This window comes from Eubacterium sp. AB3007 (assembly GCF_000688015.1).
In the GTDB taxonomy this organism is placed as follows: domain Bacteria; phylum Bacillota; class Clostridia; order Peptostreptococcales; family Anaerovoracaceae; genus Aminicella.
Genome location: NZ_JIAD01000001.1, coordinates 979,238 through 1,036,908, shown reverse-complemented (window position 1 = coordinate 1,036,908; position 57,671 = coordinate 979,238). Strand labels below are relative to the sequence as shown.

Below are 57,671 nucleotides of genomic sequence, written 5' to 3'. Positions count from 1 at the left end.
CAGAAAAGGGTTCTCACCCTGCGCCTTCAAGTGTGGTCCGGATTACATCGATCCCATGTTCCATCGTTCAGTATTGGATATGGAGAGCCACAACCTGGACCTCTTTCTGGCTAGCCCGGATCGGGTCAGGGAGATGTTTCACAGATATTCTAAAGGCTACGGTATCTCCGTATGCGAAGGCGTGATGGGATTCTATGATGGAGTGGGTGGTACCACCACCGAAGCCGGCGCCTGGCATCTGGCGGATACCCTGGATCTGCCCGTGATCCTTGTGGTGCGTCCCAAGGGTGCCAGTCTTACCATTGCGGCCCAGATCAGAGGACTGCAGGATTTTCGGCAGAACAGCCACATCTGCGGGGTGCTGCTGAATGATTGTTCTACTATGCTTTTCCAGACACTGGGGCCCATGATCGAGAAAGAGTGCGGCATCCCAGTGGTCGGTTATCTGCCCCACATGGAAGAGGCGATGTTTGAGAGTCGTCATTTGGGGCTCTATACCGCGGGAGAGATCAAAGATCTGCGGTCTCGGCTGGATGCCATCGCAGACCAGATAGACCAAACCGTAGATCTGGATCGGCTTCTGACGATCGCAGAATGCGATGACGAGGCGTTCAGAGGCGATGTGATGGAATCGGCCCGGCAGAAGGAAGACTTTGTGCCGGTGCGGATCGCCGTGGCCCGTGATGATGCGTTTTGCTTTCTATACGAGGAAACGCTGGACACGTTACGTGATGCCGGTGCGGAGCTGGTGTTCTTCAGTCCGCTTACGGAAGGCGCACTGCCGGAGGACATTGGAGGGCTTTATATTCCGGGAGGTTACCCAGAGTTATACGCCGAGCAGTTGTCCGCGAATCGTTCCATGCTCAAGTCCGTTCGGACGGCCGTTCTGAATGGTCTGCCCACCATCGCGGAGTGTGGCGGATTCCTGTACCTCCACGATGAACTGGGGGATGCGGATGGAAGGCTTTGGCCAATGGGCGGCGTGATTCATGGAACCGCTACCCGCCAAAATCGCCTTGTGCGGTTTGGGTACAGCGAGATCAATGGCGGGAACAGTATGCTATTCCGACAGGGGGAATCCTACAGGGTGCATGAGTTTCACTACTGGGATTCCGATGCCAATGGCCAGGCTATCCACGCTGTTAAACCTGTAAGCGGCCGCAGCTGGGATGAGGCCTATGCCACGGACACGCTGTATGCCGGATTCCCGCATCTATATCTGGCAGGGAAGCCGGAGCTTGCTGCAAGGTTCGTAGAGGCAGCCAGGAAAGGCGGCGTGCTGTAGTGGCCAAAATAAGAAAACATGGTGTCTCGGCCACTATAGAATCAAAGATCAGCTACTACATTCTCTGAGTCGACAGGAGTATGACAGACACCATAGAAGGAGCAAATGACAAAGTGACGATACATTATCTTACAGAACATCCGGAACTGCTGGTCAGTGGGATCTGCCTGGCGGCGCTTTTGCTGGATTTTTTGCTGGGAGACCCCTCCTGGCTGACCCATCCGGTGGTGATCATCGGGAAGGGTATATCTATGATGGAGCGGGATCTGCGGCGCCTCTTCCCAAAGGACGAGAGAGGAGAACGGACAGCGGGCACCGCGATGGCTGTGGCGATCCCACTGATGACCCTGGTGGTAACAGGGGTCGTGCTCTTGATGGGGTACTTCATACACACGTGGATCTGGGTGGCGCTGGAACTTCTCTGGTGCTGGCAGTGCCTGGCAGCAAAGGGGCTCCGAAAGGAGAGCATGAACGTCTATCGCAAGCTGGTGCCGGAGGTGGATCTGCCTGCCGCACGGGAGGCGGTTGGTCGGATCGTGGGACGCGATACCGGAGATCTTTCCGCGGAAGGGGTCACCAAGGCGGCGGTTGAGACGGTGGCAGAGAACTACAGCGATGGCGTGGCAGCGCCGCTTTTCTACATGGCGATTGGCGGTGCCCCTCTGGCACTCATGTACAAAGCCATCAACACCATGGACAGCATGGTGGGCTATAAGAACGAGAAGTATATCAATTTCGGACGTGCGGCAGCCAGGCTGGATGATGTGGCCAATTATCTGCCGGCGCGTTTGGCAGCTTTGCTGTGGATCTGTGCGGCGGCGTTGACAGGACACGATGCCAAAGGTTCCTGGCGCATCTGGAAGAGGGACCGGAGGAATCATGCCAGTCCCAATTCGGCACAGACGGAATCTGCCTGTGCCGGATCTCTGGGGATCCAGCTGGCAGGGAATGCCTATTATTTCGGGGAGCTCTACGAGAAACCCACCATCGGGGACCCGGATCGGCCGATTGAGCCAGAAGATATTCGGAGGACCAACCGGATGATGTACGTGGCCTCCGTGCTGGCGTGTCTGCTGTTTGCCAGTATCCGACTACTGATCATGATGGCGCTGGACGGGCTGCTTTAGCGATAGGAGACATGAGTATGGAAAAACGACTGACCCATGGAGGAGACTGGCAGAGCTACCTGGATAAGTATGGAGAGATGCCGCTGGATTTTTCGGCCAACGTCAGTCCACTGGGGGTTCCGGCAGGGGTGACAGAGGCGATCCGGAAGGCGGCAGATAAGCTAGAGCTTTACCCGGATCCGCTTGCCCGGGAACTGAGTGTGGCTATCGCCCGGCACTGCGGCGTGAAACCGGCGCAGGTGCTGTGTGGTGGTGGCGGCGCAGACCTGATCTATCGCGCCGCCCTGGGCCTGGCGCCGCGCAGGGCACTGGTGACGGCGCCCGCATTCGCAGAATATGAGGATGCGCTGCAGAATGCCGGTTGTGAAGTGCTTCGTTTTCCGCTGAAGGAAGGAGAGAACTTCCGGGTAGGACCGGAAATTTTGGATGCTTTGCGGGAGGACATCGACATGGTCTTCCTGTGCGAGCCCAACAACCCCACCGGTGTGACCACGGATCCGGAACTCCTTGCAAAGATCGCGAAGGTTTGCAGGGAACGAGAGATCATCCTGTTCCTGGACGAATCCTTCAATGAGTTTTTGGAGGATCCGGAAGGGCATAGTATGATGTGTCGGCTGGAAGAGTTTCCAAACATGCTGATCCTGCGCGCCTTTACCAAGTTATATGCCATGGCGGGGGCGCGGCTTGGGTATCTGCTGACGGCAAGCCCCGCGGCCATGGAGAAGATGCGGGCCGCGGGGCAACCCTGGGCCGTGTCTGAGTTAGCGCAGGAGGCAGGGCTGGCGGCACTTAAGGAAACGGAATACGTGGAAAGAGTGAGGGCCTTGGTCCTGGAGGAACGAGGCTTTGTGCAGAGGGGTTTGGAAAACCTGGGACTTGCCGTGATTCCGGGAGAGGCCAATTATTTTCTGTTTCGGGGGCCTGCGGATCTGGCGGACCGGATGGAAGCGCATGGGATCCTGCTCCGGCGGTGCGACAACTACTGCGGGCTGGGCCCGGGATGGTTTCGGACGGCAGTACGGACGCATGCAGAGAACGAGCGGCTGCTACGAACCATGGAAATTGTGTTGATGAGATGAGATCTGGGGCAGAGTGCGGTGGTCAGACGTGTCGAATTCCGTTGAAGCGTAGTTAGATTCAACTTGACGGAATTCAGTGGGCGATTTGTTGAATAATCATACCTATAAATGTAAATATTTGGGTTTACTATCGCCTGAGGAAAGATATAATAGACGCTGTTTGTGCAGTGGGAGTGACTTTTTGTGGAAAAATAGCAGGTACTACGTGATTTCGGCCGGTGTTTTTCCGTCAGATGATTCGTAATTACTGTTTGACGGAAAAGAGTCATTTCACAAGGGGATAGCTGTGTTGAAGAAAGGCAAACAGCGAAGGAGGATGAAGATGAAAAAAGCGATGTGTGTGATGATTCAGGGAACCATGTCCGATGCCGGAAAGAGCGTGGTGGCAGCCGGGCTTTGCCGGGTATTCCGGCAGGATGGGTACAAGGTGGCGCCCTTTAAGAGTCAGAACATGGCGCTGAACAGTTATGTCACTCGGGACGGCAAGGAGATGGGACGAGCGCAGGTGATGCAGGCGGAAGCGGCCATGATCGAGCCAGACGTGCGGATGAACCCTATCCTGCTGAAACCCTCCAGCGATACCGGTAGTCAGATCATCGTGTTGGGGGAGATCCGGGATGAGATGTCCGCTGTGGACTATTTCAGATTCAAGCACAAACTGTTCCCGGAGGTGAAGAAGGCATTTGATGAACTGGCGGAGGAGAATGACATCATCGTCATCGAAGGCGCCGGCAGTCCGGCGGAGATAAACCTGAGAGAGGACGACATCGCCAACATGGGAATGGCGCAGATGGTGGATGCTCCCGTGCTTCTGGTGGGGGATATCGACCGGGGCGGTGTGTTCGCCCAGCTCTATGGAACAGCGGAACTGATGCTCCCGGAGGAAAAGGCCAGGATCGAAGGGCTGGTGATCAACAAGTTCCGTGGAGATCCTGAGATCCTGCGGCCGGGGCTGTCCATGCTGGAGGAAAAGACCGGCATTCCGGTACTGGGTGTGATCCCCATGCTGAAGGTGGATCTGGACGATGAGGATTCCCTGGCGCCACGGCTCACGAAAGAAGCCGTCGACCGCCCACTGGATGTCTGCGTGGTTCGGGTCCCACGGCTGTCGAATTTCACGGACTTCTCCGTGCTGGAGGAGCATCCGGCCATCGGCGTACGGTACGCCCGCCGTCCGGAGGAACTGAAGGAACCGGATCTTGTCGTGCTCCCTGGCACAAAGAATACCATGGATGATCTGGTGTGGCTGCGAGAGAGCGGCATGGAGGCGAAGATCCTGCAGGCGGCAGACCGGGGAACGCCGGTGCTGGGTGTATGTGGTGGCTATCAGATGCTGGGAGAGGAACTCTACAATCCGGAGCATACGGAAGGGGATCGGGAGTACCTCCACGGACTGGGACTGCTGCCGGTAACGACCACGTTCACGCCCGAAAAGACCCGTACACGGGTGCAGGGAGAGGTGGTGTCAGGCCCCTTGGCCGGGGCGGCGTTGGATGCCTACGAGATCCATATGGGCGAGACCATCGTCCGGGGCGAGGACTTCTGCAGGCTGACAGACGGAAGCCTGGACGGCTGCTTCAGCGGCAATTGCTACGGGACCTATCTCCACGGGCTTTTCGATACGGGCGCACTGACGGAGAAACTGGCCATTTGGCTGGCCGAGTGCAAGGGTATCGATATCGATGATCTGAAGCCCATGGATCACCGGGCTTATGCCCAGAGAGAGTATGACAAGCTGGCCGATGGAGTTCGGGCAGCCCTGGATATCGAGAAGATCTACGAGATCATGAGGGAATACCAGAGACACGGGGAGGAATAATATGGAATTCAAACACGTTTTGCCCGCGGACATCGAGCGGACCAGCATGGGTATCATACAGAAGGAACTGGACGAGAAAGGCATCGTGATCCCGGAAGAGAATCTGGCGGTGGTGCGCCGGGTGATCCACACCACCGCGGATTTTGACTATGCGGAGAACCTTGCCTTCACGGAGCACGCTGTGGAACGAGGCGTGGAGGTCATGAAGGAGGCACCGGTGATCATCACGGACACCAATATGGCCCTCTCCGGCATCACCAAACCGACGTTGGGTAAGCTGGGAGGAGAGGCCTTCTGCTACATGGCAGAGAAAGCCATCGCGGAGAAGGCCAAGGCAGATGGGACCACCCGGGCGGTGGCATCTATGACATACGGAGCATCGGAGCATCCCCATGCGGTCTTTGCGGTGGGGAACGCGCCCACGGCGTTGATCAAACTGGCGGAACTGATGGAGGAGGGCCTGCGGCCGGCCATGATCATCGGCGTGCCGGTGGGCTTTGTGAATGTGGTGGAGAGTAAGGAACTGATCCTGGAGACCTGCAGGAGGTATGACGTGCCGGCCATCGTGGCGCTGGGCCGCAAAGGAGGAAGCAACGTTGCCGCCTCTATCTGCAATGCCATGCTATACACGGCGGCGGGTCTCATTGATCCGGGAGCGAGGGGATGGAAGGGCTGAGATTGATCTAAAGGTACATGATGCAGAAGAATATCCAAGCCATGGCTGTACCGAAGATAATCACCATGTCAAGCAGGAGGAAGCCTGCAGTGACCAACATGTTCTTCTGTCGGGAAATTCCCTTCCTTCGCATCCTGACAGAGTTGCGTCTGACCAGCCAGTTGAGCAGCAAAACGGCAATAGCAACCAGGAGTCCTACCAAGGACAGTCCACCGGGTTTGCAGATAGAAGCCAGGACGCAGAGCACGGTTACCGTGACAACAAACCAGGTGAACAGGCTGAATAGCCGTCCGTATAACCCAGTGGAGGCGCAGGCACCACCCTCGGCCACCGACTTTCGGGAACGGGCGAGCCACAGGAAATAGAAGAGCAGACTGGTTACCATCAAAAGCAAACCGGAAACGATCACGATCTTCGACAGCAGCCCGGGAATACCGAAATAGTAGGATCCTTCTGAGAACACGTTTCTTACGTTCAGACCCAAGCAAATGATCAGGAGGATCCATAGGGGCAGCAGGGATGTCCGCATGCTCCGTCGGATGGATTCCAGCCGGATGTGCTCATCGGTGTCAATGGGGACGGGATCGGCTTCCTGGGAGGCGTAGATCATCATCTTGCCACCTGCGCCTCCGTCCACACGGATCAAGCCGGCTTCCCGGCAGTAGTCATCAAAACGCTGACGCTCCGGGGTATCTTCCGGGTCATAGGCGGATACTTCCGGCAGATGGACCACATGATAGTGCACCTGTGTGGGTTTCTCTCTTCGAAAGTACCAGAAATACCCGCCGATGTGATCCAACTGCCACCCTTCCTGTGCCTGCTTCTCCAAATAGTTCTCAATTCCATCATGATCAAAGGGGAGGAAATTCAACAGCCTTCTCCGGTATTCTTTCTGATTTCTCATTGTCAATACCTATTCCTTTCCAAATTCTCTCTCATAATCGGAGAGTTGTATTCGCAGGCGCTGGTTTTCCCGGCGGAGGGCATCCTTTCCGATCTCTGTGAGAAGGTAACTGCGTTTTCTCCCCTCTACTTTGGTTTCTCGGATCATCTCCGCCGCCTGAAACTGCTCCAAAAGATGGTAGAGTGTTCCCGGACCGATGTGCACTCGGTCTTCTGTTAGTTCTGACACTGCGGCCATGATATCTGTGCCGTGCCGTTCTTTTCTCAGACAAAGCAGTATGTAGTACATCTGCTCTGTCAGGGTCTTGAATTTCTCTCTTGCCATGTCTGCGACCTCTTTATTAACGAATATCGACATTATTAGTTTCAGTTATCTCGTGGATGGTCAGGGAAGGATTGCACAAAAGGTTTCGGGTCCGGCGCATCTTCACATGGAGGATGAATTCATGGGAGAGCGTTCAGAGAAAGGGACAGGACGAAGCATCCTGTCTTTTGCATTTTATTGCAAACATCCGATTGATTCCAGAATTTTGGGGGTATACAGCAGACGAAAGATGAGATAAACTATATAGGTACGACATATTCATTATAATTGGAGGAAACAATGCTTAGAGTTAACGACCTCAGATGGACCGCCGAGGACGGCGCGGAGATACTGAAGGGAATCGATATGCAGGTCAGCACAGGCAAGCTGACCATCGTGACAGGCCCCAACGGGGGCGGCAAGACCAGCCTGGCCAAGGCGATCTCAGGTGTGGTGAAGATGACCGGAGGACAGCTTCTCATGGATGGACTGAATCTGACCGGTATGGATATCACAGATAGAGCCAAGTGCGGCGTAGCCTATGCTTTTCAGCAGCCGGTGCGGTTCAAGGGAATCACCGTGCGGGATATGTTGCAGCTGGCGGCGGGAGGCCAGATCAGCGAGCAGGAGATCTACCGGGTCATGGACGCGGTGGGCGTATGTACCGCGGACTATATTGACAGAGAGGTGGATTCGTCTTTGTCTGGCGGAGAGATCAAGCGGATCGAGATCGCCACTGTCCTGGCACGGAAGGATGCCAAGCTGATGATCTTTGATGAACCGGAGGCAGGCATTGACCTGTGGAGCTTCCACGGACTGGTGAACACCTTTGAGAAACTGAAGCAGCAGAAAGACAAGATGCTGATGGTGATCTCCCATCAGGAAAGATTGCTGGAGATCGCTGACGATATCATCGTCATCGCTGATGGCCGTGTCCGTGTGGCAGGGCCCAGAGAGGAGATCCTGCCCCAGTTAATGGCGGATGAGAAGACCGTGTGTCCTGCAGGCAAGGACGACTGTGCGAACCTCGGAAAGGAGATGCTGAAATGACAGATAAGGTAATGGAAGAACTGCTGAATCTGGTGGCGGATTATTCTCCAGAGGATGGTTTTGACGGTGCATATAATATCAGAGGAAATGGCACCTGTATGGGGCGCGAATCCACAGAGCACGTTCGGATCGAGCCCAAGGAGGGCGGCAGCGGATTGGATATATATGTAGATCCAGGCACCAAGGGAGAGAAGGTATTCATTCCGGCCTGCATCTCTCACGGTAACGTGGATGATCTGGTCTACAACGATTTCCATATCGGTGCAGATGCAGATGTGTTGATCGTAGCCGGCTGCGGTGTACATACCGATGGAGAGGGAGAGGCCAGACATAACGGAATCCACCGCTTCCTGCTGGACAAGGGTTCCCGGGTCGTCTATGAGGAAAAGCATGTGGGCACCGGCAGCGGGGAAGGTCTGCGTTTCATCGATCCGCAGACGGAGGTCCAGCTGGGTGAGGATTCCTATCTGGAGATGAACACCTCTCAGATCGGCGGGGTAGATCACACCGTCCGTAAGACCAGAGGTTCCATCGGCCCTCGAGCCAAGCTTGTGATCCACGAGAGTCTTCTGACGGAAGGGGAGCAGTACGCCTCTACGGACTTTGCGGTAGACCTGGATGGGGAGGACAGCGGGGTCAATCTGATCTCCCGTTCTGTCGCCAAGGGGAATTCCTATCAGGAGTACCACTCCAAGATCGCTGGTAACAACCGTTGCATGGGGCATTCCGAGTGTGACGCCATCCTGGTGGACAAGGGCAGAGTCAACGCTGAGCCAGAGCTTCTGGCGGCAGATCTGGACGCTAACCTGATCCACGAGGCGGCCATCGGCAAGGTGGCTGGTGATCAGCTCCTGAAACTGCGTACTCTTGGTCTCACCGAGGAAGAAGCCGAGGAAAAGATCATTCAGGGATTCTTGAACGCATAGGATGTTTGAGGCTGACGTTTAGGTGCGTCAGCCCTTTTACGTGGGAGGTTATGGCAAGTTTGCACATGCTTATGGCAGTGCCATAAGCATGAGCGGTTTTGCCATAACAAAAACGGGTTTTTGGGATAATTCTTATGGCAAAGCAATCTATGCTTATGGCACTGCCATAAGCATAATCGAATCTGCCATAACCCACCGCTCGATAAGAGTTACAACTTTGGACAGCGCCACAGGCGCATAGGAGAAGACGATGAACGAAACGATCAAAGCCGTTGCCACTGTTGTGGGGAAAGATGACATCGGTGTGCTGACCCAGGTATCCGGGGCGGTGGCTGCCGCAGGTGCCAGCGTCATGGAGGTGACCCAGTCTGTGCTGGAAGGCTATTTCTGCATGATTATGATTTTGAACATTACGGACGCCACCAAGGGAATCGACGAGATCCGACACGGGATCGAGGAAGCGGTTCCTGGTATGCAGGTCCACGTCATGCACGAGAATATCTTCAATTCTATGCACAGGATCTAGGATGGAGGGATGGCTATGTTGAATATGAGCGACATCATGGAAACCATCACCATGATACAGGAAGAGAATCTTGATATCCGAACCATCACCATGGGCATTTCCCTCATAGACTGCGCAGACGCGGACATCCACCGGTCCTGCCAGAAGGTCTACGACAAGATCTACACCCACGCGAAGGATCTGGTGGCTACCGGGGAATACCTGGAGAAGAAATACGGCATTCCCATTGTCAACAAGCGGATCTCTGTGACACCGATCTCCCTGCTGGCTGGCGTCAGCGGCGGGGATCCGGTTGAATACGCCTGCACCTTGGACAAGGTTGCCCATGACGTGGGCGTGAACTTCATCGGCGGCTATTCGGCGCTGGTACAGAAGGGATTCGGCCCTGGAGATCGGGAGTTGATCGACTCCATTCCCCGGGCACTGGCGGAGACAGAGCTGGTGTGCTCCTCTGTCAATGTGGGTTCCACCAAGGCAGGCATCAACATGGATGCGGTGGCGCTCATGGGAGAGAAGGTCCGGGAGGCTGCGGAGCGCACAAAGCATAACAAGTGCATCGGCTGCGCCAAGCTTGTGGTGTTCTGCAACGCTGTGGAGGACAATCCCTTCATGGCAGGCGCCTTCCACGGGATCACCGAAGCGGACTGCGTGCTCAGTGTAGGCGTCTCTGGTCCGGGGGTTGTGCGGGCAGTGCTGTCGAAGATGCCAGCGGAGGCAACCATGGATGAGGTAGCGGAAACGATCAAGAAGACTGCCTTCAAGATCACCCGTGTGGGCCAGCTGGTGGGGACAGAAGCGGCAGAGATGCTGGGGGTCCGTTTTGGGATCATCGATCTTTCCCTGGCGCCCACCCCGGCCATCGGCGATTCTGTGGCATACATTCTGGAAGAGATCGGGCTGGAACAGGTGGGGGCCCACGGGACCACCGCGGCGCTGGCGATGCTCAACGATGCGGTGAAGAAGGGCGGCCTGATGGCAAGTTCCAGTGTGGGAGGTCTGTCCGGAGCTTTTATTCCGGTGACAGAGGATGCTGGTATGATCGACGCGGCCCGGAAGGAGGCTTTGTCCATCGAGAAACTGGAGGCCATGACTGCGGTCTGCTCAGTGGGTCTGGATATGATCGTCATCCCCGGGGATACCAGTCAGGAGGTGATCGCAGGGATCATCGCAGACGAAGCGGCCATTGGCATGGTGAACAGCAAGACCACGGCCGTTCGGGTCATCCCCGCCATCGATGTTCCTGCAGGAGAAGAACTGGACTTCGGGGGACTGCTGGGAAGCGGCCCGGTGATGAAGGTCCGCACCCAGTCCCCGGCGAAGATGATCCGCAGGGGAGGACGCATCCCCGCACCCATGCAGAGCCTGAAGAACTAGAGAACTGATTCCGCACAACTTGAATATGACAGCTTGCTTTCATGGCAGGCTGTTTTTTTGTGGCATGGTTTTTGCGGTTTATTGTGAGAAAGAGCGAGGAGGTGAAGAGGTTGTATACCTTCAGTATGAGCATCCCAACAGTGATCCGGTTCGGTCCTGGTGAAGTCAGAAACGTTGGGATTGCAATGAAAGAATGCGCAGATAACGTGCTGCTGCTCTACGGCAGCGAGCGGATCTTTCGATGTGGCACAGGGGCAGGGATCGTTGCGGATCTGGAAGAGGCTGGCTGCCGTGTGGTGCGTCTGGGCGGAGTGCCGGCCAATACGGACAGTCAGTTTATCGATCAGGCCATCCAGCTTGTTCGTTCGGAAGGGCTCAACGGGATCCTGGCCGTGGGAGGTGGCAGTGTGATCGACTCTGCCAAAGCCATCGCGGTGGGAGCCTGTTCCAACACGGGGATCCTGGAGGTCTTCCGGAGTGGAGAGACGGGAGATTTTGTGCTTCCGCTTGGAGCTGTGGTGACCATTCCGGCTACCGGCAGCGAGGCCAACGCGGTGGCGGTGATCACGGATCACGAAACGCACCGCAAGTATACCGGCAGGTTTCCCCAGGCGAAACCGAGATTCGCCATACTGGATCCGGAGCTGACTCTGTCCGTGCCGCCGCAGCAGACGGCCATCGGCGGGTTCGATATTTTTTCCCATGCCTTTGAGAGGTACTTTGACCTGAGGCGTGGGAGCGTTCTGCTGGATGAGTTGACCCTGGCGCTGATGCGGACGGTGGTAGAGTGTTTGCCGGCGTTGGTGAAGGATCCGGAAAATCTGGAGTTGCGTTCTGAGATCATGTTTGCCGCTACAGTGGCACACAGCGATATGCTGGGCCCTGGCGGAGATTTCGGCTGCCACGGATTGTCTCATTTCCTTACGGAGGTGCACGGCATCACCCATGGAGGGGGCCTGGCCATGCTGATCCCGGCCTGGTGTCAGGTCATGCGACACCATGATGAAGAGCGCTTTCGTACATTCTATCGTGGCGTGTTCGGCGTAGAAGATCTGGAGGAAGGGCAGCGCAGGCTGGAAGGTTTTGTGCAGGCGATCGGGTTGCCGCGAAAGGTGGGAGAGACGATGGATGCGGCGTCTATGACAAAGCTTACGCTGGAGGCAGGACGTTCCATCGGCAGCGGATTTCGGGTTATGGAGCCGGCAGAGATCGAGGCTGTGTACGAGGCGTTGCGGTAGGCTGTTGCAGGATTGCAATGCTGCAACGGTATTATGCAACGGCAGTCTCCCGAATTGTTAAAAAAATGGCGAAGGGAGTGAGTTCGGGAGTTGGCACGATTATTGCTTTGTAATAAGACAGTGGAATAAATAAGTTATTTTTCTTAGGTTATCACCATCACGAGCGACTCATGAAAGGAGAGACAACATGAGTAACAAATCAAAGGTCGCCCTGGTAAAGGGCAAAGACATTCAGGAGAATGTCACCAAGGTGTTCGATCTGCTCGGTGGCGTGCAGAACCTGATCCACAAGGGTTCTGTGGTCATGCTCAAGCCGAACGCAGGTCATGCGGAGCCGCCTGAGACTTCCGTATGTACCAATCCGGAAGTGATCCGTGCGGTCATTCGTGAGATCAAGAAAGCTGAGCCGAAGGAGATCGTCATCGCCGAGGCAGCTGCCATCGGATGCGACACCGTAGAGTGTTTTGAGGTCAGCGGCATCAAGGCCATGGCTGATGAGGAAGGCGTGGAGTGCTACGATATCAAGAGAGACAAGGATCTGGTCAACGTAGCTGTCCGTGACTACAAGTCCAATCTGGATCACATCAAGCTGCCGAGAAGACTGATGGAGGCTGATCATCTGGTCAACCTGCCGATCCTGAAGGCACACGCTTCCATGGTATTCTCTGGCGCACTGAAGAACATCAAGGGTGTTGTACAGGATAAGGTCCACATGCAGATGCATCAGCAGAACCTGACCATGTCCATGATGGACGTATGGTCTGTCTGCAGAGCGGACATCAACATCATGGACGCTTACAGAGCAGCTTCCGGATATTCCCCGCATATGCCGGTTCCAATCGAGTCCGACATGATCCTGGGATCCAAGGACCCTGTCGCTATCGACAGAGTTGCCTGCGAGGTCACCGGTATCGACACCTCCGGCGTCAGCTACTTCACCGTTGCTGAGGAAGCCGGACTGGGCTCCTACAGCATGGATCAGATCGAGGTCGTAGGCGACACCATCGAGGATTGCTTCTATCCTATGTGGATTCCGTACATCGGCGACATGAGCAAGAGATGGCCGGAGTACGACGTGAGATGCGAGGGTGCATGCTCCAGCTGCCAGGCGCTGCTGGCTATCAACATGGAAGAGCTGAAGGCCGTCAATGAGTACGACAAGAACGCGGGAATGACCATCGTGGCCGGCCCCAAGAACGAAGTACCTGACGATATTCCAGACGAGAAGATCGTTCTCCACGGCAACTGCACCAAGAAGTATCTCAAGAACCATCCGAACGCTTATTGGATCCTGGGATGCCCGCCGAATGAGCCTGCTCTGTACCTGACCATCCAGAGAAAAGAAACCATCAACGGCATGGGAGATCAGGAAGACGAGATCATCCGTCCGTGCATGAAGAGAGACGAGCCGGTCTGGAGAGAGTACGTGTTCAAGGCTGCGGAAGAGTATTACAAAGAGCATCCGGAAAGCAGGTAATCTATGCTGAACGACTATGTATCCTACAACAACGACGAGAAAATGAAGAAAATCCTCGCGGATATCTTTACGGACGAGTTCATGCAAAAGCACACCAAGCTGGAGAACTTTGAAGCATTTCGCTATTCCAGCGCGGTGATGGTCACCTGGGATTCCCCACGTCTGGTGTTCTCCAAGACCCTGCTAGACGGGTTCGTCCGGGAGAGCTCGGAGTTCGACTCGTGGGATGAAATGGTCAAGACCGCAAGCGATGAAAGATTTGGAAAGAAAGAATAACAGAAGTTGTGTATAGGGTGCCCCGGCGGGCCCGGGGCAACCTGCCTTATGGAGGAATTATAGAAATGTCTGACAACAAGAACGTCAAGCTCCAGTCAGAAAATACCAAATCCAACTTTGGTAAGGGCTGGATCATCATCTTTTTCTGCATGTTCATGTTCTGGTTCCTGATCGGATACTCCATCGACGGACAGAACATCGTTATCACTGCGTTTGCAAAGGGTCATTGGCAAGAATTAGGATTTGCAGATGTGACAGCACTGCATGCTGAACTGCTTAATCTGGCCTTTTATGCCGGACTGATCGGCGTGGTTGCGTACTTCATCCTGGGAAGACTCTGCGTCAAGATGGGAGGCAGACTGTTCTCCGCCGTCTTCCTGGCACTGGCTGGCCTGGCCTACATCTACTACGGACACGCTACCACCACCACCTCTTACTTCATCGGACTGACCCTGGTCACTATCTTCATCAACGGCGCTGCTTACCTGGGCGGCGGCAACCTGGTCACCCAGTGGTTCCCGAAGAAGAAGGGCCTGGCCAACGGATACACCACCATGGGCCATAACCTGGGTTCTGCCCTGTACGTGCCTCTGATCGCTGCGCTGATCGGCGGACTGGGCATGGCCAACGGCATGACCGTCACCGGTGTCCTGGGCATCGTCGTCGCTATCGTCGGTTACATCCTGGTCAGAAACTATCCGCAGGAGAGAGGCATGTATCCGGATAACGTCACCAAGGAAGTCTATGAGGCTGAGTACGCGGAGATGGGCGAGGAGACCAAGTCCAGATGGACCGTGGGCACCCTGCTGAAGACCCCTGAGATGTGGATCGTCTCCATCATCATCGGTATCAACCAGATGGTCACCACCGGTGTCATGTCCCAGATGGTTCCCAGAAACGTAGAACTGGGATTCTCTGAGCCGAAGGCCATCGGTCTCATGACTTTCTGCGCTCTGATCGGTGTCTGTGGATCCTATGGTTTCGGATGGATCGACCAGAAGTTCGGCGTCAAGTTTGCTATCCGCGCGTTCCTGTGCTGGTACATCGTAGCGCTGCTGATCAATTACACTCTGAACAACATGACCGGTGGATACATCTGCGTGGCCATGGTCGGTATCGCCATCGGCGCGGCTGCCAACTTCATGACCTCCCTGCCGGCATCCGTGTTCGGACGTCATAACTTTGACCTGGTGTACTCCATCTACTTCCCCATCATGGAAGTGGTCCTGATGCTGAACTACAAGGTCAACTCCCTGGCACTGCAGCTGACCGGCGGCCTGAGAGGGGCCTACCTGGTATTCATCGTCCTGCTGGCGATCAACATCGTACTGATCTCCGTGATCAACGTCAGAAAGTACAACCTAGACTACGCCAAGGAAGATGCTATCACTGGAAACAACTAATCGAAATCACTACCATCGCTAACAGAGGCTAATAACGAGCGCCAGATAGCCCCCGTCTCTATAGGCGGCGGGTTCCACCTCCGGTTTCAGCGGGGGATCGTAATCCCCCGCTGAAACCGGAGAAGCTGAAGCTCCTGGCGTTCGTTGCAGGCGGTCGCTTCGTCCTAGACGTGTGAGCTCGTCAGGAACTTCGCTCCGCCTTAAAGGCCGGAAAGGATATACTGATATGGGAAATGTAGTCATCGTTGCAGCGTGCAGAACTGCAGTTGGTTCACTGGGAGGCATGTACAAAACGATCACATCGCTGGATCTGTCGATTCCCGTCATGCAGGAACTCATCAAGAGATCCGGGATCGATCCCACGATCATCGAAGACGTGATCTGGGGCTGCAACTATCAGAGAACATATAAGGAAAACAATCTGGCCCGTGTTGCCGCAGTGAAGGCTGGACTCCCGGAAAGTGTTCCCGGGATCACCATCCACAGAAACTGCACATCTTCTCTGTCCTCGATCCAGTTTGGATTCTACCAGATCAAGGCAGGCGAGGCGGACTGCATCATGGCAGGCGGCGCGGACAGCATGAGCACCGCTCCGCACATGGTCTTCGACGCCAGATATGGAAAGAAATATGGACATATGGAGATGCGTGATTCCATGTGGGATTCCTTCACCAACCTGGGCGTAGGCCCGGCGATGGGAATCACCGCAGAGAACGTGGCCGAGAAATACGGCATCACCAGAGAGGAAATGGATGCGTATGCGCTGCAGAGCCATCAGCGTGCAGTGGCGGCCATCGACGCCGGCAAATTCAAGGACGAGATCGTTCCTGTCACAGTCCACGGAAGGAAGGGTGACACCGTCTGCGATACCGACGAATTTCCGAGAAGGGATACATCTCTGGAGAAGCTTGCCAAGCTGAAGGCCACCTTCAAGGAAGATGGTAAGGTCACTGCAGGTAACTCCTCTGGCATGAACGATGCAGCCTCTGGCGTGATCCTGATGGACGAGGACAAAGCAAAAGAACTGGGAGTACCCATCATCGCACGTGTCCTCTCCGTTGGTGCTGTGGGACTGGATCCTGATTACATGGGTCTTGGACCGATCGGGGCCTCTCAGAAGGTTCTGAAGAAGGCCAATCTCACCGTCGAGGATATCGATCTGTGGGAAATGAACGAGGCCTTTGCTGCACAGTGCCTGGCTTGCCAAAGAGAACTTGGGATCGACGGGGATAAGCTGAATGTCAACGGCGGAGGCATCTCCATCGGTCATCCGGTAGGGGCTACCGGTGCAAGGCTGGTGGTCACTCTGGTTCACGAACTGAAGAAACGCGACCAGAAGTACGGTGTTGCAACACTCTGTGCCGGTGGCGGTATGGGTGTCGCAGTTCTCGTCGAGATGGTATAATCTTTAAAAATAACAGTGATATGAAAAGACTGCCTGCGAGCAGTCTTTTCTATTTGTGTTGATTATTTTCGTGCTTTTGGGTATAATCGAGAATACAGTAAATATTAACGGAAGGTACGATATGACAAAGCAAAAGAACCTGATTCCTCTTCTACTGCTGCTCTATGCGGTGTGGGGATTCAACTGGGTGGTCATGAAGATCGCCAACGACTATTATCCGGCAGCATTCTTCGTGGCTTGCAGGTTCACCATAGGGGCCGCGGCGCTTCTGGTTGTCTGCATTGCACGGGGCAAGCTGTTGCCACCAAAGAATTATTGGCCCTGGATCATTCTGACGGGGGTCCTGGGGATGGCACTGAATATGCTGCTTGTGCAGCTCGCCACCAAGTATCTCGGCGCAGGGCTGCCAGCAGTGCTGGACTACACACAGTCCGTGTTCGTGTGCATCCTGGCAGCCGTGTTTCTGGGAGAGAAGCTTACGATCCGGAAGGTGGTGGGGATCATCCTCAGCATCGCGGGTCTTCTGATCCTAACCAATGTGGAGCAGACCGGAAACACCTGGGCTATCGGCCTAGGGATCGGAGCAGCGGTAGCCTGGGCAGTCTCCAACATTTTCGTGAAGACAAAACTGCAGGGCTGCGACATGGTACAGTACACCGGCTGGCAGATGGGCTGCGGGGCTCTGGTGATGTGGGTATACGCTTTTGCTTCTCCGGGCGGACAGGTGGTGTGGGCACCCATGGGGATCGTCTGCATGATCTACACCGGTCTGATCGCCTCCGCACTGGCCTGGTTCCTGTGGAACTATCTGCTGGTGAAGATGGAAGCAGGACAGGCCTCCATCGCCGTGATGGCGGTACCGGCGGTTGGTGTTCTCTGCGGTATCATCTTCCTGGGAGAACCCATGACGATGTCCATTGCGCTGGGCATGGTGATCCTGTTCGCGGGGATCCTGATCGTTCTGGGACTGGGAGAGAAGAAGTCATAGAAATGAAAACAGCCAGGGATGAGGTCCCTGGCTGTATTTTATTTCTTTCCTGGATAATCGATCCCATATTGCTTGATCTTTCGGGAGATGGTGGAGGCGTTGACCCCCAGTTTGGACCCAGCGTCCCGGAGACTGGTGGAGTTGCGTAGCACGGACTCCAGCAGGCTCTTCTCGTAGTTCTCCACCTGCTGGCTGAGACTGCCGATCTCGATGGGAGATACAGATTCCTGGGAGATGTCCAGGATTCCCCGGATGGTCTTCTCGTCCACATGGTCTCCGCCGGAGGCGCAGATGGTCAGGTATTCCACCACGTTTTCCAGTTCCCGAACGTTGCCGGGCCAGTGGTAACTTCGGAACAGGGCAAGGTTGCTCTCAGAGAATACAAGATTCCGGCCATGCTTCTTGGAGAACAGCACCCGGAAATGCTCGATCAGATCCTCGATGTCCTTGGGCCGCTTGCGGAGCGGTGGGATGGAGATGGGGATCACATTCAGGCGGTAGAACAGATCCTGACGGAAGGTTCCCTCGGCGATCTTCTGTTTGAGATCGCTGTTGGTCGCGGCAATGAACCGGATGTCAAGGGGGATAGGCTTGGTGCTTCCCACCCTTGTAATCACCTTGTCTTGGATGGCGCGGAGCAACTTGACCTGCAGGTCCATGGACATCTCTCCGATCTCGTCCAGGAACAGGGTGCCGCCATTGGCCGTCTCGAACAGGCCCTTCTTGCCTGTGGCGTTTGCCCCCGTAAAGGCCCCCTTCTCATATCCAAAGAGTTCCGACTCCAGCAGGTTTGCCGGGATGGAAGCGCAGTTGATCTTCACGAAGGTCTTGTCGGCACGCTTGCTCGTGCGATAGATCTCATCGGCGACAACTTCCTTTCCTACGCCAGATTCTCCGGTGATGAGGATGGTAGCATCGGTGGGGGCTGCCATCTGGATCAGGTTAGAGATCTCCTTCAGAGAAAGGGAGGAACCCACCAGCCGTTCGCTGGAGGTGGTTTGCTCGCTAGAGCTCTCACGGATCTGTACATGCTGTGGATCCACATCCTTTACCTCCCGCAGGAAACGGTCATAGTCCTCGTGAAGCGCCTGCAGGGACAGGATCGGCCGGCTGCTGACCACCACCTGATGCAATTGCCCGGCTTCATCAAAAATGGGCACACCTACGGTGTATCCCACCTCCGGTGGGTTTCTCTTGGTGACGGTGGCCAGCCGAAAGATCTTCTTCTTCTCCTTCAGGACATCCAAAGCAGAGCCGCCGGTAAACAGGTTGCCTTCTGCGACGATATCCTCCGTCTTGCGCCCCAGCACTTCCTCTGGTAAGATGCCGGTATTCTTCTGATGGGCCGGGTTGACGTAGAGGACCGTTCCCTCCTTGTCGGTAATGTAGATGCTGTCATCCAGACTGTCCACTACGATCTTATAATCGATGCCAGTCTGGTGAAAATAGTGGAGATCCTGCTTGATCTCTCGTAATAGGGCAAGGGCAGACCCTTCGTTCTTATAGGTCATTTCATCGATGGCTCGATTGATCTTGTTGATGACTTCCTGAATTGCTAGTGTCTGATTCATTGTCTTCTCCTGTGTTCTTGAGAAATTATACCACATCGTTGCAGGATTGCATAGCGATTTGTTTGACAATTGCAACAACTTGCTCCTGCTTTTTTGCACAAAGCCCTGTATCTCTACGGTCCGGTTGTTCGTAAAGTTGGCACGGAATTTGCTTTTAACTAAAATAGGAGGAAACGCGAATGAGCCGAGTTCTTTATCTGGATTGTGACAGCGGGATGAGCGGGGACATCTTCCTTTCCACAATGGTGGATCTGGGAGTACCCGGCGACTACCTGCGGGACAGACTTTCTCTTCTGGATCTGGACGGCTATCATCTCAGGTTCGGCACCGTGGAAAGGCAGGGGATTCCTGCAGCTTCGGTGGACGTGGTTCTAGCGGACAGGGAGGCGGAGAAGACCGATCCCTATTCCGGAAATTACCGGAATTACGGACAGATCCGAAGGATGATCGACGACAGTGCTTTGTGCGAGGAAGAGAAGGCGATCGCCCACAGGATCTTCCGCATCAAGTCTGGTGCGGAATCGGTGGTACACGGAGTTCCTCTCGACGAGGTGAAGTTTCACGAGGCGGGTGCAGTCGATTCGGTGGTGGACATCGTCGGCGCGGCCATCTGTCTGGTGCACCTCAAGCCGGCAAAAGTCGTTTCTACCTTTCCCCCGACAGGGTATGGTCAGGTGCATTGCGCATGCGGGACATTGAATGTTCCGGTGCCAGCGGTGAGGGAGATCATTCATCAGACCGGACTTCCTCATTACAGATCGGACATTCCGCAGGAAGTGCTGACACCTACGGGGGCATCGATCCTGGCTGGGATCGTAGACGAATTTGTGGACAGTGTTCCTGAGGATGCCAGAAACGGCCGCAGAGGGCATGGGACCGGCACCAGGGAGACAGGCCTTCCGCCCATGGAGGCCATACTCAGTTAACAAGAAGGAGATCAGAGAAATGCTTGAAACACGAAGATTGAACGATAAGAAGAAAGTCATCATCACCGCGGCGCTGACCGGTGCGGTCACCACCAAGGATAACAACCCGAACCTGCCAACGCAGCCGAAGGAGATCTGCGAGTCTGCACTGGCCTGCTATGAGGCAGGGGCTGCTGTGGTCCATATCCACGTACGTGACGACGATGACAAGGCAAGCATGCGTTACGATAAATTTGAGGAGGCGGTGACCCTGATCCGCGAGTCCGGATGTCCGGTGGTCATCAACCTGACCTCTTCCGGCGGACAGGGATTCTCCTGGGAAGAGAGGATCAAGCCTTTCAAGGAACTGAAGCCGGAGATGGCATCCTTTGATGCGGGTACCATGAACTGGCTGAACACTGTAGTGTTCATGAACGAGCCTGGATTCCTGGAGCTCTGCGGAAAGGAAATGATCGCTGCGGGGGTCAAGCCGGAGATCGAGGTCTTTGACATGGGTATGCTGAACACCGCCAAGTACTACCTGAAGAAGGGCATCTTGCAGGCGCCGGCCCACTTCCAGCTCTGCCTGGGAGCGCCGGGAGGCATGGAAGCTACCACCGAGAACCTGGTATACCTGGTGAACCATCTGCCTGAGGACTGCACCTGGAGTACATTCGGCATCGGAAGAGGCGCCAACGAGATCATGATGGCAGCCCTGGCTATGGGCGGCAACATCCGTGTTGGGCTGGAGGACAACGTATACTACAACGCAGGTGTGTTGGCCGAGTCCAACGAGCAGTTCATCGCCAGAGTCAGCCGGCTGGCCAGAGAGGTCGGCAAGGAAGTCGCCACTCCGGACGATGCCAGAGAGATCCTGGGCCTGCGGAAATAGGCTCACTAAAATCGTTTTCAATAACACTGAAATATACACAATGTTAAAGGAGGAAAAACCATGTCTGAAATTTATGAAAGACATACTCGTGAAGAGAACTACGCGCATACCAATGACTGGAAAAAGCCGTATGACGCTAGCATCTTCGACATGTTCAAGGATGGAAAGTTCGAGCTTCTGGACCTCTCCAACCCGTTTGGAAGAGGAAATCCGCTGTGGCCGTCCAACGGTGACTTCCATATCGACAGAGTACAGCACATGCCGATGCACTACAGACTGCTGCAGACCTTCAACTCTTTCCATATGCATAACTCCACGCATGCTGACTCCCCGTCGCATGTTATCCCGGAGAGCCCGTTCACTCATGAACTGCCGATCGAGAACTACTTCGGCGAGGCTGTATGCCTGGATATCCCTAAGGGGAAGTGGGAACTGATCACTGTCGAGGAGATCGAAGAAGCTGCTAAGAAGGTACCCGGAGGCATCAAGGAAGGTGACTGGGTCCTGCTGAACACCGGCACACACAGACGCTGGGGTGAGAACGAAGATTACTTTGGTTACAGCCCAGGACTGTCCATCGAAGGTGCGAAATGGTTCGTAGAGCATCATGTGAAGGGTGTTGGCTTCGATATGCAGGCCATCGACCACTTCCTGTATACCTACGGTGGAAAGCACGGTCCTGGCCCCTACGTTCCCAGAATCGTTGAAGAGTACGAAGAGATGGTCGGTCATCCGGTTGAGGAAGATTTCCCTGAGTGGGAGCCCTGCCACGACATCCTGCTGGCACATAACGTAATGGGAATCGAGAACCTGGGTGGCGACCTGGATAAGGTCAAAAACCAGAGATTCCTGTTCTGCGCATTCCCACTGAGATGGTACATGGGCGACGGAACCATCGTTCGTGCCGTTGCGTTCGTTCCTTCTGACAGAATCGACAGAAGCGTTCCGGACAAGGAGTATCCGTACGGCGTATATTAATCGATCGACTTCACTGACGTGCTGCCGCTTGCGTGCGGCAGCACGTTTTACTTTCATTCTTTTCGTTTCTGTGTTATAATGACAGGAAATACATATTGATAGAAAAGGAGAAACCTATGGCATTGATGACAGGCGCGCAGTACATCGAGAGTCTGCGCAAGTTAAAAACAAGAGTATACATGTTTGGAGAGCAGGTAGAGAACTGGGTGGATCATCCCATCATTCGCCCTTCCATCAATAGCGTGGCAATGACCTACGACCTGGCTCAGGATCCCGAGTACGCAGATCTGATGACCGCCAAGTCCAACCTGACCGGTGAGACCGTCAACCGCTTCACCCATCTGCACCAGAGCACAGAGGATCTGGTAAAGAAGGTCAAGATGCAGCGTCTGCTGGGACAGAAGACAGGAAGCTGCTTTCAGCGCTGCGTAGGTATGGATGCTTTCAACGCGGTATACTCCACCACCTTCGAGATCGATGAGAAGTGCGGCACAGAGTACCACAAACGTTTCACTGAGTTCCTGAAGATGGTCCAGAAAGAAGACCTGGTGGTGGACGGTGCCATGACCGACCCCAAGGGAGACCGCAGCAAGGCTCCCCACGCCCAGACCGACAAGGATATGTATGTCCGCATCGTGGAGCGCAGAGAGGACGGGATCGTGGTCCGCGGTGCCAAGGCGCATCAGACCGGATCCATCAACTCTCACTGGCACATCATCATGCCCACCGTCGCCATGAGAGAAGCGGATGCTGATTACGCAGTATCCTTCGCATGTCCCAGCGACGCAGAAGGTCTGTTCATGATCTATGGCCGTCAGTCCTGCGACACCAGAAAGATGGAAGAGGGCTGTGCCATCGACACCGGCAACCAGAAGTACGGCGGCCAGGAGGCTCTGGTGGTCTTCGACGACGTGTTTATTCCCAACGAGTACGTGTTCATGGCTGGTGAGTACGAGTTCGCCGGCATGATGGTCGAGCGTTTTGCCGGCTACCACAGACAGAGTTACGGCGGCTGCAAGGTCGGCGTGGGCGATGTGGTCATCGGTGCGGCAGCACTGGCAGCGGAGTACAACGGTGCCGATAAGGCCTCTCATATTAAGGACAAACTGATCGAGATGACTCACCTGAACGAGACACTGTTCTCCTGCGGCATCGCTTGCTCCTGCGAGGGTTGCCAGACCAAGGCAGGCAACTACCAGATCGACCTGCTGCTGGCCAACGTGTGCAAGCAGAACATCACCCGCTTCCCTTATGAGATCGTTCGTCTGGCCGAGGACATCGCAGGTGGCCTGATGGTGACCCTGCCTTCCCAGAAGGACTTCGATTCTCCTGTCGTCGTTGGGAAGAACGGAGAGAGCATCGGTGAGGTCTGCGAGAAGTACTTCAAGACCAGAGACGATGTTCCTACCGAGGACCGGAACAAGGTGCTCCGTCTACTGGAGAACCTCTGCCTGGGTACCGCCGCCGTCGGATACCGGACCGAGTCCATGCACGGTGCTGGCTCCCCGCAGGCACAGCGCATCATGATCTCCAGACAGGGCAACATCCAGGGCAAGAAGCAGCTGGCCAAGGATATCGCCGGGATCAAGGAGTAAGCAATCCTGACAGAAAAGATTCAGGAGCAGCCACATGGCTGCTCCTGTTTGTTTTTAGCCAACTGCTAACCGGCAGAGAGTTGAACCGCTTGCGATCTTCTCCTGGTAGATGCGGGTGCACTTCTCATACCTGGCGAATGTTTTCCGGGCGGTCTTCTCATCGTGATAGACCTTCCAGTGCCCGGCGCACTTGCAGCTCCGAGATCCCTGATTGATGAACCCCTCCACATCCTGAGGTGGATATCCGAGGAAGAGGCCAATCTCGTGGGGAAAGGCGCTGCATTGCCGCATGCGGCTGATCAGGTGAAGAACGGCTTTGGTACCGCTGCAGAGATCGTAACCGCGCTCTGCGAGAAGCCTGATGGCGCACCGATCCTGCAAGTCTGCAGCAAGGCGGGCGGGGCGGTACAGGTAGATCATGACCTTTCTGTCGGAATAGTGAAGAGGAATGACCCGAAGGCCCTTGCCTGCCAATGTGCGATTCAGTTCCCGCAGATCATCACGGAGGGCATCCCGGTCTTCCAGTTCACAGGAGAATATATTACCGGTCTTCAGTCCGGCCAGGGTAGGGGCACAGTGACGTGTCAATATTTCTTCGGAGAGCATGGTCATGCGTGCACCTCCAGAACCTTTTTCAACGCTGCCATGGAACTGGAGTGGGAACGTACGACCAGGGTATCCTCAGGTGCCTTGCTAAGGGCGGTCTTCACCATTTTGTGAGAAACGGTGTTGGTGAATAGGACCATCAGGTCCGGGCTGCCGATGTTTCCGCTCATGGCCTGCGAAAACTTGGCGAATACCTTCGCCTTGCAGTTATACTGTTTGCACATGTTCTTGTAGCGGCTGACCATGCATTCGTTGCCACCGATGATCACTACGCTCATATAATAATCCTTTCTGTCCTTTTAAAGGTTAGATATATCTAACTATTGGAGAAGAATTAATTCGGCAGTCAGCCGAATTAATCGAATTGAAGTTAATTACATCTAACATTATACACAGAGAGAAAGGAATTGTCAAGGAAAAGAAAGAGGACCGCAGATCACCTCTGCAGATCCTCCTTCGCTTTATTTCAGATCGTTGCTTCTGTCGTAGCGCTTGCCATCCCAGTAGACTGTGCTGGAGACCTCGGCCATTTCTGGCAGTGTGACCCCTTCCATGGCCCACTTGGCAAACTCAGCGAATCCGGTCCGATCCACGATATAGCCGATGTGTTCCTTGCCTTCCAGAGCTCCTTTGTCGATGTACTCCCGGACATAGGCGTACATATTCTCTGTGATCTTCATGATGCTGTCCTCGTCGGCCCACTTGATGAAGTCCTGCGCCAGACGCGGATTCTTCTTGCCGGTACGTCCCATGATGACCACCCGGAAGTAGTGGTCGCTGCTTCTGGTCCAGGCTCTGGTGGGACAGTAGTAGACACATACCCCGCAGCCTATGCAGAGCTTGGGATCCCGCCGGATCTTTCCGTTGACCATCTCCAGCGCATTCACAGAACGGATCCGGCAATATTTGACGCACTGCTCGCAGCCCACACATCGCTGGGGATCGTACTGTGGCTCCGTCATGCCGATGACTCCAATGTCGTCCATGCGTACCTTGGCGCAGTCGTTGGAGCACCCAGTGAAGGCGATCTTTACGTGGAGGTCATCGGGGAATATGGCTTTGTCCATCTTGCGGGCAAAGGCTGTGGTGTCGTAGCAACCGAAGGGACAGAGTCGCGAGCCCGGGCAGGCCACGACGTTTCTGGTGCCGGAGGCAGGGTACCCCTGTCCCGGTTCCTCCTGGTTGACTCCAGAGGCTTCGATGATGGATTGGAGCCTCTCGTTTACCGCCGGCATGTCTGCCATGTCGATGCCGGGCAGCTCGATGCCCTGACGGTTGGTGAGAAAGATGGTGCCGTCTCCGAACTCTTCGGCGATGGAAGCCACCTCCGCCATGCTCTCCGCATCGATCACGCCTCCGGGAATGCGCACCCGGGAGGCTGTTTCACCCCGGTGTTTGGAGTAGCGGAAGGCGTTTTTCTTAAGTTTCTTGATATTCACATCACGTCCCATCTCACACCTCCTAATCCAGCATGGTCTTGCTGACCGTATAATTGAATACAGGGCCGTCGATACAGACGTATTTTTCGCCGATCCTGCAGTGTCCGCACTTTCCAAGACCGCAGCACATCTTGCGTTCCTGGGAGACCCAGATGTTCTCTTCCTGGAACCCCCTGTCCAGCAGACCTTGTACTGTGAATTTCATCATCATGGGCGGGCCCACCACAATAGCCCGCGAAGTTGCGATGTCACGGAGAGGAACGCCATCAAGAAAGGCGGTCACCAGGCCGATATTGCCTGTGTAGCCTTCCTCTGCGGCATCCACAGTCAGTGTCAGATCGAGTTGCTCCTCCCAACGGGTCAGATCATCCCGGAAAAGAATGTTGTCTGGGTTCTTGAAGCCCACGATCACGTGGTTGTTTTCCGGGTCGTTCCGATCCGCCAGTTCCTGGATCACGCCGCGCACGGGAGAGACACCTGTGCCGCCGGCAACGACCAGCACCTCACCCCCAGTGTACATGGAAGGGTCGAACCCGTTGCCGTAGGGGCCCCGCAGAAGGAGTTTCTGTCCCTGGTATCTCTCGAAAACTTCGTTTGTGACCCGTCCCACCCGTCGGATGGTCAGATCCACAAAGCCATCTCCAATGCCGCTGACGGAGATAGGCGCCTCTCCGTACTTCGGGATGGAAACCTCAAAAAACTGCCCTGGCTTCACCTCCCCCAGGAAGGCCATGCGGAAGGTGTACTCGATGTCCGTATGTTGGATCACCTGAAGGATCTCCGATGGGAAGGGGACATAGGGATTGCGATCACTCATGGGAGGCCTCCTTTCCTGCTGCAGCGCTGATCTTGTTGATGAGAAGTGGGAAGGATATGTACTCCGGGCATATCGCGTCGCATCTCCCACATCCTACACACATATCATAGCCGAAGCGCTTTCTGAAATCGTGGATCTTATGGAGTACCTTGAACCGCATGCGCTCCCCCTTGGTCTTTCGGTAGGAACCGCCGCCAGCTACGTCCGTGTACCCGTCAATCATACAGGAGGCGGTCACTCTGCGGCGCTCGCCCGCCTGGCCGTTGTCGGTGTAATAGATGTCCTGCATGGTGTAGCAGGTGCAGGTGGGACACACAAAATTGCAGCGTCCGCAGCCGATGCATCTGGTGCTGTACTCTTCCCACAGGCTGTCCTGATAGAGATCCAGAGAGATGTCTTCCGGGAGATCCACGCTGGTCGGATTCTCGGTCACATGGGCGGGGACAACCTCTTCCTCTCGTTTCGCTGTGCTCCGGAACAATGCCTGCAGCGCTTCCGCCTGTACATCGCAGCGATATCCATCCTGTGTCCGGTCCACGGAGAAGATGTAGCCGTTCTCAGACACGTTGCTCCCCATGTCCACGCAGAAGCAGTCCTCATCGCTTTCCTGGCACCCAATCAAAACAAACCACATGTGCTCCCGCATCCTTCTGTAAAACGGATCCTGAGAAGACCCGTTGGCAAGGTACATCTGATCCAATCGTTTCACCGCATGGAGGTCGCAACTCCGGAGAAATACAATTGTGCCCCGTTCCGTATGATCTGCCTCTTTCGCCTGTTCCTCAGTAAAGTAGAACAGTGTTTCCGAAAGCGGCAGCAACGTTTCTTTGAACGAGTAATCTGACTTGTGCTCCAACTCCAGATCCTCGGACGACTTCAGGAGATCGTACCGTATCACATCGGTGTCCGTAAACCGTCCTTCTCCTTGTTTTCGAACTGGCCCGTAAAGTCTGTAATACCGGGACAGCTCCGCCAGAATCCTGTCGAATCCGTCCTTTGATAGTAGATAGCCCATGAAATACTTCCTTCCTCTTCTGTGTTTCGTCGTTCTTATGGTTTGATTGTAACGTATCTTATTCAGAGGGTCAACGAAAAATGAAAAGAGGGCAAAAAAAGATCCCACCGTTTGAGATGGGATCTTGGGTCCAGGGTATGGAGTATTTCGCTAAAATTCTTTGCCCTGCAGCTTCAGGATCTCGACGAAGGCTTTGTCACGGAACTTGACGATGTCGTCCAGATTCTGCCCCTGTGTCTGGCTGCGGCCTGCGATCTCGGCCTCCACACCGTCCTCGATCTCAGGATAGTGGGGGATCTGCTCCGGCCGGCGTGCTGCGGTAGCACCGTACTTCTCCGCCATGACGCGGAAACCGCCCTTGACGCCCATGGACATGGTCAGAAGCTGACCTGTGATAGCCATACGCATGCCAGGGCCGTACATGATGGCCTTGTCCACATCTTCTACTTCGCAGACACCGTCCAGCACCTTCTGGATGCCGTCGTCCATCACGCCCCAGGAGAGGCTGTTCACGATGAAGCCGGTGACTTCCTTCTTGCAGATGACAGGCTCTTTGCCCATGGCCTTGTAGATCGCGCAGGCCTTGTCCAGGACCTCCTGCGGCGCGTGGGGGCCACATACCTCGATGAGGGGAAGCAGGTAGGAAGGATTGTAGGGATGTCCTACTACGATCTTCTCAGGATAGAGAGCGCCCTCGGAAAGCTTGGATGGGAACATGCCGCTGGTGGAGCTGGCGATGATCACGTCCTCACCGCAAATCTCCTGGATCTGGCGATAGGTGCTGTGCTTCAGCTCGATCTTCTCGGGCACGCACTCCTGCACAAAGTCTGCGCCGCTGACGGCCTCAGCTATGTCCTGGGTGAAGCCCATGGCTGCGATGGTCTCGTCTGCACGGGCGGCGTCGATGGCGCCCGCCTCTACCAGAATGTCCAGGACCTTTCCGACAGTGTCTTTCACCACCTCGGTGTCCACCACATCGTACAAGACTACGTCCAGTCCCTTCAGCGCAGCGTTAACGGCCAGTCCGGAACCGATCATGCCGGTTCCCACAAAAGCAATTTTCATAGGGTACCTCCTGTTACTTACATCAATGTACAGATATCCTATGCAAGAATTGTGCCACTACGATCGCACAAAGCCTTTATGGCAGAGCCCGGGGAATCTTATGGCATTGCCATAAGATTCCCCGGGCTCTGCCATAAGAATGGCGGCGATTGGGTAGTTTTCTTATGGCAAAAGTCGATATGTTTATGGCATTGCCATAAGAAAACGGGGGTTTTGCCATAAAGGCTTTGTGCCGGAAAAATTCACATCTGCAACACCCGGTCGCTGATGTGCAACACCATGGGCAGATCGTGGGCGATGAGGAGGATGGTCAGATCCCGTTCCTCCCGCAGCCGTTTCAGCAGATGGATGATCTGCGCCTGAATGGAGACATCCAGAGAGGAGATAGGTTCATCAGCTATGAGGAAGTCCGGATCGGTGATCAGCGCTCGGGCGATGGCGGCTCGCTGCCGCTCGCCGCCGGAGACATCGTAAGGATGCCGGTCCATCAGGGAAGCAGGAAGCTCCACCTGTTTCATCACTTCCAGTACCCGGCGGTGCCGTTCCTGGCGGGGATAGCCACCGGCGATCACCAGGGGTTCCGCAATGATCTCTTCTATAGTCATCCGTGGGTCAAACGCCGAGGCAGAATCCTGGAAGATCATGCTGTTATTGCATCCGGGCGCATACCAGATGCTCCCGGCGGTGGGCGTGTGGATCCCCATCATGCAGCGGGCCAAGGTGGATTTGCCGCAGCCGGAAGGTCCCACCAGTCCCACGATCTCTCCCTTGCGGATGTCTAGAGAAAAGTCCCGGAGCACTGCGCGGGACTGGGCGCGGCCGAGGCGGAAGGTCTTGGTGAGATTCTCCACCCGGACCAGCACCGGCTGCTCCGCAAACGAGTCCATCTCCTCCCGGATATGGCCGTGGTAGTGGCTGCTGCCTTTTCCATAGGTGGCGTACCTAAGAAGGGCCTGGGTATAGGGATGCTGCGGCGCGCGGAACACAGATTCTGCGGTGCCTTCCTCGACGATCTGGCCCTCCTTCATGACCAGGATCCGGTCAGCCAGATCTCTGGCCAGGCCCAGGTCGTGGGTGATGAAGAGCACGCCCCGATCCCTTCGGCGACAGATCGCTCCCAGGAGTTCCATGATCCTAGACTGGGTGTCCGCGTCCAAAGCGGTGGTGGGTTCATCTGCGATGAGCAAGGCGGGATCGCAGGCCAGGGCGATGGCGATGGCCACCCGCTGACGTTGTCCGCCGGAAAGATGGTGGGGATACTGCTTCATCCGAAGTTCCGGATGATCGATCCCTACCTGGGTGAGAAGTTCCAGTGCGCGGACATGGGCCTCTCCCTTGGACATCCCCTGATGGAAGCGCAGAGGGTCCATGATCTGGGTGCCGATGGAGAACACCGGATTCAGAGAGGACATGGGATCCTGAAAAACGATGGCGGCATCCGTACCTCTCACCTGATTCAGCGCGGCCTCGTCCATGGCGGTGACCTCCTTGCCACAGAGAAGGATACGTCCGCTTTCGATCTTGGCGTGGGCCGCGTGAAGCATGAGGATACAGCGGCAGAGAGCGGTCTTGCCGCTGCCGGATTCCCCTACGATGGCCACTGTTTCGCCGCGGCGGATCGTCAGATCTACGCCTCGGACGGCCGGGACACGGCCGTTCGGGCCGTGAAAGGCTAATCTGAAATTTTCTACCCGAAGAAGTTCATTCATGTTCATAATTGACTGCCGGCCCCTGAACGAAGGGGCCGGCAAAGGATCCTTTCTAGGATTCGATATCCCAGTCTGCAATGTTCCAGAAGATGCCCACACCGTGGTGTCCCAGGAGGGTGTCCGGGGTGATCCCGGTGATGTCTTTGCGGACAGCGTAGTCCGCGTCTACGTATGCGATGAAGCTGTAGGGCATTTGTTTTGTCATCTCCTCCAGGAAGTCACCGTAGAGGGCCTTGCGGTCTTTGGCTTTGTCTGTGGAGCGAGCCTCGGCAAGGATCTTGTCGATTTTCTTGTTGGAGTAGCCGGTGTAGTTGTCACCAGCGTCGGTGGTGAAGATCTTGTAGGTGTGATCATCTGCGTCAAAGGGGGATCCCCAACCGATGATGACTGCGTCAAATCCGGCCCAGTCGATCTCTTTCTCAGCTCTGGCGGTGACGTCCACACCATGTTCCTGCAGCTGTGCGGCTACCATCTTGGCCATATCCACACGCACCTGGTCGTCTGCCATGGCATCCAGATTGAACTTCAGCGTATCGCCATCCTTCTCATAGATGCCCTGGGCATTCTTGGTCCAGCCATCCTCCTCCAGGAGTTTCTCCATCTTGGAGGGGTCATAGTCGAAGTGCTCGATATCTTCCTTATTGAACTCATTCTTCTGGATCGGGGAGTAGGCGCTCTGGCCCTCACCCAGCAGGACGCTCTTGATGATGGCATCCCGGTCGATCCCGTAACTCAGGATGTTGGCAAGCTCAGGATGAGCCTTGAAGAACTTGGACCCGGCAAAGTTGTACGCTACAGCGCGGTAGTCGGCGGTCTTCATGTTGTAAATGTTGAAGTTGCCGGTCTTCTCCACATCGTCGGTGGTCTTGGCGGTGATCTGTGCCATGTCGATGTCTCCGGAGGCCAGCTGCATGGCCTTGGCATCCGTATCCGGTACGATCTTGAAGATCACGGTATCGATCTTGGGAGCACCGGCATAGTAGCCGTCGAACTTCTCCATGGTGATGCTCTGTCCCATATCCCAGTTCACCAACTTATAGGGGCCGGCTCCGACCGGGTTCTGGTTGAACTCGTCGCTGGTCATGTCCTTGCCCTCGAGCAGATGCTTGGGCAGGATGCCGATGGTCATGTAATCCGGGAAGGCCACGTTGGTCTTGTCCAGCTGGATCTTGACGGTCTTCTCATCCGGGCACTGGATGTCCTTGATATCGGTGTAGTTGGAGACGATCTCCGAAGCGTTCTTCTCATCCAGAATGGACTCCAGGGTGAACTTCACGTCCTCTGAGGTCAGCGGCTCACCGTCGTGGAAGGTGAGGCCGTCACGGAGATGGAAGGTATAGGTGTGGGAGTCCGCGTCGTAGTCCCAGTCTTCTGCCAGACCGGGCACCACCTTGTTGTTCTCGTCATGGGTGGTGAGGCCGGCGAACAGCAGCAGGTTGATCTCGCCGTGCTCGAACAAAGCCGGGTTGATGGCGGTGTAGTCCTGGCTGCCGTAGATCAGGGTCTTGCCATCCTTGGCATCCGAGCTGGCGGCTTTGTCGCCGCTGCAGCCGGTGAGGACCAGGGCCATGACAAGTGCCAGAGCGGCCGCGATGCTTATTAGTTTCTTGCTTTTCAACATGTCATTATCCTTTCTGTTACAGGTTACTGAATAGTCGTGTGTTCGATCGCCGAATATATTCTCCCAGATTGGTGATGCACACCAGCGTGAGGATCAGCACGGTGCCCGGGATCACGATGATCCACCAGTAGTTGGATAGAAGAGCTTCCTGCGACATAGACAGCAGGCTTCCCCAGGAGACTTCCGTCAGGGGCAGGCCAAGTCCGAGGAAACTCAGGGTGGACTCGGTGATGATGGCAGAGCTGATGTTGGACACCACCATGAACATGATGGCTGGTACGAAATTGGGAAGCAGATGCCGCCGCAGGATGTACCAGAAGCCGCCACCCATGGTGCGTGCGGCCAGGATGTAGTCGCTTTCGCCGATCTGCCGCACCTCGCTGCGGACGATCTTGGCGATGTTCATCCAGCTGGTGATTCCGATGATCACCGAGAGAGACAGGTACGTCGGCTGCCCCCACCAGGCCTGAAGGAACAGGATCACCAGGATGGAGGGGAGACTCATCAAAAGCTCCACCGTCCTCATCAGCAGGTCGTCCGTTCGCTCCCCGGCAAGGCCGCTGGCGGTCCCGTAGACCACCGCGATGAACGTGGAGAGCGCGGCGCTGGCCAGACCGATGATCAACGAGGCCCTTCCCCCATAGAGTACCATGGTGAAGAGGTCTCTTCCCATGTTGTCCGTGCCAAAGGGATGGGCACGGCAGGGGGCCAGGTTCACCGCTGCACTGTCCATGGCAGCGGGCGGGTAGGGGGCCAACAGGCCGGCGAAGGCGCAGCACAGCACGATCAGCGCCAGAAGCGCCAGAGAGAAGATGGGCTTGTTTCTGTTCATGCGCTCACCTCCTCTATGGTTTCGTACTGCATCCGCGGATCGATGAATTCGCTGATGATCTGGGCCAACAGGTTGCAGACCAGCACCACCGCCCCGGTGAGCATGCAAAGTGCCATCAGCATGTTGTAGTCCTTGTAGAGGGCGCTCTCAAAACTCAGCGTTCCCAGCCCCGGGTAGGCGAACACCATCTCCACCACGTAGGTGCCTCCAAGGATGTGGGGGACGGCGATGGCCATGATCACCAGAAGCGAAGGCAGGATGTTCCGGAAGCAGTAGTGTCGAAGAATCCGCCCCCGCGGGATCCCCTGTGCCTTGCACAGCATCACGTAGTCCTTCCGGGTCTCCTCCAGCAGCTTGTTGCGGATCATGTAGGCATAGTACCACAGGTGGCCCAGCACCATCACGGTCACTGGGAGCACCAGATGCCAGAGTCGGTCCGCCAGATCCTCTGCATGTCCCAGGCTGTAAGCGCCCCCCGTGGGGAAGATCCTCAGGTTGACGGCAAAGAGCAGGATCAGCAGCAGCGCCAGGAAGAACGCCGGGATGCTCCCCGACACCACCCCCAGCCTGCACAGGATCCGGTCCGTCCAGGTGTTCTCTCGCAGAGCACAAAGCCTGCCCAGCCAGATGGCCAGCAGGAAGGTCAGGAGGAAGGACAGCCCGCCAAGCGTCAGTGTGTTTCTCCACACATTCCCGATGACTTCGGTCACCGGACGCTTGTACTTGTAGGAGATTCCCAGATCCCCGTGGACCAGTTCTCCCGCCCAACGGGCGTACTGCACAGGGAAGGAGTCGTTCAGTCCCAGCTTGTCCCTGGCCAGTTCCTTCTGTTGTTCGTTCATCCGGTCCAGTCCGTCACCGTAGTAGGCCCGCAGAGGGTCGCCGGGACAAAGCCTTGCCAGCGTGAACACGATCACAGAAAGAAGGAACAGCACCAGGAGCATCTGCCCGGTCTTTCGGAGAATATATTCGGTTTTCTTCTGTGTTTGGTTCATATCTTTCCTTTTGCAAAAAATAAAAACCACGGAAGATGGTATGCGCTCTTCTGAGCACAAAACGCCTTCGTGGCTTTCGCTATTATATCATAGGAAACGGGTTAGTTGCAAGGTCTCGTTTTTCTGTATTGACAATCCGGGTATAAAATATGTAGTATAGTATATTGGGAGGAAACGATAATGAGCAAAGGAAAAAACAGAAACATGGGTTACAACCGTCAGTCTGGCGGATATCAGAGAAACATGCAGAAGCACTACATGAACCAGGAGGGGATCAAGCAGCCGAAGACCATGGATCCGAAGAAGTTCAGGATCATCGCCATCTGTGCCGGCATCCTCTGGGTCATCGCCTGCGTCCTGCTGTTTATCAATTTCAAATGGGCGGGGCTGATCCCCTGTCTGCTCGTAGGGGTTGCGGTAGTTGTCGGTGTATTTTTCTATTTCCGGCATAAGCAGAACGAGCTTCTCAGCTTCTACAAGAAGATGGGTATGACAGAGAAGATGTACATGGATCAGATGAAGCGCCGTGACTCCGATCCGAAGCACCTGGAGGCATATCGCAAGGCCTGGAGGAAGTCGAAGTAAGGATCGCAGGAGACGGGGATGCTGCAGGATGCATTTATTGACAACATCCCCCGATCCATTGTATAATAGTTGAGTAAACAAGCCAGGAAGGCTTGCAGGTATTAGAAGATACCATTCGTTATATCGTGTCATTGCACGTGATATTTGTCACCAGAAGGTGATTGGTTGGTATATTGTAATACGTGCAAGGTTAAGGAGGATGATTATGGCTTGTTTTTTAGTGCCTACCGTTGAGGCAGTTGTTCTGACAGTGGTGAACCGCCAGATCAAGAAGAAAGAGCAGTTAGGACTTCAGGCTGCAGGACCCGCAGACCCGGGAAAGGTCTACGAGGGGGATGCCGCAGAAGTGGCGGAACAGGGGGAGAACAGGATCCCATGGAGCCGCAAGATCGGCTGGCTGACCAACCTGCTGTGGGGCGGGGCTTTCCTGCTTCTGTTTGAACACGTCTGGCATGGGGAGGTGGTTCCCTGGCCACCGTTCCTGACGGCGATGAATAACGCGGCAGACACAGCGGAGATGCTTCATGAGATGAGTACCGTGGGTGTGACCATGGCGATCATCGTAACAGCTGTCTGGTTCGTTATGACTCTGGTGGCGGATGCTTTGTGCAAGCGGAGCAATGCCCTGGCCGAAGAAAGGAGGTAGTTATGTGTCTCATCATCACTACTTTCGCGGCCATCATCTCCACTATCGTGTGGTATGCGAAGGCACCGGATTTCACTTATAAGCTGGGGACACTGGCGCTGATGTTCTGGGGCGCGTCCCTGATGTGGTTGGGAGATGCCATTTTCTGTGTTGCAGAGGGCGAAGGATTCTTCGATCTGTCTGTAGATGATGCACTTCTGGGGATCGTGATCGTCATGATCGGCCTGATGGGATGGCTGGTGGTACTGCTGGCAAATGATCCAAAAGGCGTCATGTCGAGACTGGTTTCCCGGAAAACCTCCACAAAAGCATAATATACGCTTGGAATTGTCCGGCTTCGGCACAACGCCGAAGCCGGTTTTTCTATGTTGGCATTTTGGTGATTTTCGGGTATACTTATATTGTATTTTCAAATGCAAGGAGAAATCTGAATGACACTGCAGGATTTTTTTCAGCAGAACAACAAGGTTGCGCTTGGGTTTTCCGGCGGCGTGGACTCGTCCTACCTGCTGTGGGCGGCGATCCAGTATGGCTCCGATGTTCGCGCGTACTACATGAAGACCGCCTTTCAGCCTCAGTTCGAGTATGAGGATGCCATGGAACTGGCGGCACAGATCGGAGCAGAGGTCACGGTGCTGGAGCACGACATCCTGTCTCATCCGGAGGTGGCCTCCAATCCACAGGATCGATGCTACCATTGTAAGCGGCAGATCTTTGGCGCCATCTGCCGGGCGGCTCGGGAGGATGGCTATACCACCATCCTGGATGGCACCAATGCCTCCGATCCTGCGGAGGACAGGCCGGGGATGAAGGCTTTGTCCGAAATGAAGGTGCTTTCGCCACTCGCTCTCTGTGGCATCACCAAGCGAGAAGTGAGAGAACGATCGAAAGCAGCTGGCCTGTTCACCTGGAACAAGCCGAGTTACGCCTGTCTGGCGACCAGGATCCCCACCGGGGAGACCATCACAGAGGATGCGCTGGCCAGAGTGGAGCGTGCCGAGGACGTGCTCCGGGAGCACGGGCTGCGGGATTTCCGCGTGCGCAAGCGGGGAGAGACGGGGCTGATCCAGGTGCCGGAGGCGGAGATGGAGAAGGTGCTTGCAATCAGACAGGAGATCATCGAAGGGATCACCCCCTACTTTGGAGAGGTGGTCCTGGACCTGAAAGGAAGGGTAGCCTATGACGAGAAATGAGACCAGGGAGCTTCTGGAGAAGGTAGCATCCGGAAAGCTCTCGGTGAACGAAGCCATCAACGACTTGCGGATGGATCCCATCCGGGACATCGACATCGCCAAGCTGGATACTCATCGGGGACTGCGCCAGGGGATCGGAGAGATCATCTATGGGGCCGGAAAGACACCGGAGCAGATCGATCGGATCGCCCATGCGCTCTGGGAGGATGGACAGGAAACCATCCTGGTGACACGCATGAGCCAGGAGGCGGCGGAGTACTTTCGCAAAGACATCCCTTTTCAGTATTTTGAGGATGCCCGGGCAGCCGTTATCGGGAAGATGATCCCGGTGGATGCTCCGGGATATATACTGGTGATGACAGCGGGGACCAGCGATATTCCGGTGGCGGAAGAGGCGGCGATCACTGCGGAGACGCTCGGAAACGAAGTGCATCGGGTCTACGATGCAGGAGTAGCGGGGATCCATCGTCTGCTTAATCATACAGATGACATCATGAACGCCAGGGTCATCATCGCCATCGCCGGCATGGAAGGCGCCCTTGCCAGTGTGGTTGGCGGTCTGGCGGATTGTCCGGTGATCGCTGTGCCCACCAGTGTGGGGTACGGGACGGCCTTTGGCGGAGTGACAGCGCTGCTTGCCATGCTGAACTCCTGCGCCAGCGGGGTCAGCGTGGTGAATATCGACAACGGCTTTGGAGCTGGCTATCTGGCCAGCATGATCAACCATATGGAGGGATAGCGGATGCAGATCGTAGTGATAGACGGACAGGGCGGAAGACTTGGAAGAGAAGTGGTGGGTGCAGTACGCGATGCGTTCCCCGCCGCGGAGATCAAGGTCGTTGGGACCAACAGCGTGGCCACCGCGACCATGCTGAAGGCAGGTGCCAGCGAGGGGGCCACCGGGGAGAACCCGGCAATCGTGGCTTGTCGTCGTGCGGATTATATCATCGGTCCTCTTGGGATCGTCATCGCAGACTCTCTCATGGGCGAGGTGACGCCGGCCATGGCGCTTGCGGTGGCACAAAGCCCTGCGAAGCGCATCCTCATCCCGATGAATATGTGCGATAACCTGGTGGCTGGGGTAGACCGCCAGCCGGTTTCCGATCTGGTGTCGGACGTCATCACCAAGATAAGAGAGGAGTGTGACAATGTTCGGTAGAAAAAGCAAGGATGCCGCTCTGCTCCAGAGACAGACCGGTGAAGTGGAAGGGATGCCTGAACGTATGTCACTGATGGAGGCCATCGAATATCGGCATTCTGTTCGTAAGTATACAGAGGAGCCTCTGAGCCGTTCTCAATTTCAGGAACTGCAGGAGGCCATCACCCGCTACAACGAGGAGGGCGGGCTGCACATGCAGCTTATCACCAACGAGCCCAAGGCGTTCAGCACGTTTAAGGCGAAATACGGAAGATTCCAGGGGGTGCAGGATTACATTACGATGATCGGTCCCAAGTCTCGGGATCTGGACGAGCGCTGCGGGTATTACGGAGAGAAGCTGGTACTGCTGGCGCAACAACTGGAACTGAACACCTGCTGGGTAGGAGGGACCTACACCAAGGTGGACAGGGCGTATGACATCGGGCCAGGAGAGAAACTGGTGGCCGTGATCACCGTGGGACACGGGGCAGATCAGGGTAGCCGGCGCCGTTCCAAAAAATTTGAGGATGTGAGCCAGACAGATCGCCCGGCGCCTGACTGGTTCCGTCGGGGCGTACAGGCGGCACTGATGGCTCCCACTGCCATCAATCAGCAGAAGTTCCGGTTTTACCTGGAAGGGGAGACCGTGAAGGTAAAGGCCGGATTCGGTCCCTTCTGTAAAGTGGACAAGGGAATCGTCATCTGTCATTTTGAGATCGGGTCGGGGAGACAGCTCTGGAACAAGTAGGAGAGAGTAGATTTTTTTTAGAATAGGGGTTGACAGGAGACTCAACTTATGGCATTATAATGGTGGTTAGAGGTACTTAACCAAGGCCGCGGAAGCGGCCTGAATCAATAATGTTTTGTTAGATAAATTTAACTGAGTTCGCGGTCGAAAGACCACTCCAACCACATGGTGCAGTATCTCTGACCGATTCCTCTTTTGTGACATAGATATAAATGTCCATTCAATTTCAATAGTTCATCTAGCATGCAGCCGGCGGAAACGCCGGCTGTTTGCTTTGTCACAAGATCACCACATTCGCTCACCAAATTTACAAGAAAAACTATGAAAATAGTGTTGACATCCTGCCGAGAGAGTAGTACATTATATATAGTAATTAGCACTCCGTATAGGTGAGTGCTAACAAGGAGAAGGCAATGGAATTAACAGAAAGAAAACTGAAGATTCTACAGGCCATCATTCAGGATTATGTGAGATCGGCAGAACCGGTGGGGTCCAGGACTTTGTCCAAGAGACTGGATATGAGCATAAGTCCCGCGACCATTCGAAATGAGATGAGCGACCTGGAGGAAATGGGGTACTTGACGCATCCCCATACCTCGGCGGGTAGAGTCCCTTCCGACAAGGCTTACAGGCTCTATGTCAACAGCATGATGGGGCGGGTAGAGCCCACTCCGGAGGCGAAGCAGATCATTGCAGAGACCCTGAAGGCAGACATCGCTGAGTTCGACAAGACCATGCAGCATGCGGCAGCGCTTCTGTCGGAGATCACCAATCTGGCATCCTTTGCGGTGACGCCCAGCAAGCAGGAGGACAAGCTGAAGTATGTCAACCTGCTCCCGGTGGATCAGGACAGCGTAGTGCTGATGATCGTGGCAGAGAGTGGCAAGATCTCCAACACGGTGCTTCACATGAACGTGCCGTATACGGAGGAACAGTTGCAGATCCTGGCCAAGAACATCACCTATAACTACAAGGGGAGAACGATCTCCGATGTGCTGACGGGCAACATCATCGATGATTTCAACACAGACATCGAGGCCATGAACGCACTGGCGGACAGCATCATGCCGAACTTTATGCGGACACTTTCCGACATGCTGAACGTGAACCTGTATATGGATGGCCTTTCCAATATATTTGATATCCCGGAGTATATGGATCTGGATAGAGCGCGGAGTTTTATCTCGCTGTTCGACAAGCGGGAGAAACTCATGCAAAAGCTCATGAACCGGGGTGATGGAATGATCGTGACCATCGGCGCAGAGAATGCTGATGACGATATGAAAGACTGCTCGCTGATCACGGCAACGTATCATGTTGACGGGCAGATGGTTGGTAAGATCGGAGTGATCGGGCCGACGAGAATGAAGTACGGAGAGATCACTTCCATAGTGGAATATCTTACCGAGAATCTGAGTAACACATTTATGCTAAGAGGTGGTGAAGAAAACGACGATGGCTAACGAAGAAAGAGTAATGGATCAAGAGCAGGGCGTGGAGATCGAAATCGAAGACCCGCAGACTGATCAGGAAGCGCAGGATTCAGAAAGCGCACAGGCTGAGGAAGATATCAACGCAGGCGCAGAACCGGAACCTGAAGATGAGGCAACGGAACAGCAGGAGACTTCCCAGGAGGAAGAGAGCGAGCGATACATGCGTCTCATGGCTGATTTCCAGAACTACAAGAGAAGAGTAGAGAACGAGAAAAGCGATATCTATGCGTATGCCAACGAGAAACTGGTGACACAGCTTCTGGAGGTGCTTGACAATTTTGAGAGAGCGCTGGAGCACGAGGGTGAAGATGCAGGCTATGCAGAAGGAATGAATATGATCTTCAAGCAGCTAACGGATGTGCTGAGCAAGTCCGGGCTGGAGGAAATAAAGGCGCTGGGAGAGGATTTTGATCCCAACTTCCACAACGCAGTAATGACGACAGACGATTCGAACTACGAGAGTGGAAAGGTCACGAACGTCATGCAAAAGGGATACACACTAAATGGTAAAGTAATCAGACCATCTATGGTCATGGTCAATAATTAGGACAGACGACGAAAGGAGAGCAAATTATGGCTAAAGTAATCGGAATAGACTTAGGAACAACCAACAGCTGCGTCGCAGTACTGGAAGGCGGAGAGCCGACCGTTATCAACAACGCAGAAGGAAACAGAACCACTCCGTCAGTGGTGGGATTCGCCAAAAGTGGTGAGAGGCTGGTGGGAGAGACTGCCAAGAGGCAGGCTGTCACCAATCCGCAGAGAACCATCGCTTCTATCAAGCGCCACATGGGAGAGGATTACACTGTTGAGATCGATGGGAAGAAATACACCCCGCAGGATATCTCCGCAATGATCCTGAGCAAGCTGAAAGCAGATGCAGAGAGTTATCTGGGAGAAAAGGTCACCGAGGCAGTCATCACTGTACCGGCTTACTTCTCTGACTCCCAGAAGCAGGCTACGAAGGATGCCGGAAAGATCGCCGGTCTTGATGTGAAGAGAATCATCAACGAGCCGACAGCGGCTTCTCTGGCCTATGGCCTGGATAAGGAAGAGGGCAGCCAGAAGATCCTGGTCTATGACTTGGGCGGCGGCACTTTCGATGTATCCATCCTGGAACTGGGTGACGGTGTGTTCGAGGTACTGGCTACCAACGGAGATACCCATCTGGGAGGAGACGATTTCGACAACGCCATCATGAACTTCATGGCGGACAGTTTTGCCAAGGAGAACGGCGTTGACCTTAGAAATGACAATATGGCACTGCAGAGACTGAAGGAAGGCGCTGAGAAGGCCAAGAAGGAACTGTCCAGTGCACAGACCACCAACATCAATCTGCCTTTCATCACCGTGACGGATGCCGGCCCGCTGCACCTGAACATGGATTTGACAAGAGCCAAGTTTGATCAGCTGACAGCAGATCTGGTGAACCGCACCATCGAGCCGATGCAGAAGGCTATGGCAGATGCAGGTGTGTCCAACAGTGATATCGCCAAGGTCATCCTGGTTGGTGGATCCACCAGAATCCCGGCGGTACAGGATGCTGTCAAGAGAGTGACCGGCAAGGATCCGTTCAAGGGGATCAACCCGGATGAGTGTGTGGCTGTCGGTGCTGCGATCCAGGCCGGCGTGCTGACCGGTGAGGTCAACGACGTGCTGCTGCTGGACGTTACTCCGCTGTCCCTGTCCATCGAGACACTGGGCGGTGTGGCTACCAAACTCATCGAGAGAAACACCACCATTCCTACCAAGAAGAGCCAGATCTTCTCCACCGCGGCTGATAATCAGACCGCTGTAGACATTCATGTCATGCAGGGTGAGAGAGAGATGGCAGCAGGGAACATCACTCTGGGACGTTTCCAGCTCACCGGTATCGCACCGGCTCCGCGTGGGATCCCTCAGATCGAGGTAACCTTCGACATCGACGCGAACGGCATCGTAAACGTAAGCGCCAAGGATCTGGGTACCGGCAAGGAGCAGGCGATCACCATCACCTCCTCTACCAACCTCACCGATGAGGAGATCAACCAGAAGGTTAAGGAAGCGGAGCAGTACGCCGCTGAGGATGCCAAGAGAAAGCAGCAGGTCGAGGATCGGAACAAGGCAGAGACCCTGGTCTATGAGACCGAGAAGAACCTGAAGGACCTGGAAGGTAAGCTGGACGAGAGCGAGCGCAGCGGTCTGGAGAGTGCCAAGGAGGATCTGAAGGCAGCACTGGAAGCCAACAATCCGGATGACATCAAGGCCAAGACCGATGCATTGGAGGAGAAATTCCACGCGCTGGCATCCAAGATCTATCAGCAGCAGGGAGCCGCCGGAGCAGGTCCGGACATGAGCGGATTTGCCGGAGGAGCCGGCCCGAACATGGGAGGGGCAGCTGGTCCGAACATGGGAGGACAGGCAGGTCCTGCAGGCAACGATGACAATGTCGTAGATGCTGACTTCACTGTCGTCGATGATGATAATAAATAATAGCGTAGAATCAACGATTCACGGACGGGCGGCCTCGGCCGCCCTGTTCGTGATTAGAAGGAGAAGATGGAATGGCTGAGAAAAGAGATTACTATGAGGTCCTTGGTCTGAACAAGGGGGCCAGTGAGGAAGAGATCAAGAAAGCCTTCCGCAAGATGGCGCTGAAGTATCATCCTGACCGGAACCCGGGGGATAAGGACGCAGAAGAGAAATTCAAGGAAGTCAATGAGGCCTACAGCATCCTGTCCGATCCGGAGAAGAAAGATAAGTACGATCGGTTCGGCCACGCTGGAGTAGATCCAAACGCAGGCTTTGGCGGTGCTGGCGGTTTCGGTGGCGGCTTTGGCGGTTTCGGTGGGTTTGAGGATATCTTTAGCGACCTGTTTGGCGGTGGAGGCGGCTTCGGCGGCTTCGGCGGCTTTGGTGGTGGAGCGGCCAGACGAAATGCTCCGATGAAGGGGAGAGATCTGCAGAAGGATCTGACCATCAGTTTTGAGGAAGCAGCGTTCGGAACAAAGAAATCTATCCGTATCACCAAGTACGTGAAATGCGAGACATGCAACGGGGAGGGGACAGCAGAAGGCACCAGAAAGAAGACCTGCCCCAAGTGCGGTGGTTCAGGCCAGGTGCGTACGGTCCAAAACACACCGTTGGGCCGGTTTCAGAGTACCACACCGTGTCCGGATTGCGGTGGGAAAGGCACGATCATTGAGACACCTTGCCCAGACTGCCATGGAAGCGGTAAGGTCAGGAAGACCATCACCATCAACGTGGACATTCCGGCCGGTGTGGACAACGACAGCGTGATCCCCATTCGGGGGCAAGGAGATCCGGGAGAGAACGGCGGACCCAACGGCGATTTCTACGTGGTCATCTCCGTCAAACCGCACGAACTGTTCCGGCGTGACAGGGACAACCTCTATATCGATATCCCCATCGGCTTCCACCAGGCAGCCTTGGGGGATGAGATCACCGTGCCGACCCTGGACGGCAAGGTCAGCTACAAGGTGCCGGCCGGTACACAGCCGGGAACAGTGTTCCGCCTGAAAGGAAAGGGCGTTAAGAACGTACGGACCGGACGTATGGGTGACTTGTACGTGAAGGTGCAGCTGGAGGTGCCTACCAAACTGAACGCTTCCCAGAAGAAGGCCATCCGGGAGATGGGCGAGAAGGTGGGAGCAGACTGCTACAAGAAGAAATCCGGTTTTGCACAGAAAGTAAAGGAGCTGTTCTCCTAGTTCTCTTGCGTATTATACGGGATTTGTGTATAATAAAGTCAGAAAACAGTCTGGCGGCATCGGCCGCATAGAGAGGATCATACGGAAGGAAGGTAGATAACTATGGCTTTAGTAACCACAACCGAAATGTTCGAGAAAGCGTATAATGGCGGTTATGCGATCGGAGCATTCAACGTCAACAATATGGAGATCGTACAGGGTATCACCGAGGCAGCACAGGAGGAGCGCGCACCGCTGATCCTGCAGGTATCCAAGGGTGCCCGTGCCTATGCCAACCACACCTACCTGGTCAAGCTGGTAGAGGCAGCGGTGCAGGAGTGCCCGGATATTCCGATCGCACTGCACCTGGATCACGGTCCGGATTTTGAGACCTGCAAGGCCTGCATCGACGGTGGATTTACTTCTGTCATGATCGACGCTTCCTCCAAACCTTTCGAGGAGAACATCGAGATCACCCGCGAGGTGGTCGAGTATGCGCATAAGTACGGTGTAGTCGTAGAGGCTGAGTTGGGCACTCTGGCTGGCATCGAGGACGATGTAAACGTGTCTGAGGAGGATTCCTCCTACACAAAGCCTGAGGAAGTAGAAGAGTTCGTGACCAAGTCCGGATGTGACTCCCTGGCCATCGCGATCGGAACCAGCCACGGCGCATACAAGTTCAAGCCGGGAACCAAACCGCAGCTGCGTTTCGACGTGCTCCACGAGTGCGAGAAGAGACTGCCGGGATTCCCCATCGTTCTGCACGGCGCATCCTCTGTTCCGCAGGAGTATGTGCAGATGATTAACACTTACGGCGGAAACATGCCGGGAGCCATCGGCGTTCCGGAGGATCAGCTGAGAGAAGCTGCCCGTTCCGCTGTCTGCAAGATCAATATTGACTCTGACCTGCGCCTGACCATGACAGGTACTATCCGCAAGTACTTTGCGGAGCATCCGGATCACTTTGACCCGAGACAGTACCTGAAGCCGGCTCGCGCCAACATCAAGGAGACTGTACGTCACAAGTTGATCGATGTTCTGGGCTGTGCCGGCAAGGCATGAGACCGGATATGACTGCTTGATAGGATCAGATAACCGCGCCTAGCAATTTGCTTGCCTGGGCGCGGTTTTTGTGTGGCGTTCTTCTGTTGTTGTGTGGTACAATATTAACAGGGGGAAATGAATATGGCTGAATACGATTCGATAGAGAGGCGCAGAGAGCGCAGAGAGAAGAAGCAGAAGCACAGGAGGATCCTGAAGATCGCGGGACCTGTCGTGTTGCTCGTTCTGTTTTTTGCTATAGGGCTCATAGTGACCCACGATAACTATGAGGCAGTACCGGAGCATGCGCAGCTGGCGGTGGTGAAGGCATCGGCCGATCTCTACGAGAAGGATGATACCGGGAGCAAGGCGTTGAAGAAAGTGCAGTTCGGTGACAAACTATCTCCGGAAGGCTACTACAAGGGATGGTACAGGATCGATCTTGAGGATGGAAAGGCCTTTGTGCGCAAGGCGGATGTTGTGCAGTTTGACCAGAAGATGAAGCACGTTGCCCTGACTTTTGATGATGGACCCAAGGCCGACACCACCAGGAAGATCCAGAAGGCGCTGCAGGAAAACGGTTGCCGCGCTACCTTTTTCCAGATCGGGAAGAACATAAACGAGAAGAACGGAAAACTCCTGAGGAAAGGGAGTAAACTAGGGTTTGAGTACGGCAACCATACCAACAACCACAAGGACCTCACCAAACTCTCCGAGAAGAAGATCCGCAAGCAGCTGGCCGGTACTGACCGTAAGGTGAGGAAATACACTGGCCACAAGACCACTCTGGTTCGCGTACCCTACGGAGATTACAATGACAAGGTACTGGCTGTCATTGGACGGCCCAACATAATGTGGACGCTGGATACCAGGGACTGGGAGCAGCGTAACACAAAAAAACTTATTAAGGTAGTCCGTAAGAAAGTGAAGGATGGACAGATCGTGTTGTTGCACGAGATCTATGATTCCACGGCGGATGCCGTCGATGCCATCTGCAAGGACCTGAAGGAACAGGGGTTCGAGGCTGTGACGGTGACTGAGCTAGCCGCCATCAAGGGAACCAGGCTTATGGCAGGAAAGTCCTATGAGGGATTCTAATTTGATGTGTCAAAAAGAACCGTCCCCTTTGACACACAGGCCCTTCAGGAATAGGGGCAGCAGTTGGTTGGAGTACTGGTAGAGAGAGTAGTTGCCGCCGGAGAGGCACCACTCGTACATCATACCGCGTTCGAACATAGCGTAAGCCCGCATGATATCATTGACACTCAGGTCGTCCCGAAAGACGGCCTGTTGTTGTCCTTCGATGGCGATACGACGCAGGAGTCGGTAATAGGTGCGATCCGGCTCGAGCAGGTGCTTTTCTCCCTTGGTGATGAGCTGCGCAGCGAAGAGCTGGGAGAGCATGGTTACGGACACTGTATTCTCGATCATCAGAAAGAGTTCCTGGTTCATGGTCAGGAGTTTGTCCAGAGGGCTCAGGGAAGGATCCAGAGTCTCCTGCAACTCATCGTATTTCTCATCGAATAGATAGGAGAGAGATCCCAGCAGAGCATCCTTGGACTCAAAGTAATGGTAAAAGGAGCCCTTGGAAGTGTGGGAGGCTTCCACGATGTCATCGATGGTGGTGTTGTCATAGCCGTATTGATAGAAAAGATTCCAAGCTGCAGAAACGATGCGGCTTTTTGTTTGCTTTCGGGCAGGTTTTTTCATAGAGCCTCCTGTTTATATTCTGGTACATAATATTATATATAATTCAGTCTACTACATAAATATTGAAAATTCAATAGAATTACACGATAATATGGAATATAATTTAATTTTAGTCTATAATTTAGTCGATATTTATATCTGTTGAAAAGGGTGGTACAATGGATGAGTGCTATTATGCACAGGAAAGGAAGTTGTTATATGAACCTAGAAATTATTGTCTTTATTCTGTATTTTGTAATCCTGTTCTTCGTCGCGATCGCTTTCTTTGTGAACGGAAGCAACAAGAATCAGAAGGATTTCTTCCTGGGCGGCCGCAGCATGGGCCCCTGGGTCACAGCCATGTCGGCACAGGCTTCGGATATGTCCGCCTGGCTGTTGATGGGGCTGCCGGGTTCCATCCTGGCCTTTGGTTTCGGCCAGATCTGGATCGGCATCGGACTGGCTCTGGGCACTGCGGCCAACTGGATCTTCTGCGCCAAGAGACTCCGTGAGTTCTCCAAGGCGGCAGGGGATTCCATCACAGTACCGCAGTACCTGACCAATCGGTTCGCCAGTGAGAAGAAGACCCTGCAGGTGGTCTGCGCCTGCATCTTCCTGCTGGCCTTCACCATCTACGTATCCTCTGCTTTTGTGGCCGGCACCAGCGTGTTCACCATGCTTTTCCCCGGCATCAACGAGCGTTCAGCCATGATTCTGTTTGCGCTGATCATCGTAGGATACACCTTCCTGGGAGGGTTCAAGGCGGTCTGCTGGACAGACTTTTTCCAGGGGATTCTGATGCTGATCGCATTGCTGGCGATCCCCATCATCGTGGCGACTACGTTTGATCTGGATCACTCTATGCTGGAGAAGGTTTATGAGTACACCGATGCCGCTTCTGGTGAGGTGGTGAGCTGCAGCTTCGGCACGGGACTGTTCAGCGCCAGCTGGCAGGATATCGTCTCCGGACTTGCCTGGGGATTGGGGTATTTTGGCATGCCCCATATCATCGTTCGTTTCATGTCCATCGAGAAACCCTCGATGGTTAAGAAATCTGCCGTCATCGCCATCGTTTGGGTGGTGCTGTCCATCGGCGCGGCCTGCCTCATGGCTTACCAGGCCAGAATGATCGTGGCAGAAGACCTGCTGACCACAGGTGCGCAGAAGACCGTGTTCATCGTTATGGCACGGCGTTTCTTCCCGCCGGTGATTTCCGGATTCCTGCTGGCCGCGATCATGGCGGCGTCCGTTTCCACAGCGGATTCCCAGCTCCTGGTGGCCTCTAGCTCCTTTACCTCTGACATGTACAAGCCCATCTTTCGTAAGGATGCCACAGAAAAGGAGGTCCTTTGGGTAGGACGTATGGCAGTCATCATTATCGCTGTCATCGCTTTTGTCATCGCTTCTTCCAAAGGGGCAGGAGCGCAGGCTATCATGAATCTGGTGGAGAATGCCTGGGGCGTATTTGGTGCGGCTTTCGGACCGGCCATCCTGCTGTCTTTGTTCTGGAGGCGTTTCAACTACGCCGGTGCCTGTGCGGGAGTGATCTGCGGGGCGGCTGTGGACATTCTTTGGCTGATGTTGCTTAGCGGGACAGGAGTCTATGAGATCCTGCCGGGCTTTGTGGCAGGTGGGATCGTCGCGATCATTGTGACGCTGCTCACACCGGAGCCGTCCAAGGAGGTCACGGATATCTACGACAGGGCCATCGCAGAGGGAGTTGCTGAGGAGTAAGGAGAAAACTATGCGTATTGGATTTATCGGATGCGGCGCCATGGGAAGCGCGATCATAGGTGGTATTGTCGCAGGCGGAATCTGTGGCCCGGAGGAGATCATGGGCGCGGATGTGAATGCGGAGACCCGGGAGAGGGCCGGCGCACGTCATGGGATCATGGTTACGGAGTCGAACAAAGCCGTGTTTGACTGGGCGGACTATGTGTTTCTGGCAGTGAAGCCGCAGTTTCTGGCAGGATTGATCGAGGAGATCGCCGAAGATGTCCGGGAGGAGCAGGTGATCATCAGTATCGCTGCGGGATGGAGTCTTGATAAGCTCGGTGAAGCTTTCGGACGCCCGGTGAAGCTTGTGCGAGTGATGCCTAACACCCCGGCCATGGTAGGCGAGGGCATGTCTGCTGCATGTGCAGGGGAAGGTGTAGCGGAAGAAGAGATGGAGCAGGTGATGGCACTGCTGTCCGGGTTCGGAAAGGCACAGCAGGTGCCGGAGTCTCTTTTTGACGCTGTGATCAGTACCAGCGGCAGCGGACCGGCCTATGTGTACATGTTTATCGAGGCTTTGGCAGATGCAGCGGTAATGGAAGGAATGCCGAGAGCGCAGGCCTACGAATTTGCCGCCCAGACGGTGTTGGGCTCGGCCAAGATGGTGTTGGAGACCGGCCTGCACCCCGGGGCGCTGAAGGACATGGTTTGTTCTCCGGCAGGCACTACCATCGAGGCGGTGCGTGTACTGGAGGAGAAGAACTTCCGTAGCGCTGTGATCGAAGGAGCCCATGCAGCGGCAGAGAGATCACGGGAGATGCAGAAGAAATAGACGGAATGGAGGCGGCCTGTTTCGGCCGCCTGTTTTAAAGGCAAGGAGAGGACGACATGGAATTCAAAGGACTGAAGAAGGTGAACGAAGGTCGCTTCATCACTCGTTACGATCTGGACTACGAGACCGTGGATGGGAAACCCAAGACCTATGAAATGATCAGCCGGCGCAGTGATCTTGTTGGTCTGAAGGACCTGGCTGGGTCTCCAACGGACTCTGTGGTGCTGATCATGACAGATGAGAGCGGTGAGCGGATCCTTCTAAATCGCGAGTTTCGTATGCCGATTGGACGGAACATCATGAATTTCCCTGCAGGTCTGATCGATCCTGGTGAGGGGGTGGAAGAAGCCGGGCGCAGGGAGCTCAGGGAGGAGACCGGCCTGGAGATCATCTCCATCGATGACGTTCTGCGCGACAGTTTCTCTGCTATCGGTTTCTCCAACGAGAAGAGTGTCTGCCTGATCGGGCGTGCGGCAGGGGAGTTCACCCGCAGCACCTCGTCAGAAGAGGAGATCTGGGCGGGTTGGTATACCAGAGAAGAGGTCCGAGCTCTTCTGCGACGGGAGGACTTCTCCGCAAGATCCCAGGCCTATTGCTATATGTGGGCGAAGAGCCAGAGATAAGAAAGATAGAAATTGTGAGAAAACGGTTATTTTCAGAACAGACAGATAGTGGTATACTAGTAATATATTCATCTATCATGCGAAGGAGGAAAGTATGATGTTAAAGAGAAAGTTTGTCGCTCTGGCAGTGTCCGTCGCCATGGTCTTCACTGTGCTGTCCACGGGGGCGGCGTTTGCAGAATCGGAGACTCCGGCGGGGGAGGAACTGACAGGTAACGTCCAGTCCGTTGAAGTTCCATCCGATGCGCTTGAGAGCGGAACAGAAGCATTGCTGCAGGGGGAGATCGCAAGCGGGGGATCCACATTGCAGGCACCGGATATCAACAGGGTGAAGAATCCGGTCATGACCAGTGATAACACCGCCACCGTGATCGTGCCGACTCAGGCGGTCCTGATCATGTATTATACCGGAGGAACGCCGGAGGTGAAGCGCGGAGATGCCGCGCTTACGGTACGGGATTACGCATCACAGACAGTGAGCGGCACCAAGGTGTACATTCGCACCTACCAGGTGAGCAAGGGCTCCTATACGGCGAAACGTTCTTATGGAAATGGGGTCATGGGCTTCCAGTATGCGCCTGCTACAGGGGCGACCCTGGCGAACAACAAGGCGTACATTGCAGGGAGTTACAATGATGGACAGACTCTGTTCTACCGTGTTCAGGCTTCTGCCAATGGGACCATCCGAGTAAGCACACGGGGCGAGTTGAGTGATTACTCCATGTACAAGGTGAAGCTCTTCAATGCCGCCAAGAAGCCTCTCAGCAGAGGATGGGAGACATTGTATCGGAGTGACAATTACTCAACGGTGTACGGTGTCAGGAAGGGGACCTATTATGTAGGGATCATCCCGTATGGCTCTTCCCATAGTTCCGTGTACGACGTGGCCGCCAAGTTCACCAAACGTCCTATCGATGCTGCCGGCGCCAGCAAGAAGAAAGCCAAGAAGATCAAGCAAGGCCAGACCAAGCGTGGCATGGTATTCATCGGCGAGAACAAGGTGTACTGGTACAAGCTTAAGCTGAAGAAGAAAAAGACCGTCCGTATCGTCACCGGCGGTGAATTCGGAGAGGGTGGAGACAGGTACGGCACCCTCAGATATGAGATGATCTATAAGGCCGGAAAGGTGAAATACCTCAGCAAGGATCGTTATCAGCTGAAGAAGGGCAAGTATTACTTCAAGATCTACAAGACTGGTAATGCCAACGGGTATTACACCTTCAAAGTACAATAGACAATAGAATGACAAGGGGTTGTCTCAAATGATATACTCCCTCTATAAGAAAAGTGAAACAAAAGAACTGTTATCATGGAGGGGGCGTATCAAAAGAGGCAGCCCCTTTAGTCTGTGGACAAAGCCGTGTTCACTCGGAAGTGACATCCCAGTCAGTGACATCCTGACTGGACTTGGATTCCACCGTTTGAATTCCTTAATATTTAAGGATTGGCCAGATCTGAAGGAATGCCTGAAAAAACTTCCTTGGAAACTCCGCTTTGTGCAATTCTGAAGGAAAACTACTCGGTTCAATGCCCTGAAATACAGGGTGGTTTTCCCATTTCTTGAAGTCTCCCCCAGTCACAATGCTTTGTGAGAGACAAGAATTCCTTTTCCCCGAGAGGACCTGTTTCAAGATTTTTTTTTCGACGATTCCTTCAGAATTTGCGAATGGCAATTTTACAAGGAAAAGGTTGCGATGGAACGAGAAACCCGGCGCTGTCAGCGCCGGGTCTTTCTTTGTCACAAAGCACTGTCCTCGGGTGGATCGACAGGCAAGGACATCCCTCGCTTCTCTGCGATGTGGTTCAGGATCCGCTCGAACTGGATCTTCAGCACAGCGCCTACAGGCACACTGACCACCATGCCGATGACTCCGCCGAAGGCACCGCCAATCAACAGGCAGCAGATCACCAGAAGTGGGTGGACTTCCACGCTGTCGCTGAGGAGTTTGGGGTTGATGATGTTGCCGTCGATGAACTGGAAGATGCAGATCATGACGGTGGCGATGATCAGCATCCGGATGTCACCTGCCAGCAGACAGGAAGCGATGGTACAGACGTAGGCAACGAAAGCACCCACGTAGGGGATCAGATTGCCGATGCCGGTGACGATGCCGATGACCACACCATAGGGCACGCCCACGATGGACAGTCCGACAGCCACCATGAACGCCAGGATGAGTGCATCCAGGAGTTGGCCTTTGATGTAACTGGAGAAGACCTTGTCGGTGTCATCCACAACCGTGTGAAAGACCCGGTAAAAATGCTTGCTGGAGATGGTCTTCAGGACGCCGTCCCAGTAATTCTCCAGATTTCGTCCGTCCAGAAGGAAATAGATCGAAAAGATCACGCTGAACATGAGGTTGGTGAGGAAGCCGGTCAGGCTGGCGGCAAACCCCACCAGAGCGGTTCCCGCCGAGGCAGAAACAGAGCCGACGGCAGAAGCGAGCTTCTTCAGGTAAGCTGTCAGGTCCTCGGAACCTACGGGCATCTTGTCGATCCACTTCTGCAGACTGTCCTGGATACCGTTCAGGTTGTCCGCCACGATGGTCATCAGGTTACCGAAGTCGTCAAAGTTCACGGTCCGGATCTCCTTGGTGATGGAGACGATGAGCACGAGCAGCGCAGCCAGGAGCACGGCAAGTACGATCAGGTAGGTAGCCAGAGTAGCCAGGGTATTGGTGAGTTTGGGACGGGTTTGCAAGAGGGATATCCGGATGAATCTGCGCTTCAGGAACTCCACCATCGGCCGCAGGATATAGGCGATGGCGAAGCCGCCGACGATGGGCACAAAGATCACCTTCAGGAAGGAGAGGGCCCTGCCAGTGTATTGCAGGATGTCATCCCCATGGTCGAACATCTTGACCAACAGGTAGATGATGGCGCAGGTGAAGATCACGTACAACGAGATCTGGGTGTAGCGCGGGTTCATATGTGGTTTCTTATCTGGTTTCATAGGTGTCCTCTTTCTGGTTTTCTTTCTTATGGATTATCATCGCATTTTTTCTTCGTTTCGTCAATGGCATTCATTGAAAACGGGCGATGATAAAAAATGACTAAATATGACTGAAAATTGGGAATTGTGATTGACTTTGAACATTTCTGATGGTAAACTGGAAGCAGGTAAAGCGAGGAGGCGGATATGCTACAGTACGAACGATATGCGATCATACTGAATCAGTTGAAAGAACAACAGTCGGTGACGGTCAACGAGCTATCGAAGGTACTTCAGGTGAGCGAGTCTACGATCCGCAGGGACATCACAGATCTCGACAACGCGGGGCGCCTCCGGAAGGTGTTTGGCGGTGCCGTTGCTATCAGTGAGGGCCCCAGAGTCCAGCTGAAGGATATGGCGACCAAGGCGGCAAGCTTTGTGCAGGAGAAGAAGGCGATCGCCAGATACGCAGCGAGTCTGATCGAGGATGGAGATTACGTATTTCTGGATGCAGGGACGACTACAGGCGCCATGATCCAATTCCTGGATAATAAGACAGTCACCTATGTCACCAACGCAGCCAGACATGCGCTGGCGCTGGCGGAACGTGGACTGATGGTCTATCAGATCGGTGGCAGGATGCGACAGGAGACAGAGTCCATCATCGGTTCCGTGGCGGTGGAGAATATCAGGAAATACAATTTCAACAAGTGTTTCATGGGCACAGACGCTATCGACATTCATCGGGGGCTGACTACCTCAGAGATGGAGGAGGGGATGATCAAGACAGAGGCCATTCGACACGGGCTTCAGATCTACGTCCTGGCCGATCATAGCAAGTTCGATCAGGTAGCACAGGTCCGGTTCGGCTCACTGGATGCAGGAAAGATCATCACCGATCGGGAGCCCAAGACGAATTACAGGAAACTGTCGGAAATCATCATAGCAAAGGAGGAGCGAGCATGATCTACACAGTAACGTTCAACCCGGCTATCGACTACATCGTACACATGGATAACTTCCGGGCAGGATACACCAACCGGACGGTTCGGGAGGAGTACTACTTCGGTGGCAAGGGGATCAATGTATCGACGATTCTCGGCAATCTGGGGATAGAGACCACGGCGCTGGGCTTTGTCAGCGGATTCACCGGAAAGGCGCTTGCCCGGGGGCTGGAAGAACAGGGGATGCAGACCGATTTCATTGAGCTTGCGGAAGGGTTCACCAGGATCAACGTCAAGATCAAGGATGATGGCGCACAGACGGAGAGTGGAGATTTCAACCGGAGTGAGACTGAGATCAACGGGCAGGGGCCTACGATCGGGCCGGAGGCGGTAGAGGCGCTGTTCGCGAAATTCGACCAGATAGGGCAGGAGGATATTCTGGTGGTGTCCGGATCCGTGCCGGCCTCCATGCCAGATGACATTTATGAGCGGATCATGCAGAAGACCTCCGCAGCCGGGATCGTGACGGTGGTGGATGCTACCGGCAGCCTCCTTCTGAAGGTACTGCAATACGGGCCGTTTCTGATCAAGCCTAACAACGATGAGGTTTCCGAGATGCTCGGCAAGCGCCTGGAGACCACAGAGGAGATCATCTGGGGGGCGAGAGAACTCCGGAAGATGGGGGCGCGGAACGTGCTGGTCTCCAGAGGGTCCAAGGGGGCCGTGCTGGTGTCCGACAAGGATGAGGTCATCACAGCCGATGCCATCAAGTGCGAGGCTGTCAATACCGTAGGAGCCGGTGATTCCATGGTCGCCGGATTCCTTGCGGGATATATGAAGACAAAGGATTACTCTTATGCTCTGAAGCTGGGGACCGCAGCGGGGGCTGCCACTGCTGCCGCACCGGGACTGGCCTCAGGGGAAGAAATCGAAAGGATGTTAAGGAAATGAAAATCAATGACCTGTTGAAAGCCGAATCGATCACCATCGATGCCGGCGCGACCACCAAGGAGCAGGCGATCGAGATGATGATCGACCTGCATGATGCGGCCGGGAATCTGGCAGACAAAGCAATCTACACCGAGGGTATCCTGGCCAGAGAGGCCCAGGGAACCACCGCCATCGGAGAGGGGATCGCCATCCCGCACTGTAAGACAGATGCTGTGAAACAGCCAGGCCTGGTGGCTATGACCGTTCCTGAGGGTATCGACTACGGTGCTCCGGACGGACAGCCCTCCAACCTGCTGTTCATGATCGCGGCCCCTATGGATGGGGATCTGCACCTGGATGTGTTGGCGAAACTGATGACTTTGCTGATGGATCTGGATCTCAGAAAGCGTCTGCTGGCGGCTGGGTCAGGACAGGAATTCCTGGACGAGCTGAACAAGGCAGAGGCAGAGAAGTTCCCGGAGGAAGCAGAGGCTGCAGAAGAAGAGAAGGATACAGCCGCAAAGGCTGAAGAGGCGGGCTACCGCCTTCTGGCCGTCACCGCCTGCCCCACCGGCATCGCTCACACCTATATGGCTGCAGAAGCGCTGAATCAGAAGGGAGAGGAGATGGGGGTCTCTATCAAGGTTGAGACCAACGGCTCCGGAGGCGCCAAGAACGTACTCTCCGCTGAGGAGATCCAGAACGCAGAGGCGATCATCGTGGCTGCAGATAAGAACGTGCCCATGGCCCGTTTCAACGGCAAGAAGGTCCTGATTACCAAGGTGGCAGACGGCATCAACAAGCCGGAAGAACTGATCAACAGAGCGCTGGCAGGGGACTGCCCTGTGTTCGACAGCGGATCTGAGGCTGGCAATATCGAGGCGGATGAGGATGAGAGCATCGGACGGAAGATCTATAAGGATCTGATGAACGGCGTTTCCCATATGCTCCCCTTCGTCATCGGCGGAGGAATCCTGATCGCGCTGGCGTTCCTGATCGACACTATCGCGGGAGCACCCAGAGACGGCGATTTCGGTACCTATACCGTAGCGGCCGCGTATTTCAAGACCATCGGCGGATATGCCTTCAGCTTCATGCTGCCGGTACTGGCAGGTTTCATCGCTGAGAGCATCGCGGACAGACCGGGCCTGGCGGTAGGCTTTGTGGGCGGATTCATGGCCACCACCGGAAGCACCTTTGCAGAGGTTGGCGGTGACGCGGCGGCCGTATCCGGATTCCTGGGGGCGCTGCTGGCCGGATTTGCAGGTGGATATATCGTCATCCTGATAAAGAAAGTGTTTGCATGGCTGCCGGACACCATCGCCAGAATGATGCCGGTGCTGATCATTCCGCTTCTGGGCGTGTTCCTAATGGGCACCTTCATGTGCGCGGTGAACCCCATCATGGGTGCTATCAACAACGGCTTGTCCGGGGCGCTGGGCTCCATGAGCGGTTCTACCTCTGTCCTGCTTGGATGCATCGTGGCCGGCATGATGGCCATCGATATGGGAGGCCCCTTCAACAAGGCGGCGTACGTGTTTGGTGTCGGTATGCTGGCAGAGGGCATCTATGATGTCATGGCCGCTGTCATGGTTGGCGGCATGATCCCGCCGATCGCCATCGCGCTGTCCACCACCTTCTTCAAGAACAGATGGACCAACAACGAGCTGAAGTCCGGCCCTGTGAACTACATCATGGGACTTTGCTTCATCACAGAGGGCGCGATCCCCTATGCAGCAGCAGACCCGCTTCGGGTGATCCCATCCTGCGTGATCGGATCTGCAGTAGGCGGCGGACTGTCCATGCTCTTCGGATGCCAGTTGATGGCACCTCACGGCGGCATCTTCGTATTCCCGGTCGTTACCAACGTGCTGGGGTATATTGTGGCACTGGTTGCGGGTGCAGCAGTCGGTATGGTCATGCTGGCCATCTTCAAGAAAAAGAAATCTGCTGAGGAAATGAACGACAAAGGTAATGCAATCGGACTCGTTTTGGAGTAGAATAGAGGTAACTAATAATCTGAAAGGAGAAGTATCATGGTATCCAAGACAGTAAAGATCGTTAACGAGCAGGGGTTCCACATGAGGCCGGCCAGCGTGTTCTCTCAGGAGATGGCCAAGTTTGACAGTGAGATCTCCCTCAAGGGAAATGGCAAGACCGCTAACGGAAAGAGCGTCATGACACTGATTGCCTCCGGGTTTAAGTGCGGCACTGATATCACCGTGGAATGCACTGGTGCAGAGGAAGAGGCACAGCTGGCGAAAGCTGTGGAAATGATCGAGGCTGGTCTGGGCGACTGATGCCGAAAACAGAGTAACTGAGGCCGGGCACATCATGCCCGGCCTTGCTTTCAAAGAGGAGGAATAACCATGCTGAAGGGAATCGCAGCTTCTGAGGGAATCGGGATCGGCAAGATCGTCACCATCTCCCAGCAGAAGATCACCTATGAACAGAAGCCGGTGATCGGTGTTCACAAGGAGATCGACCGCCTGCACGAGGCTATCGATACGTTCGTCACCAAGACAGAGGCCCTGGCCGAGAAGATGGAACAGTCCGTGAACGCCAAGGATGCCAAGATCATCCGTGGACACATTACCATGCTGAATGACCCGTTCATGATCAGTCAGATGGAGGATCAGATCAAGAACGACATCTGCGCAGAGGCGGCAGCAGAGAACGTGCTGAACATGTTCCGTGATATTTTCGCCGCAGCTGAGGACGAACTGACGCAGCAGCGTGCCACCGATGTGGAGGATATCAAGACACGTCTCCTGAAGATCCTTCTGGGGATCGAGGACAGGGATCTGAAGGATCTGCCTGCCGGAACTGTATTGGTAGTAGAGGATCTGACTCCTTCCATGACGGCGGAGCTGAACAAGGACAATATAGCGGCCATCGTCACCGAGTCCGGTGGCATGACCTCTCATTCAGCCATCCTCTCCCGTGCGCTGGAGATTCCGGCGGTGCTCAGTGTCACCGGGGCGGTGGGCACGCTGAAGGAGGATAGCTATGTGATCGTAGACGGGATCGATGGAGTGGTGGTCACCGCACCTACCGTGGATGAGCTGGCCGCTTATGAGGAGAAGCGAGATGCTTTCCTGAAGGACAAAGCCCAGCTGAAGGCGTTTGTCGGCAAGCCTACAATGACTGCAGACGGAGTTTCCAAGGAAGTGTTCTGTAACGTGGGGAACCCCAAGGATGGCATCCAGGCACGGGATAAGGACGGAGAAGGTGTGGGGCTGTTCCGCACAGAGTTCCTGTTCATGGACAGGGAGACCATGCCTGATGAGGACGAGCAGTACGAGGCTTACAAGAAGGTGGCGGACACGCTGGCCGGCAAGACCGTCATCATCCGCACCCTGGATGTGGGGGGAGACAAGGAGATCCCCTATATGGGCCTTCCAAAGGAAGAAAACCCCTTCCTGGGGTACCGTGCCGTACGCTACTGCCTGCACAATCCTGAACTCTACAAGGTACAGTTGAAAGCGCTGGTGCGTGCCAATGCAGACTGTGGGGAGCACATCTGGATCATGGTACCGATGATCACCTCGGTCGGTGAGTTCCGGCAGGTACGGT

Annotated in this window: 56 protein-coding genes (2 of these 56 running past the window's edge); 41 read left to right on the top strand and 15 right to left on the bottom strand. The window is 54.9% G+C overall.

Going from position 1 to position 57,671, the window contains the following annotated elements:
- The 5 genes from P156_RS0105180 to P156_RS0105160 all read left to right on the top strand — a co-directional run.
- Positions 1-1,285 carry the 3' portion of a cobyrinate a,c-diamide synthase gene (locus tag P156_RS0105180; RefSeq protein ID WP_027869219.1) on the top strand. 80 nt of this gene lie to the left of the window's left edge, so 1,285 of the gene's 1,365 nt are visible here — the last part of the coding sequence; its start codon lies beyond the left edge, outside the window; it ends in the stop codon at positions 1,283-1,285.
- A gap of 80 nt (positions 1,286-1,365) precedes the next feature.
- Positions 1,366-2,412 carry an adenosylcobinamide-phosphate synthase CbiB gene (gene cbiB / locus P156_RS0105175; RefSeq protein WP_081818456.1) on the top strand — a complete coding sequence of 349 codons (1,047 nt, stop codon included), beginning with the start codon at positions 1,366-1,368 and terminating at the stop codon, positions 2,410-2,412.
- A gap of 17 nt (positions 2,413-2,429) precedes the next feature.
- Positions 2,430-3,491 (top strand): histidinol-phosphate transaminase, encoded by a 1,062-nt coding sequence (locus tag P156_RS0105170; protein ID WP_027869217.1) that lies wholly within the window; start codon positions 2,430-2,432, stop codon positions 3,489-3,491.
- A 322-nt stretch (positions 3,492-3,813) separates the two neighbouring features.
- Complete coding sequence (locus P156_RS0105165; RefSeq protein ID WP_027869216.1) at positions 3,814-5,310, top strand: cobyric acid synthase; 1,497 nt, start codon at positions 3,814-3,816, stop codon at positions 5,308-5,310.
- Position 5,311: 1 nt separating this feature from the next.
- The gene (locus tag P156_RS0105160) at positions 5,312-5,986 is read left to right on the top strand and encodes a precorrin-8X methylmutase (protein ID WP_027869215.1); all 675 of its coding nucleotides are present in this window, start codon (positions 5,312-5,314) and stop codon (positions 5,984-5,986) included.
- Between the two features lie 7 nt (positions 5,987-5,993).
- Here P156_RS0105160 and P156_RS0105155 read toward each other — a convergent pair whose 3' ends face one another.
- On the bottom strand, positions 5,994-6,890 hold the full coding sequence (locus P156_RS0105155; RefSeq protein ID WP_027869214.1) for a DUF2812 domain-containing protein: 897 nt from the start codon (positions 6,888-6,890) through the stop codon (positions 5,994-5,996).
- Between the two features lie 9 nt (positions 6,891-6,899).
- Positions 6,900-7,214, bottom strand: a complete 315-nt coding sequence (locus P156_RS0105150) for a PadR family transcriptional regulator (RefSeq protein ID WP_027869213.1) — start codon at positions 7,212-7,214, stop codon at positions 6,900-6,902.
- A gap of 279 nt (positions 7,215-7,493) precedes the next feature.
- Here P156_RS0105150 and P156_RS11655 point away from each other — a divergent pair, with 279 nt between their 5' ends.
- The 10 genes from P156_RS11655 (at position 7,494) to P156_RS0105095 (ending at position 17,856) form a co-directional block, all read left to right on the top strand.
- Positions 7,494-8,243, top strand: coding sequence for an ATP-binding cassette domain-containing protein (locus P156_RS11655; RefSeq protein WP_051600674.1), 750 nt, complete (start codon positions 7,494-7,496; stop codon positions 8,241-8,243).
- Positions 8,240-9,169: a SufD family Fe-S cluster assembly protein gene (locus P156_RS0105135; protein ID WP_027869212.1), complete on the top strand. Its 930-nt coding sequence runs from the start codon at positions 8,240-8,242 to the stop codon at positions 9,167-9,169. Before P156_RS11655 ends, P156_RS0105135 begins: the two co-directional genes overlap by 4 nt.
- Positions 9,170-9,419: 250 nt before the next feature.
- Positions 9,420-9,695: an ACT domain-containing protein gene (locus tag P156_RS0105130; RefSeq protein WP_051600673.1), complete on the top strand. Its 276-nt coding sequence runs from the start codon at positions 9,420-9,422 to the stop codon at positions 9,693-9,695.
- 15 nt (positions 9,696-9,710) lie between these two features.
- The gene (locus P156_RS0105125; protein ID WP_027869210.1) at positions 9,711-11,069 is read left to right on the top strand and encodes a PFL family protein; all 1,359 of its coding nucleotides are present in this window, start codon (positions 9,711-9,713) and stop codon (positions 11,067-11,069) included.
- A 125-nt stretch (positions 11,070-11,194) separates the two neighbouring features.
- Positions 11,195-12,307 carry an iron-containing alcohol dehydrogenase gene (locus P156_RS11650; RefSeq protein WP_185752143.1) on the top strand — a complete coding sequence of 371 codons (1,113 nt, stop codon included), beginning with the start codon at positions 11,195-11,197 and terminating at the stop codon, positions 12,305-12,307.
- Positions 12,308-12,494: 187 nt separating this feature from the next.
- Positions 12,495-13,784: a DUF362 domain-containing protein gene (locus P156_RS0105115; protein ID WP_027869209.1), complete on the top strand. Its 1,290-nt coding sequence runs from the start codon at positions 12,495-12,497 to the stop codon at positions 13,782-13,784.
- A 3-nt stretch (positions 13,785-13,787) separates the two neighbouring features.
- Positions 13,788-14,060, top strand: coding sequence for a hypothetical protein (locus tag P156_RS0105110; RefSeq protein WP_027869208.1), 273 nt, complete (start codon positions 13,788-13,790; stop codon positions 14,058-14,060).
- A 65-nt stretch (positions 14,061-14,125) separates the two neighbouring features.
- Positions 14,126-15,463, top strand: a complete 1,338-nt coding sequence (locus P156_RS0105105; protein WP_027869207.1) for a nitrate/nitrite transporter — start codon at positions 14,126-14,128, stop codon at positions 15,461-15,463.
- 226 nt (positions 15,464-15,689) lie between these two features.
- Positions 15,690-16,868 carry a thiolase family protein gene (locus tag P156_RS0105100; protein WP_027869206.1) on the top strand — a complete coding sequence of 393 codons (1,179 nt, stop codon included), beginning with the start codon at positions 15,690-15,692 and terminating at the stop codon, positions 16,866-16,868.
- 121 nt (positions 16,869-16,989) lie between these two features.
- On the top strand, positions 16,990-17,856 hold the full coding sequence (locus tag P156_RS0105095; RefSeq protein WP_034802258.1) for a DMT family transporter: 867 nt from the start codon (positions 16,990-16,992) through the stop codon (positions 17,854-17,856).
- Positions 17,857-17,894: 38 nt separating this feature from the next.
- Here P156_RS0105095 and P156_RS0105090 read toward each other — a convergent pair whose 3' ends face one another.
- The gene (locus P156_RS0105090; protein ID WP_027869204.1) at positions 17,895-19,427 is read right to left on the bottom strand and encodes a sigma-54-dependent Fis family transcriptional regulator; all 1,533 of its coding nucleotides are present in this window, start codon (positions 19,425-19,427) and stop codon (positions 17,895-17,897) included.
- 179 nt (positions 19,428-19,606) lie between these two features.
- On the opposite strand from P156_RS0105090, the gene larC reads away from it, so the two are divergent.
- From larC to P156_RS0105070, 4 genes are all read left to right on the top strand, one after another.
- Complete coding sequence (gene larC, locus P156_RS11645; protein WP_051600669.1) at positions 19,607-20,353, top strand: LarC family nickel insertion protein; 747 nt, start codon at positions 19,607-19,609, stop codon at positions 20,351-20,353.
- Between the two features lie 19 nt (positions 20,354-20,372).
- A complete protein-coding gene (locus P156_RS0105080; RefSeq protein WP_027869203.1) occupies positions 20,373-21,224 on the top strand; it encodes a 3-keto-5-aminohexanoate cleavage protein in 852 nt (283 codons plus the stop codon).
- 60 nt (positions 21,225-21,284) lie between these two features.
- Positions 21,285-22,202, top strand: coding sequence for a cyclase family protein (locus tag P156_RS0105075; RefSeq protein WP_051600667.1), 918 nt, complete (start codon positions 21,285-21,287; stop codon positions 22,200-22,202).
- A 116-nt stretch (positions 22,203-22,318) separates the two neighbouring features.
- Positions 22,319-23,797: a 4-hydroxyphenylacetate 3-hydroxylase family protein gene (locus P156_RS0105070; RefSeq protein WP_027869201.1), complete on the top strand. Its 1,479-nt coding sequence runs from the start codon at positions 22,319-22,321 to the stop codon at positions 23,795-23,797.
- Positions 23,798-23,851: 54 nt separating this feature from the next.
- On the opposite strand, the gene P156_RS0105065 is transcribed toward P156_RS0105070, so the two are convergent.
- From P156_RS0105065 to P156_RS0105020, 10 genes are all read right to left on the bottom strand, one after another.
- Positions 23,852-24,409 carry a DUF3793 family protein gene (locus P156_RS0105065; protein WP_027869200.1) on the bottom strand — a complete coding sequence of 186 codons (558 nt, stop codon included), beginning with the start codon at positions 24,407-24,409 and terminating at the stop codon, positions 23,852-23,854.
- The gene (locus tag P156_RS0105060) at positions 24,406-24,681 is read right to left on the bottom strand and encodes a DUF2325 domain-containing protein (RefSeq protein ID WP_027869199.1); all 276 of its coding nucleotides are present in this window, start codon (positions 24,679-24,681) and stop codon (positions 24,406-24,408) included. The genes P156_RS0105065 and P156_RS0105060 overlap by 4 nt, the downstream gene beginning before the upstream one ends.
- A 183-nt stretch (positions 24,682-24,864) precedes the next feature.
- Complete coding sequence (gene asrC / locus P156_RS0105055; RefSeq protein ID WP_027869198.1) at positions 24,865-25,854, bottom strand: sulfite reductase subunit C; 990 nt, start codon at positions 25,852-25,854, stop codon at positions 24,865-24,867.
- 10 nt (positions 25,855-25,864) lie between these two features.
- Positions 25,865-26,659, bottom strand: a complete 795-nt coding sequence (asrB, locus tag P156_RS0105050) for an anaerobic sulfite reductase subunit AsrB (protein ID WP_027869197.1) — start codon at positions 26,657-26,659, stop codon at positions 25,865-25,867.
- Positions 26,652-27,674, bottom strand: a complete 1,023-nt coding sequence (gene asrA / locus P156_RS0105045) for an anaerobic sulfite reductase subunit AsrA (RefSeq protein ID WP_027869196.1) — start codon at positions 27,672-27,674, stop codon at positions 26,652-26,654. Before asrA ends, asrB begins: the two co-directional genes overlap by 8 nt.
- 150 nt (positions 27,675-27,824) lie before the next feature.
- Positions 27,825-28,739, bottom strand: a complete 915-nt coding sequence (locus P156_RS0105040; protein WP_027869195.1) for a 3-hydroxyacyl-CoA dehydrogenase family protein — start codon at positions 28,737-28,739, stop codon at positions 27,825-27,827.
- Positions 28,740-28,981: 242 nt separating this feature from the next.
- Complete coding sequence (nikE, locus tag P156_RS11640; RefSeq protein ID WP_051600665.1) at positions 28,982-30,454, bottom strand: ABC transporter ATP-binding protein; 1,473 nt, start codon at positions 30,452-30,454, stop codon at positions 28,982-28,984.
- A 46-nt stretch (positions 30,455-30,500) separates the two neighbouring features.
- Entirely contained in the window at positions 30,501-32,069 is a 1,569-nt protein-coding gene (locus tag P156_RS0105030; protein WP_034802255.1) for an ABC transporter substrate-binding protein, read from the bottom strand.
- A 16-nt stretch (positions 32,070-32,085) separates the two neighbouring features.
- A complete protein-coding gene (locus P156_RS0105025) occupies positions 32,086-32,901 on the bottom strand; it encodes an ABC transporter permease (RefSeq protein ID WP_034802252.1) in 816 nt (271 codons plus the stop codon).
- Positions 32,898-33,896 (bottom strand): ABC transporter permease, encoded by a 999-nt coding sequence (locus P156_RS0105020; RefSeq protein WP_027869192.1) that lies wholly within the window; start codon positions 33,894-33,896, stop codon positions 32,898-32,900. The genes P156_RS0105025 and P156_RS0105020 overlap by 4 nt, the downstream gene beginning before the upstream one ends.
- Positions 33,897-34,076: 180 nt before the next feature.
- On the opposite strand from P156_RS0105020, the gene P156_RS0105015 reads away from it, so the two are divergent.
- From P156_RS0105015 to P156_RS12740, 13 genes are all read left to right on the top strand, one after another.
- Entirely contained in the window at positions 34,077-34,481 is a 405-nt protein-coding gene (locus P156_RS0105015) for a hypothetical protein (protein ID WP_027869191.1), read from the top strand.
- Between the two features lie 205 nt (positions 34,482-34,686).
- A complete protein-coding gene (locus P156_RS0105010) occupies positions 34,687-35,127 on the top strand; it encodes a hypothetical protein (protein ID WP_027869190.1) in 441 nt (146 codons plus the stop codon).
- 2 nt (positions 35,128-35,129) lie between these two features.
- Complete coding sequence (locus tag P156_RS0105005) at positions 35,130-35,441, top strand: hypothetical protein (protein ID WP_027869189.1); 312 nt, start codon at positions 35,130-35,132, stop codon at positions 35,439-35,441.
- A 117-nt stretch (positions 35,442-35,558) separates the two neighbouring features.
- Positions 35,559-36,320, top strand: coding sequence for an ATP-dependent sacrificial sulfur transferase LarE (gene larE, locus P156_RS0105000; RefSeq protein WP_027869188.1), 762 nt, complete (start codon positions 35,559-35,561; stop codon positions 36,318-36,320).
- Entirely contained in the window at positions 36,307-37,059 is a 753-nt protein-coding gene (larB, locus tag P156_RS0104995) for a nickel pincer cofactor biosynthesis protein LarB (protein ID WP_027869187.1), read from the top strand. Before larE ends, larB begins: the two co-directional genes overlap by 14 nt.
- Positions 37,060-37,062: 3 nt before the next feature.
- Positions 37,063-37,479 carry a DUF3842 family protein gene (locus P156_RS0104990; protein ID WP_027869186.1) on the top strand — a complete coding sequence of 139 codons (417 nt, stop codon included), beginning with the start codon at positions 37,063-37,065 and terminating at the stop codon, positions 37,477-37,479.
- Positions 37,469-38,206, top strand: coding sequence for a nitroreductase family protein (locus P156_RS0104985; protein WP_242838698.1), 738 nt, complete (start codon positions 37,469-37,471; stop codon positions 38,204-38,206). Before P156_RS0104990 ends, P156_RS0104985 begins: the two co-directional genes overlap by 11 nt.
- 413 nt (positions 38,207-38,619) lie before the next feature.
- Positions 38,620-39,669 (top strand): heat-inducible transcriptional repressor HrcA, encoded by a 1,050-nt coding sequence (gene hrcA, locus P156_RS0104980; protein ID WP_027869184.1) that lies wholly within the window; start codon positions 38,620-38,622, stop codon positions 39,667-39,669.
- The gene (grpE, locus tag P156_RS0104975) at positions 39,662-40,246 is read left to right on the top strand and encodes a nucleotide exchange factor GrpE (protein WP_051600662.1); all 585 of its coding nucleotides are present in this window, start codon (positions 39,662-39,664) and stop codon (positions 40,244-40,246) included. The genes hrcA and grpE overlap by 8 nt, the downstream gene beginning before the upstream one ends.
- A 26-nt stretch (positions 40,247-40,272) precedes the next feature.
- Positions 40,273-42,171, top strand: a complete 1,899-nt coding sequence (gene dnaK, locus P156_RS0104970) for a molecular chaperone DnaK (RefSeq protein WP_027869182.1) — start codon at positions 40,273-40,275, stop codon at positions 42,169-42,171.
- Between the two features lie 71 nt (positions 42,172-42,242).
- Complete coding sequence (dnaJ, locus tag P156_RS11635) at positions 42,243-43,409, top strand: molecular chaperone DnaJ (RefSeq protein ID WP_034802247.1); 1,167 nt, start codon at positions 42,243-42,245, stop codon at positions 43,407-43,409.
- 102 nt (positions 43,410-43,511) lie between these two features.
- Positions 43,512-44,450, top strand: coding sequence for a class II fructose-1,6-bisphosphate aldolase (gene fba, locus P156_RS0104960; RefSeq protein WP_027869181.1), 939 nt, complete (start codon positions 43,512-43,514; stop codon positions 44,448-44,450).
- A 123-nt stretch (positions 44,451-44,573) separates the two neighbouring features.
- A complete protein-coding gene (locus P156_RS12740; protein WP_051600660.1) occupies positions 44,574-45,527 on the top strand; it encodes a polysaccharide deacetylase family protein in 954 nt (317 codons plus the stop codon).
- Between the two features lie 9 nt (positions 45,528-45,536).
- Here P156_RS12740 and P156_RS0104950 read toward each other — a convergent pair whose 3' ends face one another.
- Positions 45,537-46,139 carry a TetR/AcrR family transcriptional regulator gene (locus P156_RS0104950; RefSeq protein WP_027869180.1) on the bottom strand — a complete coding sequence of 201 codons (603 nt, stop codon included), beginning with the start codon at positions 46,137-46,139 and terminating at the stop codon, positions 45,537-45,539.
- A 198-nt stretch (positions 46,140-46,337) separates the two neighbouring features.
- Here P156_RS0104950 and P156_RS0104945 point away from each other — a divergent pair, with 198 nt between their 5' ends.
- The 4 genes from P156_RS0104945 (at position 46,338) to P156_RS0104930 (ending at position 50,523) form a co-directional block, all read left to right on the top strand.
- Entirely contained in the window at positions 46,338-47,852 is a 1,515-nt protein-coding gene (locus P156_RS0104945; RefSeq protein WP_027869179.1) for a sodium/proline symporter, read from the top strand.
- A gap of 10 nt (positions 47,853-47,862) precedes the next feature.
- A complete protein-coding gene (proC, locus tag P156_RS0104940; RefSeq protein WP_027869178.1) occupies positions 47,863-48,666 on the top strand; it encodes a pyrroline-5-carboxylate reductase in 804 nt (267 codons plus the stop codon).
- 56 nt (positions 48,667-48,722) lie between these two features.
- The gene (locus tag P156_RS0104935) at positions 48,723-49,289 is read left to right on the top strand and encodes an NUDIX hydrolase (protein ID WP_027869177.1); all 567 of its coding nucleotides are present in this window, start codon (positions 48,723-48,725) and stop codon (positions 49,287-49,289) included.
- A 97-nt stretch (positions 49,290-49,386) separates the two neighbouring features.
- Entirely contained in the window at positions 49,387-50,523 is a 1,137-nt protein-coding gene (locus tag P156_RS0104930) for a hypothetical protein (protein ID WP_185752142.1), read from the top strand.
- A gap of 504 nt (positions 50,524-51,027) precedes the next feature.
- Here P156_RS0104930 and P156_RS11625 read toward each other — a convergent pair.
- On the bottom strand, positions 51,028-52,242 hold the full coding sequence (locus tag P156_RS11625; protein ID WP_051600658.1) for an AI-2E family transporter: 1,215 nt from the start codon (positions 52,240-52,242) through the stop codon (positions 51,028-51,030).
- 186 nt (positions 52,243-52,428) lie between these two features.
- On the opposite strand from P156_RS11625, the gene P156_RS0104915 reads away from it, so the two are divergent.
- The 5 genes from P156_RS0104915 to ptsP form a co-directional block, all read left to right on the top strand.
- Positions 52,429-53,187 (top strand): DeoR/GlpR family DNA-binding transcription regulator, encoded by a 759-nt coding sequence (locus P156_RS0104915; protein ID WP_027869174.1) that lies wholly within the window; start codon positions 52,429-52,431, stop codon positions 53,185-53,187.
- On the top strand, positions 53,184-54,116 hold the full coding sequence (pfkB, locus tag P156_RS0104910) for a 1-phosphofructokinase (protein WP_027869173.1): 933 nt from the start codon (positions 53,184-53,186) through the stop codon (positions 54,114-54,116). Before P156_RS0104915 ends, pfkB begins: the two co-directional genes overlap by 4 nt.
- A complete protein-coding gene (locus P156_RS0104905) occupies positions 54,113-56,095 on the top strand; it encodes a fructose-specific PTS transporter subunit EIIC (protein WP_027869172.1) in 1,983 nt (660 codons plus the stop codon). The genes pfkB and P156_RS0104905 overlap by 4 nt, the downstream gene beginning before the upstream one ends.
- A 36-nt stretch (positions 56,096-56,131) precedes the next feature.
- Complete coding sequence (locus tag P156_RS0104900; RefSeq protein WP_027869171.1) at positions 56,132-56,395, top strand: HPr family phosphocarrier protein; 264 nt, start codon at positions 56,132-56,134, stop codon at positions 56,393-56,395.
- Between the two features lie 69 nt (positions 56,396-56,464).
- Positions 56,465-57,671, top strand: the 5' portion of a protein-coding gene (gene ptsP, locus P156_RS0104895) for a phosphoenolpyruvate--protein phosphotransferase (protein WP_027869170.1). It continues 485 nt past the right edge of the window; only the first 1,207 of its 1,692 coding nucleotides appear in the window; it begins with the start codon at positions 56,465-56,467; the stop codon falls past the right edge of the window.

Coding starts and splice junctions, on each gene's coding strand:
- cbiB (WP_081818456.1), top strand. CDS start 1,366: ATGACAGACACCATAGAAGGAGCAAATGACAAAGTGACGATACATTAT.
- P156_RS0105170 (WP_027869217.1), top strand. CDS start 2,430: ATGGAAAAACGACTGACCCATGGAGGAGACTGGCAGAGCTACCTGGAT.
- P156_RS0105165 (WP_027869216.1), top strand. CDS start 3,814: ATGAAAAAAGCGATGTGTGTGATGATTCAGGGAACCATGTCCGATGCC.
- P156_RS0105160 (WP_027869215.1), top strand. CDS start 5,312: ATGGAATTCAAACACGTTTTGCCCGCGGACATCGAGCGGACCAGCATG.
- P156_RS0105155 (WP_027869214.1), bottom strand. CDS start 6,890: ATGAGAAATCAGAAAGAATACCGGAGAAGGCTGTTGAATTTCCTCCCC.
- P156_RS0105150 (WP_027869213.1), bottom strand. CDS start 7,214: ATGGCAAGAGAGAAATTCAAGACCCTGACAGAGCAGATGTACTACATA.
- P156_RS11655 (WP_051600674.1), top strand. CDS start 7,494: ATGCTTAGAGTTAACGACCTCAGATGGACCGCCGAGGACGGCGCGGAG.
- P156_RS0105135 (WP_027869212.1), top strand. CDS start 8,240: ATGACAGATAAGGTAATGGAAGAACTGCTGAATCTGGTGGCGGATTAT.
- P156_RS0105130 (WP_051600673.1), top strand. CDS start 9,420: ATGAACGAAACGATCAAAGCCGTTGCCACTGTTGTGGGGAAAGATGAC.
- P156_RS0105125 (WP_027869210.1), top strand. CDS start 9,711: ATGTTGAATATGAGCGACATCATGGAAACCATCACCATGATACAGGAA.
- P156_RS11650 (WP_185752143.1), top strand. CDS start 11,195: ATGAGCATCCCAACAGTGATCCGGTTCGGTCCTGGTGAAGTCAGAAAC.
- P156_RS0105115 (WP_027869209.1), top strand. CDS start 12,495: ATGAGTAACAAATCAAAGGTCGCCCTGGTAAAGGGCAAAGACATTCAG.
- P156_RS0105110 (WP_027869208.1), top strand. CDS start 13,788: ATGCTGAACGACTATGTATCCTACAACAACGACGAGAAAATGAAGAAA.
- P156_RS0105105 (WP_027869207.1), top strand. CDS start 14,126: ATGTCTGACAACAAGAACGTCAAGCTCCAGTCAGAAAATACCAAATCC.
- P156_RS0105100 (WP_027869206.1), top strand. CDS start 15,690: ATGGGAAATGTAGTCATCGTTGCAGCGTGCAGAACTGCAGTTGGTTCA.
- P156_RS0105095 (WP_034802258.1), top strand. CDS start 16,990: ATGACAAAGCAAAAGAACCTGATTCCTCTTCTACTGCTGCTCTATGCG.
- P156_RS0105090 (WP_027869204.1), bottom strand. CDS start 19,427: ATGAATCAGACACTAGCAATTCAGGAAGTCATCAACAAGATCAATCGA.
- larC (WP_051600669.1), top strand. CDS start 19,607: ATGAGCCGAGTTCTTTATCTGGATTGTGACAGCGGGATGAGCGGGGAC.
- P156_RS0105080 (WP_027869203.1), top strand. CDS start 20,373: ATGCTTGAAACACGAAGATTGAACGATAAGAAGAAAGTCATCATCACC.
- P156_RS0105075 (WP_051600667.1), top strand. CDS start 21,285: ATGTCTGAAATTTATGAAAGACATACTCGTGAAGAGAACTACGCGCAT.
- P156_RS0105070 (WP_027869201.1), top strand. CDS start 22,319: ATGGCATTGATGACAGGCGCGCAGTACATCGAGAGTCTGCGCAAGTTA.
- P156_RS0105065 (WP_027869200.1), bottom strand. CDS start 24,409: ATGACCATGCTCTCCGAAGAAATATTGACACGTCACTGTGCCCCTACC.
- P156_RS0105060 (WP_027869199.1), bottom strand. CDS start 24,681: ATGAGCGTAGTGATCATCGGTGGCAACGAATGCATGGTCAGCCGCTAC.
- asrC (WP_027869198.1), bottom strand. CDS start 25,854: ATGGGACGTGATGTGAATATCAAGAAACTTAAGAAAAACGCCTTCCGC.
- asrB (WP_027869197.1), bottom strand. CDS start 26,659: ATGAGTGATCGCAATCCCTATGTCCCCTTCCCATCGGAGATCCTTCAG.
- asrA (WP_027869196.1), bottom strand. CDS start 27,674: ATGGGCTATCTACTATCAAAGGACGGATTCGACAGGATTCTGGCGGAG.
- P156_RS0105040 (WP_027869195.1), bottom strand. CDS start 28,739: ATGAAAATTGCTTTTGTGGGAACCGGCATGATCGGTTCCGGACTGGCC.
- nikE (WP_051600665.1), bottom strand. CDS start 30,454: ATGAACATGAATGAACTTCTTCGGGTAGAAAATTTCAGATTAGCCTTT.
- P156_RS0105030 (WP_034802255.1), bottom strand. CDS start 32,069: ATGTTGAAAAGCAAGAAACTAATAAGCATCGCGGCCGCTCTGGCACTT.
- P156_RS0105025 (WP_034802252.1), bottom strand. CDS start 32,901: ATGAACAGAAACAAGCCCATCTTCTCTCTGGCGCTTCTGGCGCTGATC.
- P156_RS0105020 (WP_027869192.1), bottom strand. CDS start 33,896: ATGAACCAAACACAGAAGAAAACCGAATATATTCTCCGAAAGACCGGG.
- P156_RS0105015 (WP_027869191.1), top strand. CDS start 34,077: ATGAGCAAAGGAAAAAACAGAAACATGGGTTACAACCGTCAGTCTGGC.
- P156_RS0105010 (WP_027869190.1), top strand. CDS start 34,687: ATGGCTTGTTTTTTAGTGCCTACCGTTGAGGCAGTTGTTCTGACAGTG.
- P156_RS0105005 (WP_027869189.1), top strand. CDS start 35,130: ATGTGTCTCATCATCACTACTTTCGCGGCCATCATCTCCACTATCGTG.
- larE (WP_027869188.1), top strand. CDS start 35,559: ATGACACTGCAGGATTTTTTTCAGCAGAACAACAAGGTTGCGCTTGGG.
- larB (WP_027869187.1), top strand. CDS start 36,307: ATGACGAGAAATGAGACCAGGGAGCTTCTGGAGAAGGTAGCATCCGGA.
- P156_RS0104990 (WP_027869186.1), top strand. CDS start 37,063: ATGCAGATCGTAGTGATAGACGGACAGGGCGGAAGACTTGGAAGAGAA.
- P156_RS0104985 (WP_242838698.1), top strand. CDS start 37,469: ATGTTCGGTAGAAAAAGCAAGGATGCCGCTCTGCTCCAGAGACAGACC.
- hrcA (WP_027869184.1), top strand. CDS start 38,620: ATGGAATTAACAGAAAGAAAACTGAAGATTCTACAGGCCATCATTCAG.
- grpE (WP_051600662.1), top strand. CDS start 39,662: ATGGCTAACGAAGAAAGAGTAATGGATCAAGAGCAGGGCGTGGAGATC.
- dnaK (WP_027869182.1), top strand. CDS start 40,273: ATGGCTAAAGTAATCGGAATAGACTTAGGAACAACCAACAGCTGCGTC.
- dnaJ (WP_034802247.1), top strand. CDS start 42,243: ATGGCTGAGAAAAGAGATTACTATGAGGTCCTTGGTCTGAACAAGGGG.
- fba (WP_027869181.1), top strand. CDS start 43,512: ATGGCTTTAGTAACCACAACCGAAATGTTCGAGAAAGCGTATAATGGC.
- P156_RS12740 (WP_051600660.1), top strand. CDS start 44,574: ATGGCTGAATACGATTCGATAGAGAGGCGCAGAGAGCGCAGAGAGAAG.
- P156_RS0104950 (WP_027869180.1), bottom strand. CDS start 46,139: ATGAAAAAACCTGCCCGAAAGCAAACAAAAAGCCGCATCGTTTCTGCA.
- P156_RS0104945 (WP_027869179.1), top strand. CDS start 46,338: ATGAACCTAGAAATTATTGTCTTTATTCTGTATTTTGTAATCCTGTTC.
- proC (WP_027869178.1), top strand. CDS start 47,863: ATGCGTATTGGATTTATCGGATGCGGCGCCATGGGAAGCGCGATCATA.
- P156_RS0104935 (WP_027869177.1), top strand. CDS start 48,723: ATGGAATTCAAAGGACTGAAGAAGGTGAACGAAGGTCGCTTCATCACT.
- P156_RS0104930 (WP_185752142.1), top strand. CDS start 49,387: ATGTTAAAGAGAAAGTTTGTCGCTCTGGCAGTGTCCGTCGCCATGGTC.
- P156_RS11625 (WP_051600658.1), bottom strand. CDS start 52,242: ATGAAACCAGATAAGAAACCACATATGAACCCGCGCTACACCCAGATC.
- P156_RS0104915 (WP_027869174.1), top strand. CDS start 52,429: ATGCTACAGTACGAACGATATGCGATCATACTGAATCAGTTGAAAGAA.
- pfkB (WP_027869173.1), top strand. CDS start 53,184: ATGATCTACACAGTAACGTTCAACCCGGCTATCGACTACATCGTACAC.
- P156_RS0104905 (WP_027869172.1), top strand. CDS start 54,113: ATGAAAATCAATGACCTGTTGAAAGCCGAATCGATCACCATCGATGCC.
- P156_RS0104900 (WP_027869171.1), top strand. CDS start 56,132: ATGGTATCCAAGACAGTAAAGATCGTTAACGAGCAGGGGTTCCACATG.